Source organism: Coprococcus sp. RTP21281st1_F1_RTP21281_210402 (assembly GCF_040915325.1).
In the GTDB taxonomy this organism is placed as follows: domain Bacteria; phylum Bacillota; class Clostridia; order Lachnospirales; family Lachnospiraceae; genus Coprococcus; species Coprococcus aceti.
This window is the reverse complement of sequence record NZ_JBCPDQ010000003.1, coordinates 161,549-219,219: the sequence shown is the minus strand read 5'-3', so window position 1 is coordinate 219,219 and position 57,671 is coordinate 161,549. Positions and strand designations below refer to the sequence as shown.

The following is a 57,671-nucleotide window of genomic DNA, read 5'->3' as shown; positions in this document are numbered from 1 at the left end:
TGCCTTTTGGCTTAAGATAATTATTATTTAGGAGGAACAAGAACAATGGCAGTAAAGATTAGATTAAGAAGAATGGGTTATAAGAAGCATCCTTTCTACAGAGTGATCGTAGCAGATTCAAGATCACCAAGAGATGGTAGATTCATCGAGGAGATCGGAACATATGATCCTAACCAGGAGCCATCTGTAGTAAAGATCGACGAGGAGGCTGCTAAGAAGTGGTTAGCTACAGGAGCACAGCCAACTGAGTCAGTTGCAAAGTTATTAAAGCAGGCAGGTATCGAGAAGTAATTTTACGGATGTATCAGCTTTTCTATGAAAAGCTGATATGCAGCGCCAGCCATCGACGAAGTCGATTTTGCGTGGCTGGTGTTCCATTTGGGAGGTATAGAGATGAAAGATTTAGTAGAAATCATTGCAAAGTCCCTAGTAGATCATCCTGAGCAGATAGCTGTAACCGAGACTGAAGAAGACGGCATAATAAAGATAGACCTTACAGTCGCACCAGAGGACATGGGTAAGGTAATCGGCAAGCAGGGCAGAATAGCCAAATCCATCCGTACAGTTGTCAAGGCAGCTGCTTCAAAGGGTGATAAGAAGGTTGTCGTTGATATTAAGTAGAACTGCATAAGCAGGATAAGTGGTATTTCTTAATCTTCATATGACAGAGGATTTTATTACCGAGTTAAGAGGGGGAGCAAGTGCTCCCCCTTTATTACATGTCATAGGCGTAAGCCTGATGACAAAGCACGCATCAGCGTGCTACCATATTTATATAGGAGATAGAATGGAACACAACACAGAAGACAGACTCAGAGTAGGAGTGATAACCTCAAGCCATGGTATAAAGGGCGAGGTTAAGGTATATCCGACAACGGATGACAATGATCGTTTCAAGACCTTGAAGAAGTGCTATCTGTCAAATGGCAGAGAGACTTTGGAGGTTAATTGTACATCTTGCAAATTTTTGAAAAATATGGTTATTCTTAAGTTCAAAGAATACGATAACATAAATGATATAGAGCGTTTTAAGAACTATGACATACTTGTTGACAGGGAGGATGCAGTTCCTCTCATGGATGGAGAGTTCTTCATCTGTGATGTCCTTGACGCTGATGTATATGATCAGAATGACGAGCACATAGGAATCCTTGACGACGTGCTGGAGACTCCGGCAAATGATGTATTTGTCGTTAAGAAGGATGATGGCAGCGAGATCCTAATACCTGTAGTACCGGATTTCGTGTTCGATGTTGACACAGAGAATAAGAAGGTTAAGGTCAGAACATTTGAGATGGTAGAAGCAGATGATTCAGATGACGAGGATTGATCGCATACAGACGTTTGGTGAGATGATGAACATATACTAGGAGCGGACTATGAATTTTTATATTTTGACACTTTTCCCCGAGATGGTTATGAATGGACTTTCAACGAGTATCACGGGAAGGGCCATAGAGTCGGGAAAACTTCATATAGAAGCTATAAATATAAGAGATTACACCCAGGATAAACACAATCATGTGGATGATTACCCATATGGGGGAGGCGCAGGCATGGTCATGCAGGCGCAGCCTGTGTATGATGCATACACGGCACTGGTGGAGAAGCTTGGCAGAAAACCATGGGTCATATATATGACTCCGCAGGGAAGAACCTTCAATCAGGGTATTGCACAGGCGCTCTCGGAGAAGGAGGACATAGTTCTTCTGTGTGGCCATTACGAGGGAATAGATGAGAGGGTCCTTGAGATGATAGTCGATGACTATATGTCCATAGGCGATTTTGTGCTGACTGGCGGAGAACTTCCAGCCATGGCTATCGTGGATGCTGTGTCTCGTCTTGTTCCAGGGGTTCTGAATAACGAGGACAGTGCTGAGATAGAGACTTTTTATAATAATCTGCTTGAGTATCCGCAGTATACCAGACCTCCTGAATTCATGGGGAAGAAGGTCCCGGATGTACTGCTTTCGGGCAACCATAAGCTCATAAATGAGTGGCGACTTGAACAGTCTATCACCAGGACGAAGGAGCACAGGCCGGACATGTACGAGAAGTATATGATCGAGAATCCTCCTAAGGAGAAAAAGAAACGAAGAAAATAGCAGGTTGCCACCTGTGGTCTTAAGGTGGTATACTAAGAGATGGCAGAATTCGAGGTTATTCGAATTCTGCCATAACCTTGTGGAGACGCGACTGCAGGGCATACACAAATACAAGGAAGAACAAGGAGACAAAAGATTATGAAACGCAGATTACTTATGACTATGATGGCTATGGTTCTTGCATTCTCATTTACAGGATGTGGAAACAAGAAGGCAGACGAGACGACGGCAACCACAGAGGCTGCATCAGAGGTGAAGGATGAGTTCATCAAGTTTGTTGGAACAGATATCCCTAAGATGGATACAGAGGAAGCGGAGATCATGAAGAAGTTCAACTCATATTTTGCTGAGGGAACTGCTGTTGATACAGATGCTCTGCTCAAGGATTTGACAGACAATCTGCTTCCAAATTATAAGACATTTCTTGACGACGTACAGGCTATAGAAGTCAAGACCGACGAGGTGAAGGCGCTCAAGGATCAGTATTATGATGCCATGAATGCACAGTATGAGGCTATGCAGAAGGTTGAGGCTGCTGTCAAGGATAAGAACAAGGACATCCAGACAGAGGCACAGAAGCTTCTCTCAGACGCCCAGAGCAAGTATACAGCATACAATGACGCGGTATATGCACTTGCCCAGAAGGAGAATGTAACGTTGAACGGCGAGATAGCAACAACTGCAACCAGTGAGGCAGGAAGCACAACAGAGGCCAACACAGAGGCTATAGATCCAAGCGAGGCCATGACAGATGAGGTTGAGACAACAGAGGCAGCGCAGTAGTATTTAAGATATAGAAGAATATTTTGAAAAGCAGTGGATACATGAGTGTGTTCACTGCTTTTTTGCTGTGGTATACTGTAAAAAATATGCTCAGTTCACATTTTTTACAAATATCAATGTTATATTGAGATAAATTGGATATTATTCTATATGTGGAGGTACGATATGGATTCAATAAAGGTTCTTATGGTTGATGATGAGAGCAGAATGAGGAAGCTTGTCAAGGACTTCCTCACAAGAGAGGGGTATATGGTTCTTGAGGCCGGAGATGGTGAACAGGCCCTGGATATATTCATGAATGACAAGAATATATCTCTTGTAATACTTGATGTCATGATGCCTAAGATGGACGGATGGGAGACTCTTAAGGAGATAAGAAAGTTCTCACAGGTTCCGGTTATCATGCTTACCGCGAAGGCAGATGAGCGCGATGAGCTCCAGGGCTTTGATCTGGGAGTAGATGAGTACATAACGAAGCCGTTCAGTCCCAAGATACTTGTTGCCAGAGTTGCAGCGATACTCAGAAGAACAACTGATGCCGCTTCAGATGAGAAGCTTGTAGCCGGAGGTATTGAGATGAATCTGTCGGCTCATGTGGTGACGATAGATGGCAAGCCGGTTGAGCTCAGCTTCAAGGAGTTCGAGCTGCTTCAGTATTTTATCACGAACAAGGGCGTGGCATTGTCGAGAGAGAAGATACTCAACAATGTATGGAACTATGATTACTTTGGCGATGCCAGAACCATAGACACGCATGTCAAGAAGCTCAGAAGCAAGATGGGAGATAAGGGCGAATATATCAAGACTATATGGGGAATGGGCTATAAATTCGAGGTAGAGTGATGAAGAAATCAAAAAGGACATCGATCAGGACCAAGATAACGTTGTCTCTGGCTGCGACCATACTTATCATGGTGGTTATGTCGTGTGCTATAACCATGATCTTTATCAAGAAGTATTTCTATCACAGCATGGAACAGATGCTGCTGGATACATACAATTCCTGCAATGAACTGTTCGGACGGGATGAGGATATAGACAGTAAAGAGCTGGCGAATGATGTGATCAATCAGTCAGGTGCGATGATATTTATCTTTGACAGTGTGAATATGCATGTGTACACGACGGTTAACGAGGAGGCTGCGGTATATAACAATCTGTCATTTATAGCAGACTACTTCAATTACAGCGGTGGAAAGAATCCGGACAATCCGAAGATAAAGAGAAAGCAGATTGAGAAGACAGATAAATATGATATACAGATCACAAATGACAGGAATACAGGCAACAGCTATTATGACGTTGTCGGATTCCTTGACAATGGTTTTGTTGTCATCATCAGAAAACCTATTTCCAGTGTGGACTCAACGATAGTTACATCTTTGAAGTTCTTTTTATTGGTGTTCTCAGTGGTGGCACTGCTTGGATTTGTGATGGTTTATTTTATAAGCAATGCGGTTGCAAAGCCGATAAAGAATCTTGCGTCGGTTGCCAATCGTATGGCACAGCTTGATCTCGATGTGAAGGTGGATCACGCATCCAACGATGAGATTGGTGAGCTGGCGGACAGTATGAACGAGATGTCATATCAGCTGAGGAACACGCTGACAGAGCTTCAACAGGCAAATGCTAAGCTGCAGACGGATATTGATGAGAAGGTACAGATAGATGAGATGAGGAAGGAGTTCCTGTCCCATGTGTCCCATGAACTGAAGACTCCTATAGCTCTCATACAGGGATACGCCGAGGGCCTTAAGGACAATGTTATAGAGGATGATGAGAGCAAGGAGTTTTACTGTGATGTCATTCTGGACGAAGCTGGCAAGATGAATAAGCTTGTCAGACAGTTACTTGATCTGAATGAGCTTGAATTTGGAGTGGACAGGGTTCATCCTGTGGTATTTGACATAGATGCACTCATAAAGAATGTAGTGGATTCATCATCCATTCTGGTGGAGCAGAACCATGCGGAAGTTGAGCTGGCGGATGAGCTGAATGATGTGTGCAACGTATATGCAGATGAGTTCATGATAGAGCAGGTATTCACCAATTATTTTACAAATGCACTTCATTACTGCAACGATGGAGGCAAGGTCAGAGTGTGGACGGCGAATAAGGACTATGATCAGCCGAGAAGGACTGAGGATGGACTAGTCACAGGCAACTTGAGAGTATTTGTATATGATGAGGGACCGAACATTCCTGACGATGAGCTTGATAAGGTATTCATTAAGTTCTACAAGGTGGACAAGGCGAGGACGAGAGAGTATGGTGGAAGCGGTATTGGACTTTCTATAGTTGCGGCGTCCATGGCGGCTCACAACAAGAACTATGGTGTTTACAATGTGGAGAATGGAGTGGTATTCTACTTCGACCTTGATATCATACAGCAGGATGATGGCGAACCGGAAATGATACCGGAGAATAACGCAGATAACACGTCAGAACAATAAATACTTTGCAAGGAGGAAACTTTTAGGCTATAATTCTAAGGGTTTCCTTTTTCTGTTGGATTCTGGCATCTGCAAATATATTTATAAAATGGGAGAAGATTATGTCATATAGTGCAAAAAACATTGAGGTGTTAAAGGGACTTGAGCCGGTAAGACTGAGACCGGGAATGTACATCGGCAACACAGGGCGAAGCGGACTGAACCACCTCATACAGGAGCTTATAGACAACTCGGTGGATGAGCATCTGGCGGGGTATTGCAACAATATATGGGTGAGCATCAACGAGGATGGCTCGGCAACCGTGTCTGACGATGGACGAGGCGTTCCTGTCGATATACATGAGCAGGAGGGAATTCCTGCGGAGCGTGTTGTATACACAGTGTTGCATGCAGGTGGCAAGTTTAACAGCTCCACCTACAAGATAAGCGGCGGACTTCACGGAGTAGGTTCTGCAGTTGTAAATGCACTGTCTAACAAGCTTATAGTAGATGTTGCCAGGGATGGCTACCTTTATCACGATACGTACGAGAAGGGAATACCGACAACTGAACTTGTTGACGGTATGCTTCCAAAGACAAAACTCAAGGAAAAGAGAACAGGTACGACGGTAACACTCTATCCTGATGATACAATATTTGAGACAGTAAAGTTCAAGGCGGACGCCATCAAGCAGAGGATTAAAGAGACAGCATATCTGAATCCGAATCTTACGATCACATTCCAGAACAAGAGGGATGGCGAGGAGCCTATAGTGTTCCATCAGCCAGGGGGACTTGCAGCATTTGTTGAGGATATATCCCAGGGACTCACACATACATCACCGGTTGTCGCCATATCGGGGGAGAAGGACGGAATCGCCGCAGATATCGTATTTCTGATGACGGAGGACGGCGAGGAGAATATCATAGGATTTACCAACAATATCACGAATCCTGAAGGTGGAACCCATGTGACAGGATTCAAGTCAGCATTTGCCAAGCTTATCAATAATTATGCGAGAAATGAGCTTGGAACTCTGAAAGAGAAGGATTCCAATCTGACAGGTGCAGATATAAGATCTGGCATGCAGGCTATCATATCCGTGAAGCATCCGGATCCGCAGTTCGAGGGACAGACTAAGACAAAGCTTTCCAACACGGACGTGTCAAAGGCCGTCGACGATATCGTGAAGGAACAGCTCACAGTTTATTTTGACAGAAATTATGATGTGCTGAAGGATATAGTGGACAGGGCGGTGGCTCTCTCCAAGAGAAAGGCGCTTGAGAAGTCCAAGATCAATATAAACAAGTTTTCATTTGAGGGAAATGGCAAGCTTGCAAAGCAGGAGTCCTCAGATTCGTCTAAATGCGAGATATTCATAGTCGAGGGAGATTCGGCGGGAGGCTCAGCCAAGACCGCGAGAAACAGAAAGTATCAGGCAATACTTCCACTTAGAGGTAAGATACTCAACGTGGAGAAGAAGCCTGTTGCAAAGGTGCTTGAGAATGCCGAGATCAAAGCACTCATCAATGCATTTGGCTGTGGCTTCATGCAGGGATACGGCAATGATTTCGATATAAGCAAGCTGAATTACGACAAGATAATCATCATGACTGATGCCGATGTGGATGGTGCCCACATAGCGACACTTCTGCTTACATTCTTTTATAGATTTTATCCTGACCTTATCAGCGAGGGACATATATACATAGCTATTCCGCCTCTCTACAGAGTTGGCGAGGGCAAGAACATCAAATATCTGTACTCAGATGATGAGCTTGCAAAGTACAGAAAGACACACACGAACAAGTTCACGATCCAGAGATACAAGGGACTCGGTGAGATGGATGCAGACCAGCTCTATGAGACGACCATGAACCCTGAGACAAGACTTTTAAAGCAGGTATCAGTGAACAGCCGTGTTGAGGCAAATCAGCTCACACAGACGCTCATGGGAACTGAGGTTGCGCCTAGAAGAGAGTACATAGAGACACACAGTGCGGATGCGGTGCTAGATATATAAAAGTGATATTTTGGAATGCTTAGCAGCGCGTTTTCACAGTTTGTATTATGAAAGGGATAGATCATGTCGGAAAAGATATTAAATGTAGATTATGAGAGCGAGATGGGACAGTCCTATGTGGATTATTCCATGTCGGTTATAACAGAGAGAGCGCTCCCGGATGTAAGGGATGGATTAAAGCCTGTCCAGAGAAGAATACTTTACTCACTGGATGGTCTTGCAGGTTCCGACAAGCCACACAGAAAATGTGCGAGAATAGTCGGAGATACAATGGGTAAATACCACCCACACGGAGACAGCTCCATATATGAAGGACTTGTAAATATGGCACAGAACTGGAAGCTGCCGATACCACTTGTTGATCCACACGGCAACTTTGGTGCGGTGGACGGTTCCGGTGCGGCTGCCATGCGATACACTGAGGCGCGTATATCTAAGTACACAGAGGATGTGTGCATGAAGGATCTTCCGTTTTTCAAGGATCAGTTCATACCGAACTTTGACGGAACGGAGACAGAACCGACTTTCCTGCCTTTCCAGGTACCCAATATCCTGGTGAGCGGTTCAACCGGTATCGCCGTAGGTATGGCGACAAATATTCCTACACATAATCTCGGTGAGGTCATAGACGCAACTGTTGCATATCTGAATGATCCTGAGATAGAGCTTGAGGACCTGTTAAAACTCATGCCGGGACCTGATTTTGCCACAGGTGGAATCATCAATGCCACACCTGAGGAACTGTACAATGTGTATGCCACAGGACTTGGCAAGATCAAGGTGCGCGGTAAGGTAGAGGTCAGGGATATCGGATACGGAAGAAAGAGTATCTGTGTCACAGAGCTTCCATATACCATGATCGGAGGCACCGCCAAGTTCCTCGATACTGTTGCAGAGCTTGTCAGGAACAGAGAACTTCCAGCTGTCGTGGATATTGCGGACAGAGGAGACAAGAACGGTGAATGTCTGTGTATCGATGTGAAGAAGGGAACTTCTGATGAGGAGATACAGAACATTATCAATATATTATATAAGAAGGCAGCCCTTGAGGATACATTTGGCGTGAATATCAACTGCATCAACAACGGCAAGCCGGAGGTAATGGGACTCAAGAAGATACTGAAGGTGTACACAGATTTCAAGTACGGTCTGTATGACACGAAGTACAGAAAGCTTCTTGCACAGCAGGAGGAGATCAGAGAGATCAAGATGGGACTCCTCACAGCTGTCGATTGCATAGACCTGATCATAGAGATACTCCGCGGAAGTACAAAGGTTGCAGATGCCAAGGCGTGTCTCATGCACGGCGATACATCAAACGTTAAGTTCAGATTCAAGGGCTCAGAGGCGGATGCAAAGTTCCTGTGTTTCACAGAGAAACAGGCGGATGCGATACTTGCCATGAGACTTCAGAAGCTCATAGGTCTGGAGATCAATGCTCTCAAGAAAGAGCTGGCAGACGCAGAGAAGCTCATCAAGAAGTATACAAGGCTCATGGAGTCCAGGGATGCCATGAAGCAGCAGATGATAGATGACATGCTTGAGATCAAGGCCAAGTATGCTATACCTAGAAGAACACAGATCCATGACTATGGAACTGTTGTTGTGAAGAAGGCTGAGGTTGTGGCTACAGATGTGGCTGTACTTCTTGATAGATTCTATTACATCAAGGTCGTAGATGCAAATGTATACGAGAAGAACATAGAGCAGATCACGAAGGACTACAGATTCGCGGTTAAGTGTCAGAATCTTGACAGGATAGCGGTATTTGCCGACAATAATCAGGTGTATACCATCAAGGTCGCCGACATCATCAAGCTTCAGGCGAAGAAGAACACCAGCAAGAAGGGCGGCGGAAGCCTCATAGGACGTCTTGCCGACAAGGGAATCCAGGTGTTCGAGTTCTGCAACATGAACGGTGACGAGAATATCCTGTTCATGGACTGCATAGAGCATTTTGTGACTGACAAGCTGCTGTTCGTCAGTAAGCAGGGTCTTGCCAAGGTTGTTGACGGCTCCGCATTTGACACCACAAGGCGTGCTGCAAATGCTTCAAAAGTCGGTGATGATATCATATATATCGGCAAAATTTCCGAGGGCGACTTCATAATCGCACAGTCAGAGAAGGGCTATTACATAAGAGTTGACGCAGCGGAGATTCCTGAGAAGGGCAAGGGCGCAGCGGGAGTCAAGCTCATCAACTTAGAGGGTGACGATGTCCTTGAGTCGGTATTTGTGGGAAGCACAAAGGATACCTTCAAGGTTGGAGATAACGAGATAATCTTTACCAGAGTTAAGCCGGGCAAGCGCGGCGGCAAGGGAAGCAAGCTGAGGTTCTAAAGAATTACATGCGAGAGCAGAATATCTATTATAACATAGGCATAAGATAATACAGGTACTTGACGTACAATTTTCTGTACAGTACAATATAAGTACAGAAAACTGTACATGGATTTGAGGAGGTGTTCTTATGTTAGCTGTTAATTATACAAACTTACGCGACAATATGAAAAAGTATATGGATAAAGTTACAGATGATTATGAAACAATGATCGTAACTCGTAAGGATAATAAAAATGTTGTTATGCTGTCTGAAGAGGCATATAATAACCTGATGGAAAATGTGTATGTAATGGGAAATAAAGCAAACTATGACTGGATTATGGAGTCAAAGACCCAGCTTGAGAAAGGAAATTTTGCTGTTCATGATCTGACGGAGGTATCTGCCGATGAATAAAGTCTTTACTGATAATGGATGGAAAGACTATGTCTATTGGCAGACGGAGGATAGAAAGACACTAAAGAAAATAAATAGTCTGATAGAAGATATATGCAGAAATGGAAATGAAGGCATTGGGAAACCCGAACCATTAACTGGAAATCTGACTGGCTTCTGGAGTAGACGAATAAATGATAAAGACAGAATAATATACAAGATTGACGATACTAATGTATATATTCTTGCTTGCAAATATCATTATAGTGACAGATAGAAGTTTTGTGCCAGTGGGAAGAGATATAATATAGATCAAAATATGTTAGACTTGAAAGGACAGAGACAGATGATTTCAATTTTGGATTACGATGCAGGTAACATAAAGAGTGTTGAGAAGGCAGTGCAGTATCTGGGTGAGGAGGCTGTCATCACAAGAGACAGAGATGTGATCATGGCGAGCGACAAGGTGATACTTCCGGGAGTTGGTAGTTTCGGAGATGCCATGAATAAGATCAGGGAGTATGGTCTTGAGAACGTCATCTATGATGTTGTGGATGCAGACAAGCCATTCCTCGGAATATGCCTTGGTCTTCAGCTCCTCTTCAAGACCAGCGAGGAGTCACCGGAGGCAACAGGACTTGGAATCCTGGACGGTGAGATACTCCGTATACCGGATGCGCCGGGACTTAAGATACCGCAGATAGGATGGAATAATCTTGAGATAAATCCAAATGCAAGACTTTTCAAGGGACTTCCAGAGAACCCATATGTCTACTTCGTTCATTCATATTATCTGAAGGCTAAGAATCCGGAGGATGTAGCAGCGTCCACATTCTACTCAACTCAGATCCATGCCTCCGTGGAGCACGGCAATGTATTTGCATGTCAGTTCCATCCTGAGAAGAGCTCAGAGGTTGGACTTAAGATACTGAAGAATTTTATAGAGCTGGAGGTGTAGGACATGCATACAAAGAGAATAATACCTTGTCTTGATGTGAAGAACGGACGAGTTGTAAAGGGCGTAAATTTCGTAAATCTTATAGATGCCGGGGATCCGGTTGCCGTCGGTGCAGCGTATGACAAGGCGGGCGCTGATGAGCTTGTTTTCCTTGACATAACAGCTTCATCAGACCAGAGAAATATAGTTGTCGACATGGTAAGAAGAGTTGCTGAGACTATCTTCATTCCGTTTACAGTCGGCGGCGGAATAAGAACTGTCGATGACATTAAGGCAATACTCCGTGAGGGCGCAGACAAGATATCCGTGAACTCGGCAGCCATAGACAATCCGACGCTTATAGCTGATGCCGCTGACAAGTTTGGCAGCCAGTGCGTAGTCTTAGCAATAGATGCCAAGAGACGTGATGATGGTTCAGGCTGGAACATATACAAGCACGGCGGCAGAATCGACTGTGGAATAGATGCAGTTGAGTGGGCCATGAAGGCCGCAGAGCTTGGAGCTGGAGAGATATTACTTACCAGCATGGACTGCGATGGAACAAAGGCGGGATATGACATAGAACTCACCAGAACCATAGCAGACAATGTGAATATTCCAGTGATAGCTTCCGGCGGCGCAGGAACTAAGGATCATTTCTACGATGCCCTGACAGAGGGCGGAGCTGATGCAGCTCTTGCGGCTTCGCTGTTCCACTATAAAGAGCTTGAGATAGGAGATCTGAAGAGATACCTTCAGGATAAGGGAATTCCGATGAGACTGTAGCGATTTCTATATCAATCTCACGACACAGAATGATCGGAATGGATACCTATTCAGAGATTATTTTCCTAAAAATATATATGATAGAAGAAATAAAGATACAAAATTTTCCTAAGACAAGGTTAAATCATCAAAAAGGGAGAAATATGAGGTAAATATTTGATGATTTATCCCTTTTTGATCGAAAAAGGCTTGTTTAGGAAAATTTTGTATCTTTTGCTTTTTAATATGGCTTATTAGGAAAAATTACTGTTCGATATATGTTGCATTTCCGTCAGCGGCGCTGCCGGATGAATCTGAAAGGTCATCATCCAGGTAAGGATTGCCTGTGTCAACACCCTCAGCATGCAGGGCGTCATTAAGCCATGGGTCGCTGTAGTCTTCAACGTTCATGTTGTTAAATACATATTTCCCATTCTTGTCAAAGAAGAGCTCTGCCCATCCGCAGCTCTCAGGTGTACCGCCTATGAGGATGACGCTGTGTGAGCCGTCTGCATTCTTGATCTCATGACGGAAATATTTGTCAGGACCGCACTGGTCGGTGATATCTTTTTTTGTATTTCCGAGAACAAGGTAGAGACGACCATTTTCAACTTTCGTGTAACCGTTGACATCATCTGTAGATATTGTGAACTGTATGGAGTTTCCCTCGCTGTTTTCCTCGTATGTCACCTCGGTGCCATTTGCCAGGTGGAATGTCTGCTTTATGTAGTCGATGGCTGCTGAGACGGTTGTCCTTGTCGCCGGGATGCACAGTAGGACTGCGCACACAGTGGCGGCAATGGCTGAATACTTTCCTATGCGGATGAGCTTTCGTCCAGATCTGCCAGTCTGGGACTGCTCAGCAAGCTTTGCGCGTATAACATCCTTGTTTTCCTGAGACATAGTCACATTATCCATAGTTTTAGTGTACAAGTCTGTAAATTTGCTGTCATCAGAATCATCAGACGTGTTATATGTATTTGAGTTTTGGAAATCATCAATATTGCTGATCTTGTCTGTGTTTGTCATATGTTATTCCTCCTTCAATATTTCTTTTAATTCTTTTCGTCCCCGGGATACTCTCATTGAAACTGCAGATGGTGACAGGTGAAGTATCTTTGCAATTTCTCCAAATGTATATCCCTCATAGTAGTGCAGATAAAGAACAGTGCGGTATGAGTCAGGGAGTTTCCCCAGAGCCTCGTACATGGATTGCTCTTCAATATTGAATCCGCTGACGATAGAGTCGCTGCTCAGTTCCTCGTAGCTGCTGCTTAGACGGTTCGCTGCGGATTTTAGATGATTCCTGCACATATTTGCCGTCATCGTGAGCAGATATGATTTTTCTTTGCCCTTTGATATATGTGGGCTTTTTTCTATAAGTTTTGTATATACATTCTGAACAATGTCCTCAGAGTCCGCTGTGTTGCCTAAAAAGCTCATAGCGAGACGGAATACGTTGTTCGAGTATGTATCATATAACTCCAGCAGCTGCTGCTGTTTCAAGATTTATCACCTCCGTAGTTTGTTTATATGAGAATACGTGAGAAATGAATTTCCGCAATTCTCTCATTTGAGATCTCATATATAAAACAATCCAGAACATCAAAATAGCACACAGGTTTGGAAAAATCCACAAACATTTATAATCATCTGAAAACATGTCGTAAATATTACGAGACAAATATTTACATAGCTATAATAAGAAAAAGGATGTGTCGAGTTTTATATGAAAACTTGACATGTAGCGCCTGCCATTTGCATGGCTGGTGTTCAAAAACAAGGAGGCATGAAAATGAAATTTGAAAATTGTAAAGAGTATTGCAGCTTAAAAAATAATAAGGAAAATATCAGGAAGCTCATGAAGGAATTTGACTGTGAGGCAAGTGGAAAAAGTAATTTGATCAGACCGCTGGTGACTGATGAGAATGGCAGATTTGATGAGGAAAAAGCGGAGAAGCTGATAACAGAGCTCGTGGAAGACATGGACCGATATGGATATAGGTACAAGATGTGGTTGGGGCACATAACAGCGGAAAATGCACTCCCGGAACAGAAGAGCTTTTGCAGATATGTGAGAATGTATCTGTATCTTGCGATAAGAATGTCTTTATTGGATTTTTCCCAATACGGATTCCTGATGGATAACCTTCCAAATGGTTCATTTGATAATCTGCTCTCAGGCTGTATTGATTTTGAATCAAATAATGATAAGGATACGCTGCTTTTTGAGTATATTGTGGATGGCTGGATAGGTGATGCAGGTATTATATCATGGTGTGTTTTTGCATTTGACTACTCGCATCCTGACAATAAGCCTGACTGGATGTCCGATAAGGTTTATAAAAGGATGCAGGAGATTGAAGAAGAAATGCTTGAAGACTTGGATTCGAATGATATGGAAGAACTGAATGACATGGAGGACATGGAGGACGTGGAAGACTTGGGTGATATGGATGACTTCGATATTGATGATATTGATATTGTGGAGCCGATATATGATAATCTGGATGCTGACGAGTTTGTGGATGAGGGATTTTTACAGGATGGTCATGATGCGGATGAAAGTAAAACCATCGTCTCTGTGTGTGACCAGATGGAAGATTCGGATAAGGTTTGCAGTTGTTTTGCCAGTTTTTTGGATATGATATATTCTGATGAGGTGCCGTATAGTTATCTGTCACAGATGAGAAAAGCTGTGGAGGGAATGCTTGACACGTACATGTGGGATCATGGGCTGTCGATATACAGCAGTATGGATAGTCTAAAAAGATCGAAGCTTTATCTGGAAAAAGCAGCCGAGAAGACTGCGTATCTCAATGCACAGAGAAAAAACCGGCTATGATAACTATATGATGTTATTGAAACATTAAGTGAATATATATTATACTTTACATGATGTAGGAGAAAGGAGTCTGCCATGTCGGTTATAAATTTAAGAGAGTACATGAAAAGAGTATATACTGAATTAGAAAATTACATAGAAGGACTTTCCGAAGAGGAGAGAGTCAGATTTGTTACAGAGTTCCATGATATGTTCGATTCGGGAACTGCGGATTATGATGATGAGCATATAACCGCATTATATGTTATGAAGTATGCAAGAGCATATGGATTCCAGTTTTCAAGAGCCTACGCAGATATATTTGCAGATATGAATAACCCTGAAAGTATAAAGGCGGTAAGCATAGGCTGTGGCACAGGTATTGACTATTGGGGAATGTCCTATGCAGCGAGAGTGCTGGGCGAAGCCCCGGAAAGTAAGCTTGATTACACCGGAATTGACCCGGTATGCTGGCCGTACAGGATCACGGAAGCGGCTGACATGCCGGAGCAGGACATGGTGAGATACAATGAGATTACATCTGGTATACATGATGAAAAAGGATCAGGTCATCCAGATTTGTTTCATGAGCCGGCGGATGAAATAAAATCATGCACGGACTTTAATGAGTATCTGGGTTATATGGAAAACAGACCAGGAGAACCTCTAAGCGATATTTATTTCTTCCCTCATTCCACGAAGGAGGTATGTATTCACACTGTGCCCAATGAGGTGGAGGACAGGTCGCTATACAATACATATCAGGCTATGTCAAGATTTGCCCACATAATACACTCAAGGATAAAGGACAAGCCGGTATACGTTGCATTCACATACAGACAGGTCCCAACTGACGATGGAGTGTGCAGAGAGCAGAATGAATCATATGATATCCGCTATGGAACATACCTTAGAACCTGTCTCATTGAGAGAGGAATGAACGTGGAGTTGCTGCAGCCAATGCACTGTGAGCAGAGGTATGGACACGATCTGGAAATCTGTGAGAGCCCGGAGAGTAACAGAGGATGTTATTTTACATATGACGAGTTTCATAGTTATGTGGGGGCACCGGATACCCCGGACAAGATATGGCTTTTTGGACGTGACGATGATGACTCATTTGACAGTATATTTTATGGCAGTAAAAAGATATGTGACAGAGACAGATGGAACGAGCTTACAAATGTCAGTGATAAGATACACAATTATCCGATGGACAGCACAAATGGAATATGCTATCAGGTTTTTAAGATAACAAGAGGGAATGCTGACAACAGGGAACTTACCGATAAAAATCTAGTCCTGGATATACTTGAAGAAACCATGAGAGGGTTTACATTCTGGAGTGGATTCTCGCAGGATATTTATAAATTTGCAAAAAATATGTATATGTATCCGTGGACTGTTCATGAAAAAGCTATCAAGCTTATTGCCGATACGACCGGATATGTACCTGACAGTGTACGTGGGCTTCAGGAGGTATTCAGTATTGATAATATCTTTAAGGGACTGATAGCCGATGGCTGTATAGAGCAGTTTGAGGAAGCTGACGGAAGACTGCGGTATGGCATAACTCCAAATGGCGAAAATTGTGGACTCTATGACAAGGATGGCAGGATAATGGCCAAGTCATTTGCGAGAAGAATGATATTTGCAAATATGATCTGTGGAAGATATGTCAAATTTGAAGGAATCAAGAAGCAGATAACGATGGAAGATACAAGGGGAATTTTAAAATTATGATAGTTAGTGCCAGCAGAAGGACAGATATTCCGACATTTTATTCGGAATGGTTCTACAACAGAATAAAGGAGGGATTCCTGTATGTTAGGAATCCCATGAACGCTCATCAGATAAGCAGGATTGATCTGTCACCGGATGTGGTGGACTGCATTGTGTTCTGGACAAAGAATCCGATACCGATGCTTCCAAGACTTGATGAGCTTGAGGCATACAAATATTACTTTCAGTTTACTCTGACAGGATATGGCAAAGACATGGAGGCTAATCTTCCGGATAAGAAGCAAAAGCTCATTCCGGCTTTCCGGCAGCTTTCGGCAAAGATTGGAAAAAAGCGCGTCATATGGAGGTACGATCCTATCGTATTAACACACAAGTACACGCCGGAGTATCACATAAAAGCATTTACCCAGATCGCAGAGGCGCTTGACGGATGTACTGAGAAGTGTGTCATAAGCTTTGTCGACATATATGCCAAGAACAAGAAGAACATGGAAGCAGTGGACAGATATGAGATGAGTCATGATGAGCTTGAGGCATTTGCAAAGACCATCGCCGACATAGCAAGGAGCCACGGTATGGTGGTTGCGACATGTGCGGAGGTCATAGACCTTGAAAAATGCGGAATTGAGCATAACTGCTGCATAGATAAGAAGCTCATCGAGGAGATCATAGGCTGTGATATAAAGGTGTCAAAGGATAAGGTGCAGCGCCCGGAGTGTGGATGTATGGAGAGCGTGGAGATAGGCTCATACAACACGTGTTTAAACGGCTGCAGATACTGTTATGCCAACTATTCTGAGGCTGCGGTGAAATCAAACTGTGCATGCTACGATCCAAGATCGCCTCTCCTGTGCGGAACTGTTGGTGAGTTAGACAAGATCACAGAGCGCAAAGTGAAATCCCTTAAGGAGACGCAGATGAGCTTAAGGTTTGATGACGTAGATTAATCTCGCAATCATTTCAAAAGATTAGTTTAATAGTTAGGTTGATAGAGAATTTGCCTATTATTATATAGAAAGAAGAGGTCGTGATCGCTTTGAGAATATCGGACAAAGAGTGGAAAAATATAGAATTCCGCAAGAATAAGTTTCGGGAGCTGGAATCGGCTCTGGATCAGGCTGTAAGCGGAAGAGACAACAAAGTCTCATCATTTCTGTTGGGGTGTCTGGCAGATGGAGAAACGGGAAAAGCTGCGGCTGTGGAAAAACTTGTAAATGAGCTGGTAAAATCCATGGACAGCTATGGTATAAGAAACAGACTGTGGATAGAGAGTGACGAAACGATAAAAGATAATGGGCTTTCGGATGATGACTTTTGCAAAATGAAAGCGACAGAAGAAAAAGCTTCGGAAGAGAAAATTCCATGTATGCCGACAAGATTCAAAGAATTTATACATGATTATCTCTACTGCATGATACTGCTCATGACAAGCGAGATGGAGTGGGTTGAACAGATCTATGCTGAACCGTATGCCGATTCATTTCAGCAGCTTTACCTTCATGCAAAAAGAGTGAGAGAGTTTTCTGTAAGACCAATCGAGAAAAGATATGATGAGCTCTGGGGGGAGGCTTATTTTGGCGTCAGAGGAGCATCTGGTCTGTTTGAAATATTCAGCATGGCATATGAGTCGATTACCGGGAAAGATATCGGAGACAGCCTTACACAGAGCATGAAGGATGGACTTGATACGTACTGTCAGGAACAGATGCAGATGTATGATGAGTTTCTGGATGAGGCTGAAGATAATGCTATGACCGACGAAGAGATAGAAGAGGCTATTAGTGAATATGTGGATGTTGAAGAAGATCCGGATATGGCAGAGCTTAACAGATATTTCGATGAGCTGGCAGTCAGATGGGATGAAAGCGAGAAGCGGTTCAGGCAGGAATTTCCTGACACTGAAGGGTTCTGTGCCAGATATATGAAGCTCCGTGAGCTTTTTTATACGGATGAATCCAGGGATATCAGGTATCCGCTTACGATATTTGATATCCTGGTGGAGGGCATGCTGGATGTATTCCTTGGCAGACGTGGGATGACTCTTTATACTGATGCAGATAATTGCGCAAGGGCATACATCAGTATAAAGAAGCAGATAGATGCGATAAAGAAGCTTCGGGAGGAGGCATAGGAAGTGGCTGGTTTCAGAGAAGATTTTTATGCCAGGATAGGACGTGATTACCATGAGAATATGGAGAATTCTTTCTTATACGGATATGTAAAAACTAAAAGAGAGAACAATCTAAGACTTTGCTTGAAGGAGGAATATTACTGTCTGGCAGACACTGCGGCAAGCAGAAAAAAGTATGTCCGTTTCCTTGTGAAAGCGCTGCTTTCTGATAAAAGCCTTTCAGCTTCATTGGAGAAGATAAACAGCCTCCAGAAACTGCTGGACAGCATATCATTTGCGGCAGAGGGGTTGGATGAAGCATCCAGACTTGCGATGAGGTCAGAACTTGAAACAGAGCTGGAAGCGGTAAAGCATGCGGAGGACAGGTCGTGTGGAGACAGACTGAGGATGCTTGATAAGTATATGGACAAATGCCAGGCATCAGAGTCAGTTATAGGTATAGATGCAGATATAGAGAGTCTTAGACATATCTCATCCGAACTGCTCGACTCATTCGAGTTTGATGGTGAGAAGAAGAATCCGTATGTGGAGCTCATGTCGTCTTACCTGGATTTTTATTATGGTATTATATCGGCCTCAGGATACGTCAGAAGATTGCTGGAATTCTGGTCAGGAAGCAGCAAATATATTCCTGACAAGAAAGCGCTGTCGCATTTTATAGAATTTGGTAAGAGAACATTTGGGAAAGATGTATTTGATGGCTGCGGGCGGGCTGCGGTAAGGCTTGAAAAACTGCGGCAGATTGGAAAGACAGATCGTGCAGGATTTGACATGGCAGCGGATATGTTCTTTGATACAGAATTTCTTGATAAGCTCACGGAGAACCTGCAGAGAGACATATTAACCATTGATGTGAATACATTGCTTTATGACGCAGGCTTTTCAAATGGAGGCAAGCCCCGCAAGAAGGATAAAAGTATGGACATAATGGATGCGTATTTCAGATATGTGGGGGATAATCCATTTTCTGGCGGTACAGGCTATGTTGAAATCCCCGGCGGTTATACGACATGGGATGAATATTACAATGCGTGTGATAATGTCCGCGACAGACTGAATTTGGATAAGAGAGCATCTGCTTATCAGAATGTCTTTATGCCGATGTGGATTGATAATGATACAGGCGGCGGAATATTCCTAATAGGCAAAAGGCAGTTTGCGGAGAATGCCGATGTGAGACTTGCCAGCAACTGTGAGTTCGGCGTGGTATATTTCTACGGAACAGATGGCGGAAGTGCATTTGAATTTTCGGCGTTTCAGGAAGGCACCTTTGATGAAAATGTGTTCCCTGGTATGTCAGAAGCGGTGAGTTGGTTTAGAAATTATGATTATAAGGCTGACTCTATGGAGGAGTACAGGCGGTATAATGGGGATGCCCCGGCAGGCTGTCCGGAGGTTTTCCTTAAGTATTTCAAAGGCTATGACAATGTAAAAGCAGAGGTGGCAGATATATCTGGCGAAGTGACAGGAAACTCTGCATTATATGGAGATGTTGATGAGTCAGATATAAGAGATACGCTTGAAGCGTTCGACAGGGAACAGGAGGAGAAAGAAAGAAAAAAACGGCTGAGAATGACATTTCAAAGCCCAAAAATAAAATAGCTGCATTGGTTTATAGGCCATCAATCTGTATTGGCACAGATTGGTGGCTTTTCTTCGTAAATTTTACGAGCTTAAATATTGCTGTAGTTATACTGTGTTTATCAAATAAAGAATATCCCATGTGGCACAGACAGTGAGCTGTTTCGTGGAGCAAGACGAAAGGAGAAAATGCATATGAAGATCGACAATATGAGAGAACTTTACGAGGAATTACTTAGAGCAACATCAAATGGATACAGAAACAGAAGCATTGCAAATCCGGCAGTAGATTTCACAAAGAAAGCAAAGGCCGGGGACTTTGATGAGATGTCCGACGAAGAGTATTACCAGGCGCTTGATAAAGTAAATGAATTAAATGATGTATGGCAGCATCGGCCAAGCGGTCAGATTGGTGAACTGCTTTTTACTGCACTTGAGAATCTTACACTTAGCGACAGTGACGTGGAGGACATGGCAGCGACATTGCTTTGTGCTTATGAGCGTTCAAGTAAAGAGCATATCCCCTGTGATGCAAAAGCAGCGGATAGAAATGAAAGAACAGCCGGATATGCTGCTTCCAAGGAGATAGACAGCGATAATCCATCCAAAACAAAGACACAGTCTGATAAAAGAAGCACTGATGCAAAAGGAATATTGAGCTCGCCGGCGAAGATATATGAATATCTTGACCGCAGAGTGTACGGCCAGAAGGAGGCAAAGCGCGCCGCTGCCATGCTCCTCTGGAACCATGTGAATGGCAGGAGGCAGAATGTACTCTTTGCAGGCCCTACCGGCTGTGGCAAGACAGAGATATTCAGGCAGCTCGCAAAGCTATATCCGAACATAGTGATCCACAATGCCACCTCTCTGACGGGCACGGGCTGGAAGGGCAATACGAAGGTTCGAAACCTGTTCGACGGTGTGGATCAGTATAAGATGAGCCATTTGATCATCGTTCTCGATGAGGCCGACAAGATGTTTGAGGACGCGGACGACAGACATTACAGCTACATAGTCCAGAATGAACTGCTGAAGGTTCTGGAGGGGGACATGGTTCATTTTGATGGCAATCCGTCGAACAGTGAACCAGCTCTTGATATAGATACATCAAATGTAAGTTTTGTGTTCCTGGGTTCCTTCGATTCCATGGTCAGAGCGAAGGCGGTGGCTGTGAATAAGAGCAGGGCTATAGGTTTTGGTGCAGTATCGTCTGACGAGTCATTTGACGGATACATGAGTACATTCACTCAGGAAGATCTTGTACAGTATGCAAATGTGAGATGTGAAATAGCGGGGCGCATAGGGAATATAGTTCAGCTCAGGGAGATGACTGAGGATGACTTCTACGCCATATTAAATGACAAAAGAATAAGTCCTGTCAGAAAGCTTTCTGATTACTATGGCGTTAAGCTTAAGATGTCAGAGACAGCAAAACATAAGCTGGCAAAGGAAGCTGCGGAGAATGGGATGGGAGTTCGATTTATTCATTCACAGATACAGAGAAGACTTGATTATGAGCTTTTCGAGAATTGTGACAGAAAGGAATATGTCATAGCCTGACCATTGAGTCATAAATAAATAAAATATAAAAAAACCTGAAGCAGTAAGATATTGACTGCTTCAGGTTCTTTTTTAATGTGTTTAAATTGTTATATATAGATATTTTATTTCTTCATATTCTTATTTGCCGCTGCAAGCATGAGCTTGATTCTGTTTACCTGATTGACCTCAGATGCACCAGGATCATAGTCGACTGCCACGATGTTTGCCTCAGGATATGCCTCACGCAGATGCTTGATAACACCCTTGCCCACGATGTGGTTTGGAAGACATGCAAATGGCTGTGCGCACACGATGTTCGGAGCACCGCTCTTTATGAGCTCTATCATCTCACCTGTAAGGAACCATCCCTCGCCGTTCTGGTTTCCTATGGATACGATTGGTCTTGCATAGGCGGCAAGCTTTTCGATATGGGCAGGAGCCTCGAATCGCTTACTCTTTTCAAGAGCATCCCTTGCAGGTTTTCTGAAGGATTCCAGAACCTTTATAACAGTGTTGCTGACTATGGCTCCCTTCTTGGTCTTGCCAAGGAACTCATAGTTGTAATTGTTGTTGTAGAAGCAGTACATGAAGAAGTCCAGGAGATCTGGCATAACAGCCTCTGCTCCCTCTGCTTCCAGCAGGTCAACTAAGTGGTTGTTGGCTGATGGCAGGAACTTTACAAGTATCTCTCCAACAATTCCGACTCTAGGCTTCTTGATATCAAGGAGTGGAAGAGTATCGAAGTCGTGGACGATTCCCTGTATATTCTTCTTGAATACTGCGTTGCTTCCGGTCTTTGTAAGGCTCTCCAGACAAACCTTCTTCCATTTCTCATGGAGTGCATTTGCCGAACCCTTTTCCTTCTCGTAAGGTCTTGTCCTGTACAGACATCTCATGAATACATCACCGTATATCAGAGCCTGCATTGCACGTTTTACTACCTTGTAGTTTATCTTGAAGCCTGAGTTCTTCTCAAAGCCCTGGGCAGACAGTGCTATTACAGGTATCTGACCGTAGCCTGCCTTGGAAAGGGCTCGTCTGATAAATCCTACATAGTTTGTTGCACGGCATCCGCCTCCTGTCTGGCTCATGATGACAGCCAGCTTGTTCACATCGTACTTTCCTGAAGTGATGGCGCTCATCATCTGTCCGACAACGATCAGAGATGGATAACATGCGTCGTTGTTTACATATTTCAGACCAACATCTATCGTCTCCTTGGTTGCATCCGGCAGGATCTCAATGTTGATTCCCATGCACTTGAATGCAGGTGCAAGAAGATCGAAATGGATAGGAGACATCTGAGGTGCAAGAACTGTATAGTCCTTCTTCATCTCCTTGGTAAATTCTATTCTGTTGATGGCACTGCTTGACGGACATGTCTTGTAGTGCTGTTCATGTCTTGAGTTGACCGCGCTTATGAGGGATCTGATTCTGATCCTTGCTGCACCTAAGTTGCTGACCTCATCGATCTTGAGGACAGTGTATATCTTGCCTGACTTGGTAAGTATATCGTTGACACAGTCAGTTGTTACAGCGTCCAGACCACAGCCGAATGAGTTGAGCTGTATGAGCTCTAAGTTGTCACAGGTCTTGACGTAGTTGGCTGCCTTGTACAGTCTTGAGTGGTACATCCACTGGTCGGAGACAATAAGAGGTCTCTCGACCTTGCCAAGGTGTGCGACTGAATCCTCGGTAAATACAGCAATCTTGTATGAGTTGATGAGCTCTGGGAGACCATGGTTGATCTCAGGGTCCAGATGATATGGACGACCAGCCAGAACTATGCCGAGCATATCGTGTTCATCAATGTATCTGAGAGTTTCTTCGCCCTTAGCACGCACATCCTCCTTGACCTTCTCTGCCTCTGCGTACGCCGCATGTATGGCGCTTCCAATCTCGTCCATTGTCACATCATAGTACTTGGACATCTCACGGTACATACGTTTTACGAGAGCTTCCTCGTTGTCCAGGGCCACAAATGGTCTGATGAATGTTATGTCGTCAGCCTTGAGTTCCTCCATGTTGTTCTTGATGTTCTCTGCATAAGAAGCAACGATAGGACAGTTGTAGTGATTGTTTGCCTCAGGAGTCTCGTTCATTTCATATGGTACACATGGGTAGAAGATGGACTTGATTCCATTTTTCAGCAGCCACATAACGTGTCCGTGTGAGATCTTGGCAGGGTAACACTCTGACTCACTAGGTATGGATTCGATACCCAGGCTGTATATGTTTCTCGATGACTTTGGAGACAGTACAACTGAGAATCCAAGCTTTGTGAGGAATGTGTGCCAGAAAGGATAGTTCTCGTACATGTTGAGTACACGAGGAACACCTATCACGCCACGCTTTGCCTCCTCAGGCTTAAGTGACTCATAGCCAAATATTCTTCCAAGCTTATATTCAAAGAGGTTAGGAATGTTGTCTGCGTTCTTCTTCAGACCGACACCCTTCTCACATCTGTTTCCGGTGATGAACCTCTTGCCGTTTGAGAATTTGTTTATTGTGAGGAGACAGTTGTTTGTACATCCTTTACATCTTGTCATGGAGCTCTCATATGTGAGCTTTCTTATCTCCTCGATAGGGAGCATAGTCGTGACAAATCCCTCTTTGTACTTGTTCCTAGCGATGAGGGCAGCACCAAAAGCACCCATGATACCTGAGATGTCAGGTCTTATGGCTGTTCTTCCTGATATGACTTCAAAACTCTTTAAAACTGCATCGTTGTAGAAGGTACCACCCTGTACCACGATGTTTTTTCCGAGATCCTTTGGATCCGTGAGCTTTATAACCTTGAGCAGGGCATTTTTGATGACGGAGTAGGCAAGTCCGGCGGATATATCAGCCACGGATGCGCCCTCCTTCTGCGCCTGCTTAACCTTTGAATTCATGAAAACGGTACATCTTGAACCGAGGTCTATAGGTGTTCTCGCTGTGATGGCGATGTGCGCAAAATCTGCTATGTCATAGTTCAGTGACTTCGCAAATGTCTCTATGAATGATCCACATCCTGATGAACAGGCCTCGTTCAGCATAACGTTATCTACAACGCCGTTCTTGATCTTGATACACTTCATATCCTGACCGCCGATATCAAGAATGCAGTCGACCTCAGGGTCGAAGAATGCTGCGGCTGTGTAGTGGGCTATTGTCTCAACCTCACCGAAATCCAGAGAGAGAGCCTGCTTGATAAGAGCCTCACCGTAACCAGTAGAACATGAGCCTGCGATCACTGCGCCCTCAGGAAGCTTGCTGTATATATCCTTTATAGCTCTGATGGTGGTGTTAAGTGGACTTCCGTTGTTGCTGCTGTAGAAGTCGTAGAGCAGTTCACCGTCAGAACCGACAAGTGCAACCTTTGTGGTGGTTGAACCGGCATCGACACCGATGAAACAGTTTCCTTTATATGTTGCGAGATCACCGCGCTTTACGGCGTACTTGTTGTGATCTGCCTTGAATTTCTCGTAATCTTCATCGCTCTCAAAGAGTGGCGCAAGTCTCTCTACACCTGAGGAGAGGTTGAGCTCCTGTGAGAGTGCATGTATAAGCTCTGAAAGTGTCATGGATACCTCAGGCTTGGAGTTCATGGCGGCACCTACGGCTGCAAACAGATGTGAGTGTCCCGGATCTATGATGGCATCACCTGTCAGGTTAAGAGTTCTGATAAATGCATTCTTCAGCTCCGGGAGGAAGTGAAGAGGACCGCCCAGGAATGCAACATTGCCCTTGATAGGTTTACCACATGCAAGACCGGATATAGTCTGGTTGACAACGGCCTGGAATATGGAAGCGGCCAGGTTTGGCTTTGTAGCTCCCTCGTTGATGAGTGGCTGTATATCTGTCTTGGCAAATACACCACATCTTGCAGCGATAGGGTAGATGGTATCGTAATCCTTTGCATAGTCGTTAAGACCTGATGCATCGGTCTGCAGAAGTGTAGCCATCTGGTCGATGAATGAGCCTGTACCTCCGGCACAGACACCATTCATACGCTGCTCTATTCCGTTTGTAAAATATATGATCTTGGCATCCTCACCGCCGAGCTCTATGGCAACGTCGGTCTGTGGTGCATAGTCCTGCAGTGCCTCTGATACACAGACTACCTCCTGTGTAAATGGCACACCGATGAGCTGGGCGAGAGCCAGTCCACCTGAACCGGTTATACATGGATTGACCTCGTTCTCGCCGAGGGCATCCTTTGCTTCCTGTACAAGATCTTTAAGTGTTTCTTTGATATTTGCAAAATGTCTTTTGTAATCGGAGAAAAGTATCTTGTTGTCCTTGTCAAGGACAGCAACCTTAACTGTTGTTGATCCAATATCAATTCCTAATGTGTACATAAAACAACCCTTCCAATTTCTTTTGTGTGTTGAATGTGTTTGATTTCGACATTTCTGCCGATAAAGCTACTTTATTATAGTGTAGGGTTTAAAAAAATACAATGACTTTATAAAAACTTAACCATTACCAGAAAATGTAAAAATAAAAGTTTTTTGCAGGTAACTATATCATCGGAGGTGAATATATTATAAAAAAGCCTTTCAGGGGTAAGCTATGAATTTTGATACCTGTAACGGAGTTATCCATGTAGTGAAGAGAGGGGACACACTGTATAAGCTGTCCAGGATATACAAGGTAAAGCTCAGCGACATCATATCAGCAAACCCGTACATCAACGTATACAATATGCAGCCGGGGGATGAAGTGTGTATTCCCGTGATCATGGAGGAAGATTTTCTTATATATACAGTGCAGGATGGAGATACATTTGAGGATGTCCTTAAGAATACCGGAGTATCTCCGGATGATCTGTTCAAATTCAATCCGGATCTCTACAAGATGGCCCTTGCCACGGACATGGAGATAAAGTATGTGGACTTTCAGAAGTAGATGGATGCACATGGCTGTATGATATCTGTCCTGGCTGCCGGTTTATAGCTGGCAGCTATTTTGCTGTTATCCGCCAGGTTAGAAAAACTTAATTATTCTACTGTTGTAAACTCATTTTTTATATTATATAATTCAAAAGGTGTAGTTTAAAAAAGTATGACAGGAGTTTTTCTATGAATATAATAAGTAAGATCGAGAAGAAGTTTGGCAGATACTCCATTCGAAACCTCACATTATACCTCATCATAGGCTACGGTATAGGATATCTGTTGTTCATGTTCCAGCCAAAGATACTGTTCATGTTGACACTTGATCCGGCGGCGGTAATGCATGGACAGGTGTGGAGACTTTTCACATGGATAATCACACCACCGGTATTCGGTGTCGATATATTCACGATAATCATGCTGATATTTTACTACAGTCTGGGATCTCTGCTGGAACGTACTATCGGAACATTCCTTTATAATCTGTACATGTTCAGCTCCATGCTGTTTACCATGATCGGTATAATGCTTGCACACATATTCTGTACCTATATCATAAGGTATGATTACGCGAGCTCGACTGGTTATTTCGCATATGCATCGACATATTATATATTGATGTCCATATTCCTTGCCATAGCGGTATGCTATCCTGACATGAGCGTGTTATACGCCATGATCATACCAATCAAGATGAAGTATCTCTCGATACTGTATATCGTCATTATAGCGTATTACTTCATCAATGAGACATTTATGGGAAGAGTGAACATAGCCATGTCACTTGTGAGCTTTGTGATATTCTATCTGAGCACGAAGAACTTCAGAAAGTTTTCGCCAAAGCAGATGAAGAGGCGGCGGAATTATAACAGGCAGGTGCGGACAGCAAAACAGGAGAATATCGGACACAGATGCGTTGTGTGTGGAAGAACGGACAAAGATTATCCTGATCTGCAGTTCAGGTACTGCTCAAAGTGTACAGGTAACAAGGAGTATTGTCAGGATCATCTGTTTACCCATACACACAACTAGGATATACGATCAAAGATTTATAAAGAAGATAAAAGAGGAAGTTTATTATGTATAATGAAGAGAAGAAGCTTATAACCGATATACAGAGAAAGAAGGATCTGGACAGGAATCTTGCACTGTTTGCAGGGGTGGCATCGAAAGCAAATTATGAATATGCATGCCACAAATTCACCTTGAATTACCTGACACTCAAGGACATGCATATGGATGGGGATGTCCCTGATGATCCATATATCGCTCAGTGCCAGGCTGTGATCGACAAGCTGATAGGCGACTTTGTTGTGGGAGATAAGACGGTGTGCGAGGATGCTGACATGAAGCTTATCTCGGATGTCAGGAACACCATAACAGCCAAGATGAAGGTGCTCACATCATACACGGATGCATTTGAGATGTATGAGTATATTTTAAACAGGAAAGAATACAGTTATCCGGAGAATGTTGACGAGGAGATACAGAAGGAGCTTAAGGAGCTCGATGAGGCGGGCGTCAGTGACTTTGCAGAAGAGATATACAGATTTGTGTTCGCAGATCAGGACAAGGTTGCCATCAACTCCAAACTGCAGTCCATCATAGGACAGCTCCCGATACGTATGACAAAGAACAGATTCTATGACATTCTGGGAGAAACTCTTGATATATATAATGGAGTGGAGAAGGAGTCTCTTGACCAGTTTATTGAGATGATCGAGAATACTGCTCTCATAAGACTTCCAGAGGGATTTGAGACAGAGTACCCTGAACTACATGAGGCGCTTGAGGTCTTAAAGGCCGGTGATTACACTGCTCTTGATTACGATGGTTACAGAAAGCTCACTGATGTGCTGGACAGAAGTGCAGCATTCCTGAATTCGGTTGTGACTGAATATATGCTCATCATAGAGCTTGTAAATGATCTCTATGTTATGATGCTTGCGCTGGATTCAAAGGAAGGCGTATCTGAGAGCTGTAAGAAAGCGATGACCGTCATAGAGAAGGCTGTCGCTGACGACGGAGAGCATCTTGAGGATGTATATGCACTCCTTGACGATATCGTCGGAGAACAGGAGCTGGCAGGAGAGCATAAGGTAATGCTTGAGTCCGCTGTGTACGACATCTCAACCGGTTACACCGATGATATTGCCGCAAATGAGCTTCAGGATACATACAGAGATCTGGAGATCATGGATAAGCTTCTCTCGGGAAGTATGTTTGTGGATATAGACAATATAGCTGTGATGGGCGTACTCAATGTGGATATTGATTATATAGCTGCATGTAAGGAGAAGCTGACAAATGAGTTTGCAGATCTGTTTGCGGCTAACTCAATGACAGTCAACAGAGCCATCATGGCAAAGATACTCTCCAACATACCTGTTTTCTTCAACACCACTGATGAGATCAGGGAATATGTAAACGGATCTCTTTCGAGATGCAGGGAAAAGAGTGAACTTCTTGCGGACTATATTGTTATAAAGCAGATGATGGAAGAATAAACTGTTTATTACAGGTGATTGAATATGGTCATTGATGATAAGTTTTATGTTGGTGGAGCCCGGGACCGGCAGATCATAAGGATGGTCAGAGGAATAAGGCGCTTCCATAGAGTAAAATATGTGCCTGGAGTGTTCGTTATCACACTTCCGTTGTTTGGAGATGGGATTCTGGAGATATATGAGTTGAATGAACTCAGGCAGAAGATCTACACTGACATGGGCGATGCTATACATATTGTCGGTGCAGCTCCAAGCAGATTCCAGGCTGTACTGCTTGTCAGGGATATAATAGATGATATATATAAGAAGACCGGGGATGTTGATGTGGAGAGATTTTTTGCATCGTGACCAGATAGTCTCTGGGTCTAAGGGGATGGAGCATGCATATTGTTTGGTTGATATTGAAGATACTGCTCATAGTTATCCTGTCGCTGGTGGGACTGGTAGTGCTTCTTGCACTTCTCGTATTGTTTGCGCCGGTGAGATACAGGGCGTATGTGAAGAAGGATGATGACATATTTGCGAAGTTCTCTGCCAGATGGCTTGGTTTTGTCCTGTGTTTTAAGGTTTTGTATGATTCGGACGGCCTTCGGTACAGGCTGAGGCTGTTTGGCGGAACCATCATGGGCAGCGAAAAAAGTGCCATACCGGAGCCGGAAGAAGAGGTATATTCTGACCCCGGGGAATACAGTCGGGCTGAGACAGAGGAAGAAGCTTCTGATAGTCCGGGATATGAAGACTATCCATCGGTGGAGCCGGAGGACAGGCAGTTTCTTCTTGAGGACAGCGAATTTGAGGAGCCCGTACCGGGGCCGCTCATCAGGCTGGGCAGAAGGATAGACAGTATGGCAAAGACGGTTGTATCGAAGTTCAAAGATCTGTCAGAGAAGTTTGCCAGTCTGAAAAAGAAAAAAGATGGCTATACTAAGCTTGTACACAATGTCAGAACAAAGGAAGCCATGAGAGTTTTCAAGGTTGAACTGATAAAGGTGTTAAAGCATCTTAAGCCCACAAAGCTTAAGGGGCAGATCATATATGGTGCGGATGACCCGGCAACAACAGGTGAGCGCCTGGGGTATATGAGCCTGCTTTTCCCGCTATACTATGATAATATAGATATAACACCGGATTTCTCTGAAGCCCGGCTGGAAGGAGACCTGTTCATGAAGGGCAGGATAAGACTTGGAACAATCGGCTGGAGCGTGCTGAAGGTGATCTGGAACAAGAATGTCAAGATAACTATTGCTCGATTAAAAAAGATATCAGGAGGAAATTGATATGGCAAATATGAATATTGAGGGAACACTTGGTTCTATGTTTAAGGGAATGGATGGCTTTATATCATCGAAATCGGTGGTGGGAGAGCCTGTGTATGTCGGTGACACGATCATTATTCCTCTTGTAGATGTCAATTTTGGTATGGCTGCCGGAGCGTTCAATAAGCAGGACGGCAACAAAGCTGCCGGAGGAATCGGAGCAAAGATGAGCCCGTCTGCTGTTCTTGTCGTCTCAGGAGGAAATACGAGACTTGTAAATCTCAAGAACCAGGATGCCGTAACAAAGATCATAGACATGGCCCCAGAGGTCGTAGATAAGATCGTGGGTCTGTTCAAGAAGGACAAGACAGAGGAAGAGAAGAATGTTGACAAGGCGATAAATGATGTCGCACAGTCAGAGGAATCTGTCACAGAATAATAAATATCAGAATATATAATATAAGTAAGATTCAGTGCGTTGGGAAATGCATTATTAAAAAGTCACCACATATAATGATAATAAATCATTATGGTGGTGATTTTTTATCTGGAAAAAATTCACAGGATTTGCGTTTTTTTTCACAGCGGTGGGAGTGGTTATAGGATATTTCATAAGTGGATTTGTGGAATTTCTCATAATCGTTATATTATTGCTGTTATCTTATATATTCTCCTGCAGATAAAAAAATAAGAGTGATGATCCTTGAGGATCATCACTCTTATTTATACCAGAACTGAATCGGTGATATTATGCAAATATTATGCACGCTCGACCTTACCAGATCTTAAGCAAGATGTACAAACATAGATCTTCTTTGGTGTACCATCAACTACAGCCTTAACAGACTTAACATTTGACTTCCACATCTTGTTTGCTCTTCTATGAGAGTGGCTCACTTTGATACCGAAATGAGCACCTTTATCACAAATTGAACATTTTGCCATAATAGCACCTCCTTCAATGAATAAACTAACTTTCTTCCTAAGTTCACAACAAGACATATAATAGCAGATTATTTTTCCATATGCAAGCAAAATATTTATTTTTTATTGGAAATGAAGAAATACTATAGAATAAAATTAGATTTATGCTATAATTGATGAGTAATTGTGTTTATAAGTCGGTAGATATGATGAACACTGGTGACTTTGTTAGAAAGGAGTCGTGTATGAAGGAATATATTAATAGCGATAACGGTAAAGTAAGTATAGATGAGAGTGTTGTTGCACAGGTTGCAGGACTTACAGCCCTTGACTGTTTTGGAATAGTAGGAATGGGAATAGTCAGTGTCAAGGACGGAATTGTAAAGCAGCTCCGCAGAGACAATGTTTCTAAGGGTGTAAATGTACGTTTTGATGAGAATGGTGATATAGTCATTGAGCTGCACATAGTTGTTGCTTATGGCGTTAGTATAAAGGCTGTCACAGACAATCTTATGCAGTCGGTAAAGTACAAGGTAGAGGATTTTACGTCGTTTAAGGTCAGCCATATCAATGTCTATGTTGAAGATGTTAAAGTACTTGATTAGTTTGGAGGATAGAGTAAAGTGAGTAATACGATTGATGCGCTTGCACTGAAGAAAGCATTTATTGCCGGTGCCAATAATCTTGATAAGAACAAGGAATATATCAATGAACTTAATGTGTTCCCTGTGCCTGACGGAGATACAGGAACTAATATGACGCTGACAATCCTGTCTGCAGTGAAGGAGGTTGAGGCGGCACCTGATGATATGAAGTCCATAGCAAAGGCCATGTCCACAGGTTCGCTCAGAGGCGCCAGAGGTAACTCAGGTGTAATTTTGTCACAGCTTTTGAGAGGCTTCAGCAAGAAAGTGCAGGACGCAAGGACCATAGATGTTCACGTTATAGCAGATGCTTTTCAAAAGGCTGTGGAGACTGCATATAAGGCTGTCATGAAGCCTAAGGAGGGAACGATTCTCACAGTTGCCAAGGGCGTGGCGTCCAAGGCAAGGGAGTGTGCTGATGCAGATATGTCCCTTGCACAGTTCTGTGACGAGGTTATTGAATATGGAGATGCCGTTCTTGATTCCACTCCTGAGATGCTTCCGGTTCTGAAGGAAGCCGGCGTGGTCGATTCAGGTGGACAGGGACTCATGGTGGTGCTCAAGGGTGCTGTCGACTGTCTCATGGGCAGGGTTACAGTTGAACTCAGCAAGAACACAGGAACAGTGAATGTGGCAAGAACATCCACAGGCGCAGGCAACGATTCCATATCCACAGCGGATATAAAGTTTGGATATTGTACAGAGTTTATTATCAATCTTGAGAAGCCATATGGCGAGGCTGAGGAGGATGATCTGAAGAGCTTCCTCGAGTCTATAGGTGACTCGATAGTATGTGTATCTCTTGATGATATAGTTAAGATACATGTGCATACCAACCATCCTGGTCAGGCATTTGAAAAGGGTCTTACACTTGGATACCTTACTAATATGAAGATAGACAACATGAGGATAGAGCATCATGAGCGTGTTATCGGTCAGGCAGAGCGCGATGAGGCCGAGAAGCAGGAGGAAGAGAGACAGCACAGAAAGCAGGAGCATAAGGAGCCTCGTAAGAAGTATGGATTTATTACGGTATCCATGGGTGATGGTCTCAAGACTCTTTTTGAAGAGCTTGGAGCAGACCGTGTTATAGAAGGCGGACAGACCATGAATCCAAGCACTGAGGATATGCTCAATGCGATCGATGATGTGAATGCCGAGAATATATTTATACTTCCGAACAATAAGAATGTTGTTCTTGCGGCTAATCAGGCGGCAACTCTGTGTGAAGATAAGAATATAATTGTGATTCCAACCGCGAATGCTCCTCAGGGCATAAGCGCCATGATCGCATTCGACAGTACAGTCGATGTGGACGAGAACAGATCTGCCATGAAGTCGGCTGTCAAGAATGTCAAAAGCGGACAGGTAACTTATTCCGTAAGAGATACCTCAATCGATGGAAAGGCCATCAAGGAGGGCGATATCATGGGTATCGGCGATAAGGGGCTTGTCAGTGTTGGAAATGATATAGAGAATGTAACATTTGAACTGATCGCAGATGCGGTCGATGAGGATTCAGAGGTTATAAGCATATATAATGGTGCTGATGTGTCTGAGGAGGATGCGCAGAAGCTTACTGGCAGAGTGGAGGAGGCATATCCGGATGTTGATGTGCAGTGCTACTATGGCGGACAGCCGATATACTATTATATAGTATCTGTGGAATAACTTTCTGTGTATCTGTGAGATCCGTTGTGAAGAGGTGTATGTATGGAATTGAATGACTCCATAAAGACAATAAAAGGCATAGGTGACAAGACTGCGTCGGCATTTGCCCGGCTTGGGATAGAGACGGTGAACGATCTGCTTCTCAATTACCCCAGGACATATGTCACCTATGAGGATCCGGTGGATATATCAGATCTGCAGGCGGGAAGCAGGCAGTCCGTGAGGGCTGTTGTGAACAGCCGTGCGGAGGTCAGAAAAGTACATGGACTGACCATAGTAATATTGTACGCAAAGGATTTCTCTGGGACAATTAAACTTACCTGGTTTAATTGTCCTTTTTTGCGTAATTTCTTTCATATAGGTCAGGAGTTTGTGTTTGTAGGAAATGTGGCTTATAAGGGCGGTATGATGACCATGACGCAGCCGGAATACTACACTGATGATAAATACGGCGAACTTACGCATGTTTGGCAGCCGGTGTACACGGTAACGCCCGGTATAACCTCAAAGACCATACAGAAGGCTGTGAGAGGCGCAGAGGAAGCCATAGACAGGCTTGAGGATTACCTGCATGACAATGTGCTTGATGAGTACCATATTATGGGTATAAAAAAGGCTATCCACTCGATTCATTTTCCTCAGGATGAGCAGAAGCTCAAGGGGGCTGTGAAGAGGATGGCATTTGATGAATTTTACAGCTTTATATCAAACCTTCACAGGATAAAAGACGACAATGTGTATGCAGAAAATACATGTATAATAAACTGTGATGAGGAGGTCAGGACGTTTATTGAGAACTTGAGGTTCAAGCTTACCGGGGCACAGATGAATGCGGTGCGTGATATGCTTGACGATATGCGCTCTGAACATGTCATGAACAGGCTGGTTCAGGGGGATGTCGGATCAGGAAAAACCATAGTTGCAGCAGCCGGATTATACGCAGTGGCTGCAAGTGGCTATCAGGGAGTGATCATGGCACCGACTGAGGTTCTGGCGGTTCAGCATTACAAGGAGCTCAGTTCACTGTTTGAGCCATACGGAATATCTGTGGGACTTCTGACGGGTTCCATGACAGCGAAAGAGAAAAGAGAGATGTACAGCCGTATCAAGAATATGGATGTGCAGGTTGTGGTCGGAACACATGCCCTCATACAGGACAAGGTGGAGTATGGAAGACTGGCGCTCGTTGTAACTGATGAGCAGCACAGATTTGGTGTAAAGCAGCGCGAGAGACTTGCGTCAAAGGGAGAAGCTCCGCACACGCTTGTTATGAGTGCCACACCTATTCCGAGAACCCTTGCGATCATCATGTATGGCGATCTTGACATTTCAGTTATAGATGAGCTCCCGGCAGGAAGAATCCCGATCAAGAACTGCGTTGTGGATGAGAGCTACAGGAAGACGGCTCTCGGCTTTATCATGAAGGAGGTCTCACAGGGGCATCAGATATATATAGTCTGCCCGATGGTGGAGGCCAGCGAAGTTCTGGACGATGTTGCAAATGTGACCGAGTATACGGAGGAGCTGAAGAAGTCCATCAGGGATGGATATGGCGCTGACACTTCGGTGGTATGTTTGCACGGTAAGATGAAGGCGGAGGAAAAGAACAGGATACTCCAGGATTTTGCAGATGGTAAGATAAGCATTCTTGTCTCAACTACGGTCATAGAGGTTGGAATAAACAATCCAAATGCCACAGTTATGATGGTGGAGAATGCAGAGCGTTTTGGCCTTGCGCAGCTCCATCAGCTCAGGGGACGTGTAGGAAGAGGAAATCTCCAGTCGTACTGCATTTTCATGAGCGGAAAAAAGGACAAGGATACTATGGAGAGACTGAATGTTCTGGAGAAGTCAAATGACGGCTTCTATATAGCCGGTGAGGATCTCAAGATGAGGGGCCCGGGCGATTTCTTTGGAATAAGACAGAGCGGGGAGCTGATGTTCAAGGTTGGGGATATATACAATCATGCTGACATGCTTAGGGCGGCGCAGGACGTATACGACCGCTATGGACAGGAGATAGATGCGAAACTGATAAATAAAGGGGATGACAGGCTGTACACTATGCCTGTATTATAAATAAAAAAAGGGGGTATACCATGAAAAATAAGAAAACGATAGTTATGGGAATAATTATTGGCATTTTGCTGATAATTATAGCGGTTATGGGATATGTGATCGCTTCGGGAAAGAAAGGTGATTCCGTTAAGAAAGAAACGCTGCAGGAGACTTCTGCAGGCACAGAAGAAGTGAAAAGTGTTGACAATACGGGCGATACAACTGAGTCGTCAGAAAAACAGGATGACCAATCCTTGGATATTGCAGGCGATTTCTATGCTGAGATAGGACATGATACAACGTGGGAGGCAGATGGCAAAAAGTGTGCTACAGAGAGCATCAACATATATAACAACACATCTGCGTCTGCAAAGGATTGGAAGCTTGAGATTACATATAAGGGAACTCCGGCTGTAGATCAGATATGGGGCGGAGAGTACAAGATATCAGGCAAAACAGTGTCAATAAAGGCCGTGGATTACACCCAGGAGATACCGGCTAAGGGCAGTATCAACCTCGGATATAATTTCTCTTCAGATGACCTCGCCGTTGAGAAATACGTGCTGTATGTAAATGACACACAGTACAGCGGAGATGGTCTTAAGATGGTAGCTTCAGCGCCTGAGAAGACCGACAGCAATGAAACAAGCGGAGGCGGAAAAAATACAGAATCCGCTGCCACTGAGAAGAAAAACAATACAAATGTTCCGGGAGAGATCCCATTTGAAACACATGGAAAACTTTCGGTAAAAGGAACGGATATAGTGGACATGAATGGAGACAAATATCAGCTTAAGGGTGTCAGCACCCATGGAATCACATGGTTCCCTGATTATGTGAATAAGGAAGCCTTTGAGACTCTGCGGGATGATTGGGGTGCAAATCTTATAAGACTTGCGATGTATACGGATACAGGAGACAGCTACGGATACTGCAGTGGTGGAGATAAGGACGAGATACTTGCTCTTGTCGACAAAGGAGTTAGTGCAGCGACTGAGCTTGGCATGTATGTCATAGTTGACTGGCACATACTAAGCGATAGTGATCCGAATAATCATATAGATGATGCAAAAGAATTCTTTGACAAGGTATCTAAGAAATATGCGGCACAGGAAAATGTCATATATGAGATCTGCAACGAGCCGAATGGTGGAACCCAGTGGAGCAGTGTCAAGTCATATGCCGAGACCATAATACCGGTCATCAAGGCAAACGACAAAGATGCTCTGATAATCGTGGGAACTCCAAACTGGAGCCAGGATGTCGATATTGCGTCACAGGATCCGATAACCGGTTATGACAACATCATGTACGCAGTGCATTTTTATGCGGCTACCCACAAGGATGACCTGAGAAATAAGGTTAAGACGGCTCTGGACAACGGACTTCCTGTATTTGTGAGTGAGTTCAGCCTGTGCGATGCATCGGGCAATGGAGGTATTGATTACGATTCATCTGACGAGTGGTTCAAGCTTATAAACGAGAATAATCTCAGCTATTCATCATGGAGTCTGTGTAACAAGAATGAGACATCGGCACTTATAAAGTCCGATTCAACAGCCACGGGCAGCTTATCCGATGGAGATCTGTCTGACACCGGAAAATACGTGAGAGACAGAATAATGGGAAAATAGTGTGAAGATTGGAAGCTTTTCTTGTAATTTGGCAAAAGGCATGGTATAAGAATGTCTGGCAGGAAAAGTTTATGATATACAGTACATATAGATAGGAGAAGAATATGAGGGTTATTGCCGGCAGTGCAAGAAGTCTGAAGCTGGTGACGATTGATTCGATGGACACCAGACCGACAACGGACAGGATAAAAGAAACCTTATTTAATATGCTCTCAAATGATATTCCGGGATGCCGGTTCCTTGATGTGTTCAGCGGAAGCGGAGCTATTGGAATAGAGGCGCTCAGCCGTGGGGCAGCCATGGCGGTATTTGTCGAGAACAGCAGAAAAGCAGTGGAGTGTATCAATAAAAACCTTGCGTTTACGAAGCTTGCCGACAGGGCACAGGTCTTGTCAGCGGATGCAGTTCAGGCAGTGGGGATGCTGGAGAGACAGGGACAAGCATTTGACGTAATATTTATGGATCCGCCATATGGAAAGCTTCTGGAAAAGGCTGTGCTTGAAAGACTTGCAGGTTCACCTCTGATGGATGATGACACAATGGTCATTGTGGAGTCTGATCTTGACACGAATTTTGATTATCTTGATGATCTGGGACTGGAGCTTTATAAGACGAAGAAATATAAGACCAATAAACATACATTTATATATAGGAGACTGGAAGATGAGTAGAGCTATTTATCCGGGAAGTTTTGATCCGGTGACACTTGGCCATTTGGATATAATTAAGAGATCTGCGGAAATGTTTGATGAGCTGATAGTCGGGGTGCTCAATAATACCGCAAAATCTCCATTGTTTTCTTTGGAAGAACGTGTTAATATGTTAAAGAATGTAGTCTCAGATATCCCAAACGTGAAAGTTATGGGTTTTGGAGGACTGCTGGTGGATTTTGCAAGACAGAACGACGTGAAGGTCATAGTGAGAGGTCTTCGGGCTGTGTCGGATTTTGAGTATGAATTACAGATTGCCCAGAGCAACAGGAAGGTTGCCCCGGATATTGACACGGTTTTTCTTGCGACCAGTATTGAGTATTCGTACCTGAGCTCAAGCGTAGTCAAGGAATATGCGAGCTTTGGTGTGGATGTACATGATTTTATCCCGGAGGAGATCAGGGATACATTGAGAGATCGATATTCGATAGACAGAGATTGACAGACGAAGGAAGAATTTTTGGATAGATTATTAGGAGGAGAAAAACATGGCAAGAAAAGGTATTGAAGAGATGATCAGTGAGATAGAGATATTTATTGACAATTGTAAGTATCAGCCATTGTCATCCAGTAAGATTATTGTGCCAAAGGAAGATCTGGAGCAGATGGTGGGCGAACTCAAGCTCAAGCTGCCTAATGAGATAGAGAGATGTAAGAAGATCATGAGAAACAAGGAGGCTATACTTGCGGATGCAAGAGCCAGAGCTGATTCTATCATCACAGAGTCTGTTGCAGAGGCAAACAGACTGGTTGATCAGAGCCAGATAGTTGAGCTTGCCAACATCAGAGCGAATGAGATAACAGACATGGCGAGAAGCCAGGCTGAGCAGATCATCGCTGAGGCGAATGCGGATGCCAAGGAAGTCAGAGCAGGTTCCATGTACTATTCAAAGGACAAGCTCACAGAGATAAGCCAGTATATAAATGCAACACTTCAGGCAGAGAGAGCGAACTATGAGAACCTCATTAAGTCTCTTGAGGACAATGCGGCAAGAGTTACAGACAATATGGCAGAGCTTGATTCAAGTATAGCTCAGATCAACGGTGTTCCTGAGCAGGTACAGCCAAGTGCTGACGATTCAGCATTTGCTGATGATGACAACACAGATTACAATGTATACGGCAAGACAGAGTATTCATCAGACGACTCTGACGATGAGGATTATGATGACGAGGATTACGATGATGAATATGACGACGAGGATGAGGATGATGAGGAGTTCCTCGACGAGTAATCACGCCAGATGATACAGGATGTATTTACAGACACATCATATAGAAAATGAAACACAGGAAGGCACATACTATTTTCCCTGTTGTGTATTTGATGAAAGACAGCCCGGATATTCTTATCATATCACGGCTTTGGAACAAGGCGGATAGCCCTCCAAAGGCAGTGAGTGAGAGAATGAGGGCTGTCTTTATTTTTGTGGAAATATCCATGCTGTATAATACTGGTACACCGCTGCCTATCTCCAGATATGTGGATATTATGGTGCATGCATCGCCTGAAAAGTAGCTGCACATAAGATTTCCTGCAATGGCAAATATGACCATGTACACACCGATCACAGTTATATTGTGTACCGAGCTGCTTATTATGTCAGAATACGTATTTTCTGGATTCCCTGAATTGGGGCTCTGGTTGTCTGATGATACCTGGACTGTTGCGGCAGTAAGCAGCTCCGTGGAAGTGCTGGAGCGGTGGGATGACATACATGACAGAGTAAGCGCTATTACAGTATAAATGATCTGTGGAAGATATACAGCCTCGATCAGCCGTGCAAACGATATATATTCCATCAAATGATCCCTGTATATGTAATTGTAAAGAAACATCGGACTTATATTGTTGCACATCGGGAGTAGGCTCTGACATACGTTTTCAGAGATGATCCTCTTTCGGTAAAAGAAAGCTATGATGATCGTGCCTGTGGGAAAACCGCATAGCAGGCCTATTATAAAGATGATCGCATATGCGCAGCATTTTGATACCTGTATCGATCTGAGAAAGCTGGTTATAACACCGGTCAGCAGCATAAAGGGGAGCAGGATAGGTACAATGGATGAGTACCATAGCTGTAACCCCTGGGTGCATCCGGATCTGATGATGTCTGAATTTAAACATGCAAATATTATAATTGAAGCTGTTAGAATTATATAACATACGTTCTTCATATGCCAATTGTATTCATTTTATAGAGCAAATATGATAAATAAGAATATGTCATATAACTATGACAGGTTGTTCAAAATCGGTCTTTATACTGATTTTGTATTTGTTGTATACCATGTTTCTGTATATGTCTGCGGCTTTTATGTCGTATGAGAACATGGACAGACCTGTGGAATCTGTACTTTTGTATATCTCGGCTGAACGGGTTATGATCGGTACCTGCGAAGCCTTTTTCATGCTTTTTATCACGGCACCTGCATCTTTTTTTAGTCCAAGAAGCTTGATGTAGGCTATCCAGCCGTTTTCTTTAAAATGGGAATAGTCATCACATCTCAGGTCTGTGATGGTGTGCAGCAGACCTCTCTGAATGTGCGTGAGAGTATAATTCCTACATTTAAGTGCTGTTGCGGTCTCAGTAAAGGATAGATTTGTGTCAAGCCTGGAGAGACGGTTGCAGAGATCTCTATCCATGTCAACGATGTCATCCGTGCACGGAGCAAGTATCCTTCGTGCTGACAGGAGATGAGACAGGTCGTCGTCGAACATCGGAAATGACTTTCTGTACGCGTTTTGCAGGATGTTGTAGCAACTGTCAGGAATGTGGCGCCTTAAGCTTTCAACATCACCTGACCGGAGCAGCTCACGTATGGCTGAGGCCGAACAGATGTCGTTGTCGGTGGCAGTGCTGTTGTATTCTGATAAGATCCTTCTGATCGGGACAGGTTTGATCCTGGAGTCTGTCTGTATAAGAGCAGCAATATACTCTATGGCCAGAATGTTGTTCGGGCTTGCCAGGATACGGTCAAGATCAGCGCTGGTATAACCGGTAAGGTTCTGGTTCTGCAGATACTCGGAGATGGCGGCTGCTCTGGCTGATCCATATGAGATGCCCGAAGATACGGATTTTTTTATGAATTCCGATACCTGTGGCGGTTCATTGACGGTGAGTTCGGCAATTTTTTGCAGAAGATCCATGTCATCACATTCTGCGCCGAATGAGATATAGTCTATGCCATCAAGAGCGTTCATCATGCAGACTGCGGCATGTGCATAGTCTCTGGCACTTGATGATGCGTATACAAATGGAATCTCGAACACAGCGTCTACACCGCATCTCAAAGCAATCTCGGTTCTTGTGTGCTTATCTGCTATGGCAGGAACGCCTCTCTGAAGAAAATTGCCGCTCATAAAGCATATGACATGTTCGGCACCAGTTAGAAGCTTCGCCTGCTGTATCTGATATTCGTGTCCCTTGTGAAATGGATTGTATTCGCAAACTATGCCTACTGTGCTCATGGCTCCTCCTTGAAATGCGTGTTTTATAACCTGTCACGATTTATAATGCCTTTGTCGGTAAAGTTTATTCTATCTTAATAATTAATGGCTGTAAAGTGTGTTATAATGACGGACATAAAGATGTTAAGTGAAAAATTCAAGATGCGGCATTGTTCTGATGCCGATGATCCCCACATACCAGACAGATATTGATTAATTAAGTGAAGGCAGCCAATTTATGGTTGACAAAGTGGCAATAATCTAATAGTATATTAAAAGATAATCGAACATATGTTTAGGAGGAAAATATAATGGCGAATAATTCCGGTAATGTAAATATTGATGATAAGAGAAAGGCATTGGATGCCGCTATAGCACAGATAGAGAAGCAGTATGGTAAGGGTTCGGTGATGAAGCTTGGCGATTCCAATGCGAATATGAATATAGATGTGATCCCTACAGGATCCCTCAGCCTTGATATAGCACTTGGACTTGGCGGTGTGCCTAGAGGAAGAATCATAGAGGTGTTCGGACCTGAGTCGAGTGGTAAGACGACGGTAGCACTTCACATTGTTGCTGAGATACAGAAGAGAGGCGGAATCGCAGGCTTTATAGATGCCGAGCATGCGCTTGATCCGACATACGCCAAGAACATAGGTGTAGATATAGACAATCTTTACATATCACAGCCTGACTGCGGAGAGCAGGCTCTTGAGATCACAGAGACCATGGTCAGATCGGGAGCGGTTGATGTCGTTATCGTGGACTCTGTTGCTGCACTTGTACCAAAGGCAGAGATAGACGGAGAGATGGGCGATTCGCATATGGGACTTCATGCCAGACTTATGTCACAGGCGCTCAGAAAGCTCACTGCTGTTGTCAGCAAGACCAACTGTGTTGTCATATTTATCAATCAGCTCAGAGAGAAGGTTGGAGTTGTGTTCGGTAACCCTGAGGTTACAACAGGTGGTCGTGCACTTAAGTTCTATGCTTCCGTAAGACTTGACGTAAGAAGAATTGATACGCTCAGACAGGGCGGTGAGATCGTAGGTAACAGAACAAGAGTTAAGATAGTTAAGAACAAGGTGGCTCCTCCATTCAAGGAGGCTGAGTTCGATATCGTGTTCGGCAAGGGTATATCTAAGGTCGGAGATATTCTTGATCTTGCTGTTGCGAACGACATAGTGGATAAGTCCGGTGCATGGTACGCATACAACGGCAATAAGATAGGTCAGGGAAGAGAGAATGCGAAGGCATATCTTGAGAACAATACAGCTATCTGTGATGAGATAGAGCAGAAGGTAAGAGAGGCGGTTGGTGTTGCCGGAGAGTCTGCCGAGAACACTGTAGATGATGGAGCAGATGAGTAGGATCGCAACTGTCACTGATATCAGGAAGGTCGATGATAAAAGGTTTTGTCTGTTTGTGGACTATGAGCCTTTTTCATCGGTCTATGCATCGGATATACGAAGATTACATCTTGCCTGTGACGGTGAGATAGAATGGAGTAAACTTGAGGAATTCAGACGGGACTATCTGTTCAAACGTGCCATGAACAAGGCTGTGAACTCCATAAAGTTTTCGGACAAGTGTGAATACGATATCAGGCAGAAGCTTAAGGATCTGTATTACGACGAAGAGATCGTGGATCAGACCATCGACAAACTGAAGTCGTATGGATATATAGATGATTACAGGTATGCATGTGGATATGTACGCAGAAACTCCGCTAAAAAAGGCATTCGTGTCATACGATTTGAATTGCAGGCAAAGCATATAGGCCAGGATATTATCGATCTGGCTGTGGAAGACTCAGACATATCAGATGAAAGCGACAGGATAACATATATTTTACAAAAAAAATACACTGTGGAAGAACTGACTGAAAAGCGTGATAAAGTCTATGCATACATGTACAGCAAGGGTTTTGACAGGCGTAAGGTTTCTGAGTGTATACGAAATATTGTCTCTGATATTACTTGACATAACATCTTAAAAATATTAAACTTAAATAGTTGTATTCTTGTACAATGAAAACTTAATAAGGAGGTGCTCCTGTGAATTCACCAATAGTATGGGGAATAATCGCTGTTGTTGTAGTTGCACTGCTTGTTGCTACATGGTTTATCGCTATTGCATATCGCAAGAACATAGTAGAGACCAAGATAGGAAGAGCAGAGTCACAGGCAAGAGAGATTATTGACGAAGCTCAGAAGACCGCCGAGGCTAAGAAGCGCGAGATACTGCTTGAGGCAAAGGAAGATTCCCTTAAGACACGTAATGACCTTGAAAAGGAAGTAAAGGACAGACGTGGAGAACTTTCACGTATGGAGAAGAGAATTCTTGCACGTGAAGAGAATCTTGATAAGAAGACTGAGGCAGTTGAGAAGAAGGAAGCTAGTTTAGCTAACAAGGAAAGCGCGCTGGACAAGCAGAAGGCTAAGGTTGAAGAGTTACAGGCGAAACGTTTACAGGAACTTGAAAGAATTTCAGGTTTGACCTCTGAACAAGCAAAAGAATACTTATTAAAGACTGTTGAAGATGAAGTAAAGCATGAAACAGCAGTTATGGTCAAGGAATTAGAAACCAGAGCTAAAGAAGAAGCGAACAAGAAGGCGAAGGAGTATGTTGTCAATGCAATACAGAGATGTGCGGTTGATCATATCTCAGAGACAACGATCTCATTAGTTCAGTTACCTAACGACGAGATGAAGGGTAGGATAATTGGTAGAGAGGGTAGAAATATTCGTACCCTTGAAACTCTCACAGGCGTAGATCTTATCATAGACGATACTCCTGAGGCAGTTATCTTATCAAGCTTTGATCCGGTAAGACGTGAGGTAGCAAGAATTGCACTTGAGAAACTCATCGTGGATGGTAGAATTCATCCAGCCAGAATCGAAGAGATGGTTGAGAAAGCGCAGAAGGAAGTTGAAAACATGATGCGCGAGGAAGGTGAAGCTGCTACTCTTGAGGTAGGAATTCACGGAATCCATCCAGAGCTGGTAAGACTTCTTGGAAAGTTGAAATTTAGAACAAGCTACGGACAGAACGCATTGAAGCACTCTGTTGAGGTAGCTCAGTTGTGTGGTTTGTTGGCCGGAGAGATAGGTGTCGATATCAAGGTTGCAAAGCGTGCTGGATTACTCCATGATATAGGTAAATCACTTGATCATGAGATGGAGGGTTCACATGTTCAGATCGGTGCAGATCTTTGTAGAAAGTACAAAGAGTCAGCGCTTGTTGTCAATGCGGTAGAGTCACATCACGGTGATGTTGAGCCTGAGTCATTGATAGCACTTCTGGTACAGGCTGCAGATACAATTTCTGCTGCAAGACCGGGAGCAAGAAGAGAGACCTTGGAGACTTATACTACAAGACTTAAGAAGTTAGAGGATATTGCTAATTCTCATAAGGGTGTAGATAAGACATTTGCTATTCAGGCAGGTAGAGAAATTCGTGTAATGGTAGTTCCTGAGCATGTAAGCGATTCTGATATGGTATTGCTGGCTAGAGATATTGCAAAGCAGATCGAAGACGAGCTTGAGTATCCTGGACAGATTAAGGTAAATATTATAAGAGAGTCACGCGTGACAGATTACGCAAAATAAAAATTAGGGTTTGTAGAGATGATCTACAAACCCTTTTTATGATTTGTCATATACAGTTTACCATTCTTATGCATGATAAACTATAAAACTGGAGGTGAGATTAAAAGATGGAAAAATTCAAGAGGATAAAGACGGAAGTGGCATACAGAGCGCATGTGTTTGATGTATATAACGACTATCTTGAACTGCCTGATGGCAGAGATGTTGTATATGATCTGATAAAGCATCACCCGGGAGCATGCATTCTTCCAGTGAAAGACGATGGATCGCTCATACTGATAAAGCAATACAGGAATTCTATTGATGATATAACCTACGAGGTCCCGGCTGGTTTTATCGATGAGGGAGAGTCTCCTGAAGATGCAGCCAGAAGAGAACTCAGGGAAGAGACAGGGTTTACCGCGAAGGTTGTGGAGTATGTGACTAGAACAGTTCTGGCTATCGGTACAAGTGATGAACAGACTTACGTGTATATAGGCAGGAAACTTACCAGAGGAATATGTGCATTGGACGAGAATGAATTTATAGAGACCGAGGAGATAGGTCTTGATGATGCACTCAATATGATAAGAGATGGCAGGATAGTGGATTCCAAAACAATAATTGCAATCTACGCATATTGGGGTAAGAAATGCTCCCAAACAAGCAATCACATAATTTGAAACATAGAAAATTCAACTGAAACATTGTCAGAATTAAAAAATGTGAAATATTTTTGAAAAGAATTATGTCAATATCTAGTATACATAATTTGATCGCGCACCGCATTTTGTACTTTTATTAAAAATGCCGTGAAGCCTTGATTTTACTTGTTAAAATAGTGTTTGATTTTATTTACATTTGTATTTATAATATAATTCAGTCTACATAACTAAGGGGATAAATTAGTGGAACAATACATAGACAGATATGTTGATTATTTAAGAAATGTAAAAAAATCCAGTGAGAATACTGTTGCATCATATCGGAGAGATCTGATAAAATTCTACAGGTATTTTGACGAGAAGGGCATAACGAGGATTGATGATATTAATGAAACTTATATCACTTCGTATGTGTTGGAAATGGAGAAACAGGGGATGTCCATGGCTACGGTGTCACGTAACATTGCATCCATAAAGTCATTCTATGCCTATCTCATGAGGGAGAGGATAGTGAATGATGATCCAACGGAGAATATCAAGCCTCCGAAGATCGTGAAGAAGGTTCCTGAGACGCTTACCATAAGTGAGGTGAACAAACTTCTCGACCAGCCTACCAACAAGACTCCAAAGGAGATCAGGGATAAGGCGATGCTGGAGCTGTTGTATGCTACAGGAATACGTGTTACAGAGCTTGTGACATTGAAACTCACGGATGTCAACATAAAGCTTGGGTTCATTGAGTGCCACGACGGCGACAGGGTGAGGACTGTTCCGGTTGCGGAGGTTGCTCAGAGAGCCCTCAGCAGATATATTACAGAGGTGCGCGATGATATGAGTGGAGGCAGTGATTATCTGTTCTTCAACTGCAAGGGTGCACCTATGACGAGACAGGGATTCTGGAAGATAATAAAGTATTATGCGGCTAAGGCCGGCATAGATAAGGATATAACACCTCATATGATAAGGCATTCATTTGCCTCACATATGTTGGGGAATGGAGCGGATATAAAGTCTGTTCAAGAGATGCTTGGACATGTGGATATTGCGACAACCCAGATATATCTTACAAATAAGCAGAGTAAGCTCAAGGAAGAATATGCAAAGGCATATCCGAGGGCCTAACAAATAACTTATAAACTAAGGAGACAATTAAATCATGGAAAACAATTACTACGTTCCGGCACAGATCATTGAGAATAATCTCAAGGGTGCTGTTGGAAAGGCAAATCTCAAGCTGTACAAGATGATCATGATGGGATTCTTTGCAGGAATGTTCATTGCGATAGGAGCTGAGGGATCAAACCTTGCGGTGCATACGGTGGACAATTTCGGACTTGCGAAGACTCTTGCAGGATGCATATTCCCTGTAGGACTCATGATGTTATCGATTATCGGTGCAGAGCTGTTTACCGGAAACTGTATGATGATAACAGCGGTTATTGATGGTAGGATAAAGCTTGTGCAGATGCTCAAGAATTGGGTTATTGTATATCTCAGCAATATGCTTGGATCAGTTGTGACTGCAGCTCTTATATATGGAAGCGGTCAGTTTGATAATTCAGCAGGCGGCCTTGGCGCTTATACCATCAAGGTGGCTATGGGTAAGACAGGCCTTGATTTTTGCAATGCGTTCATGTCGGGAATAATGTGTAATGTTCTCGTGTGTATCGCGGTTCTCATGTCATCTTCGGCTAAGGATATAATTGGAAAGCTGTTTGCATGCTTCTTCCCGATAATGGTATTCGTCGTGTCAGGTTTTGAGCACTGCGTTGCAAATATGTACTATATACCTGCAGGTCTGATGGCTGCATCAAACAGCAAGTACGTGGACAAGGCATGCGAGCTCTATGGATATACCGCACAGCAGATAAGTGACCAGCTCACAGTGGGACATTTTTTCAGTAAAAATCTCCTCCCTGTAACGCTTGGTAATATCATCGGCGGTGGTCTGATAGTGGGAATTGGACTTTACATCATCAACAAGCCTAAAAAGGTGGAAGAGTAGAATCTGGCGCCAGACTTATAGGCAACAAGGTCAGAATGATGGACTGAATAAATGATGGATTGAAAAATAAGATAGATAAATAAAAAACAGATGTGGCATGATTTGAGGAATCACCCTGGATCATATCACATCTGTTTTTTATTACTTACATTTTATCGCATTATTGTTTGTTGCAATTTTCAGTTTGTTTGACAATTACTTATAAAAGTCAATTATCTTGTTCATTCTGGATGACATATTCTCAAATATAAGATCAAGGATCGTCAGGGCGGTCATGGCCTCGACGACCACAACAGCTCTCGGCCCGATGATAGGATCGTGGCGGCCTCTGATCGAGACCTCTATGTTATCCCTGGACTTGTTAACGGTTTTCTGTGTGGATGCGATGGATGGGGTCGGCTTGAAATGCGCCTTGATGATTATGTCTGAACCATCGCTCATTCCGCCGAGAATACCTCCGGCGTGATTGGTCTCCTTGTCTACGTTATAACCGTTCATGACAAATGCATCATTGTTATATGAGCCTCTTGCAGTGGATACCTCGGTGCCGTCGCCAATCTCGACAGCTTTCACAGCTCCGATGGACATAACTGCCTTTGCGAGGCATGCATCCAGTTTGTCAAATACCGGTTCACCGATACCTGCCGGCATTCCATGCACGATACATTCAACACCAGAGCCTATGGAATCGTTCTCCGCCATGCAGTCTTGAAGAAGGATAGATGCCTTCTCGTAGGCATCCGGGTCCGGCATATTGAGGTCGTTCTTAAGTATATAGTCAGCGTCAAAATTGTTCCTGTCTATATGTACATCACCGATGGAAGATACGTAGGTAGTTATGGTGATACCGAGTTCCTTCAGTATCTTTGAGGCGATCGCACCGGCTGCAACTCTGCCGATGGTCTCTCGTCCCGATGAACGGCCGCCGCCTCTGTAATCCCTGAAGCCATATTTTTCATCAAATGTATAATCTGCGTGGCCTGGTCTGTAATATGTGGCGATATCTCCGTAATCCCCGGAGCGCTGGGATGTATTTCTCACCATCATGGATATAGGAGTTCCGGTTGTCTTTCCCTCGAAAATTCCTGACAGTATCTCTATGGTATCGGATTCCTTTCTAGGCGTTGAGAACTGTGAAAATCCGGGTTTTCTGCGATCCAGAAATACCTGTATATCTTCCTCACACAGTGGAAGACCGGCAGGGCAGCCGTCAACGACAACTCCCAGAGCCTTTCCGTGGGATTCTCCCCATGTGGTGATGGTAAATTTATTTCCTATGGTGGAACCTGCCATAATATATCTCCTTTCAAATGCGGCGAAACCTGCCGCTCTCTATTCGGCAAATGAACTGCAGAAACCTGCCGCGCAAATGTCCGCGCGAACTATTATAGCATAGATAAGTTTGTGATAACAAGAAATAAGTTGGAATGCTGTAAAGTGTGAAAGCGTATAAGGCGAATGTCAAACCGGGAATATTACCGGCCGGGGTTGTAATGAAATATGTTATATATTAAAATATCTATGAAATGAATGAAAGAACACGGCTGAAAGCACAGCCGGACATAAGGTGGTCAAGAAAATGGAGAAATATTATATAGTAAAATCGATAGACGGAGATTACGCAAATCTTGCTGATGAGAATGATCTTGGCGGTGAGACAAAGCTCGTTGCAAGGGCGCTGCTTCCGGAAAGTATAGCGGAAGGAACAAGGCTGCACTATGCATTTTTGCAGTATGAAATTGCGGATTAATTTCCTCTTTACAAAACCAGACACATATGTTATCCTACACAAGGTCAACTGACACTTAGTTTGAGGACACCTCTAGGCCTTTTGCCCGGTGTCAGTCATGTATATTATTTTATAGGAGGATTGTTATTATGATAACAAAAGAGCAGAAGCAGGAAATCGTAGCTAAGTACGGCAAGGATGCAAACGACACAGGTTCAACAGAGGTTCAGATCGCACTTCTTACAGCAAGAATCAACGATCTCAACGGACATTTCAAGGCTAATCCAAAGGATCATCACTCAAACCGTGGTCTTCTTAAGATGGTTGGTCAGAGAAGAAACCTTCTTGCATACCTCAAGAGCAAGGATATCGAGGCATACAGAAAGCTCATCGAGAGCCTTGGACTTAGAAAGTAATTTCTATTCGAGCCTTAATACAATAACAATTATGGGAATCATGTGTACACGCATGATTCCTTTTTATTTGCCCGGACACATTTTTATGGTATCAAATAGTGTAAACAGAGGTGTTTGGATATTGTATTTTTTATATTCGTATGATAAAATTTAAAAGATTGTGGAATGACATATCGAGACTTCTATAAAGAATATCATGGATCATCGCTGAAAGATGGCAAAAAGGTTATAAGACATGGTGTTTTTTATAGTTGTTTCGACGTCTTCCACAATACAAATAAATATTAAATCAAGGAGATTTTGAGATGAGTAAGGAATTCAAGAGATACCAGAAAGAGATCGCTGGCAGAATGCTCACTGTTGATATCAACAGAGTAGCTGCACAGGCAAATGGTGCTGCATTTATCAAGTACGGAGACACAACAGTGCTTTCAACATGTACAGCTTCAGAGAAGCCAAGAGACGGAATCGATTTCTTCCCACTTTCAGTAGAGTATGAGGAGAAGTTATATTCAGTAGGAAAGATACCTGGAGGATTCAATAAGAGAGAGGGTAAGGCATCAGAGAACGCTGTCCTCACATCACGAGTAATCGACAGACCTATGAGACCTCTTTTCCCTAAGGATTATAGAAATGATGTAACACTCAACAACCTTGTTATGTCAGTAGATCCAGAGTGCAGACCGGAGCTGGTTGCAATGCTTGGATCATCTATCGCAACATGTATATCAGACGTTCCATTTGACGGACCATGTGCCATGACACAGGTAGGTCTCATCGACGGAGAGTTCATCATCAACCCAACACAGAAGCAGTGGGATGAGGGTGATCTGAAACTCACAGTTGCATCTACATCACAGAAGGTTATCATGATCGAGGCCGGTGCAAATATTGTACCTGAGGCTAAGATGATCGAAGCTATCTACATGGCTCATGATATCAACCAGGACATCATCGCATTTATCAATGAGATAGTAGCTGAGGTTGGAAAGCCAAAGCATTCATATGTAAGCTGTGCAGTTCCAGAGGAGCTCTTTGCAGCGATTAAGGAGATCGTTCCTCCAGAGGCTATGGAGGAGGCTGTATTCTCAGACGAGAAGCAGGTTCGTGAGGAGAACATCAGACAGATCACAGAGAAGCTTGAGGAGGCATTTGCAGACAACGAAGAGTGGCTTGCAGTCCTTCCAGACGCTATATACCAGTATCAGAAGAAGACAGTAAGAAAGATGATCCTCAAGGATCACAAGAGACCTGATGGACGAGCTATCAACCAGATCAGACCACTTGCTGCTGAGGTTGACATCATTCCTAGAGTCCACGGCTCAGCTATGTTTACAAGAGGACAGACACAGATCTGTAACGTATGTACACTTGCTCCACTTTCTGAGATCCAGAGAGTTGACGGACTTGACGAGAACGTTACATCCAAGAGATATATGCACCACTACAACTTCCCTTCATACTCAGTAGGAGAGACAAAGGTTTCAAGAGGACCTGGACGTAGAGAGATTGGACACGGTGCACTTGCTGAGAGAGCACTTCTTCCTGTACTTCCAAGTGAGGAAGAGTTCCCATATGCGATCAGAACCGTATCAGAGACATTTGAGTCAAATGGTTCAACATCAATGGCATCAACATGTTCATCGTGTATGTCACTCATGGCTGCCGGTGTTCCTATCAAGGCTATGGTTGCCGGAATCTCATGCGGACTTGTAACAGGTGATACAGACGACGATTACATCGTACTCACAGATATCCAGGGACTTGAGGACTTCTTCGGAGATATGGACTTCAAGGTAACAGGTACAACAGAGGGTATCACAGCTATCCAGATGGATATCAAGATTCACGGACTTACAAGACCTATCGTTGAGGAGGCTATCGCAAGAACACGTGAGGCAAGACTCTTCATCATGGAGACATGTATGAAGCCGGCCATCGCTGCTCCAAGACCAACGGTCAATGAGTTCGCGCCAAAGATCAAGCAGATCAAGATAGATCCAGAGAAGATCGGTGAGGTTATCGGACAGAGAGGTAAGACTATCAACACTATCATCGAGGAGACAGGTGTTAAGATCGATATCGATGATGAGGGAAGAATCTCTATCTGTGGCGTAGAGCAGGCAGGTATGGACAAGGCTATCGAGATGATCAACATGATCGTAGAGCCTCTTGAGGTTGGCAAGAACTACCATGGTAAGGTTGTAAAAGTTATCGACTGTGGAGCTATCGTATCGCTTGCACCTAACAAGGATGGACTCATCCACATCTCAAAGCTTTCAGACAAGAGAGTTGCAAAGGTTGAGGATGTTGTAAATGTAGGTGATGAGGTTGACGTTAAGGTCATCAAGATCGACGAGAGAGCAGGAAGAATAAGCCTGAGTCTCAAGGATGTACAGTAAATAACAGTTCTGAGCTAAACTATAATAAGGATATTTTTTATAAGGGTAAATTTGATGTCTCGAAGCCGGTCTGTCATATGGCCGGTTCCGGGGCATTGTAGTAAATAAAGGCATACATAAACAAACTAAAAAATAAATTCAGATTTAAGGGGGAACATATGAGATACGGTTATTTTGACGAACAGAACAAAGAGTATGTAATTGACAGACCAGACACCCCGGCACCTTGGGCAAACTACCTTGGTTCACCGGAATACGGAGCTATAATCTCCAACAACGCAGGAGGCTACAGCTTTGAGAAGTCAGGAGCAAACGGAAGAATACTGAGATACATATTTAACAGCTTTGATCAGCCTGGAAGATATGTATATCTTCGCGATGATGACACAAAGGATTACTGGTCAGCATCATGGCAGCCGGTAGGCAAGAGTCTTGATGTGTATAAGAGTGAATGTCACCATGGAACGGCATATACAAAGATGTATGCAGAGTATTCTGATATCAAGTCAGAGGTGATGTATTATGTTCCACTTAACAAGACACATGAAGTGTGGAAGGTGAGAGTTACCAACAACTCTGATAAGCCTCGTAACCTTTCAGCTATCGGATACTGTGAGTTTACAAATGACTGCAATTATGAGCAGGATCAGGTAAATCTCCAGTATACACTGTTCATAACCAGAACATATTTCATGGACAACAACAAGATCCTTCAGGTCATCAATGAGAATGTTGAGAAGGCTGAGATCAATGGAAGTAAGGCAAACAAAAGATTCTTTGCACTTGCCGGAAGTGATGTTGCATCATACTGTGGTGACAAGGAGGAGTTCCTTGGAAGATATCACGGCTACGGCAATCCGATCGGAGTTATAAATGGAGATCTTGGCAACAAGCTCAACTACAACAGCAATGCCTGCGGTGGACTCCAGACAAAATTCACACTTGCTCCGGGCGAGTCAAAGGATTTTGCATTCATAGTCGGAATGAAGGACAATGACGCTGCAAATGCTGTCATAGCCGGATACGCAGATCCTGCCGCAGCATGTCAGAAGGAGCTTGACGAGCTGATCGAGTATTGGCATTCAAAGCTCAACAACTTCCAGGTGCACACACCTAGTGATTCATTCAACAACATGGTAAATACATGGAATGCATACCAGTGTTTCATGACATTCATATGGTCAAGAGCTGCATCGTTCTCATACTGTGGTCTGAGAAACGGATATGGATACAGAGATACAGTTCAGGATATCCAGGGCGTTATCCACCTTGCACCTGAGATGGCTCTTGAGAAGATCAGATTCATGCTGTCAGCACAGGTTGACAACGGCGGTGGACTTCCACTTGTAAAGTTCACACATAACGCAGGTCATGAGGATACACCGGATGATCCATCATATGTACAGGAGACAGGACATCCTGCATACCGTGCAGACGACGCACTTTGGCTGTTCCCAACTGTATATAAGTACATTGCTGAGTCAGGCAACCTTGACTTCATAGACGAGGTTATTCCATTTGCCAACAAGGATGAGGGTACAGTTTATGAGCATCTTAAGAGAGCGATAGATTTCTCCATGAACAGACTTGGAGATAATGGTATGCCGGCAGGACTCTGGGCAGACTGGAATGACTGTCTGAGACTTGGAAAGAGAGGCGAGTCAACATTTGTTGCAATGCAGCTCTACTATGCGATGACAGTTATCAAGTATTTTGCTGAGATGAAGGATGATGCAGAGTACATAGATTACATCAACAGCATTCAGTACAAGATGGGTGAGACCATTCAGGAGAAGTGCTGGGAGGATGACAGATTCATCCGTGGATACAAGGAAGGCGGACAGGTCATCGGTTCAAAGAATGATCCTGAGGCAAGCATGTGGCTGAATCCTCAGTCATGGGCAGTTATAAGCGGACTTGCCACAAGAAAGCAGTCTGAGATCGCCCTTGAGTCTGTTCACAGGGAGCTTAACACAGAGTACGGTGTGAGACTTATGTTCCCACCATACAGAGAGCATGCATTTGACGGAGCACTCATGCTTCTGTTCAATGCAGGAACAAAGGAGAATGCGGGTATATTCTCACAGCCACAGGGCTGGATAATACTTGCCGAGGCGCTCATGGGACATGGAAACAGAGCGTTTGAGTATTTCAACGAGAGCTCTCCTGCATCCATGAATGATAAGGCAGAGATCAGAAAGCTTGAGCCATACTGCCATGGACAGTTCACAGAGTCTGTTGGAAGTCCATTTGAGGGTCGCGCTCATGTACACTGGCTTACAGGTACAGCATCCACATGTATGGTTGGCTGCGTTGAGGGTATCATGGGTATGAGACCAGACTTTGGCGGAATCAAGATCGCGCCTTCAGTCCCATCAGACTGGAAGGAGTTTGAGATCGAGAAGATGTTCAGGGGTAAGAAGCTCTCAATCAAGGTTCAGAATCCTGATGGACATGAGAGCGGTTTCCAGAGCCTCACATTAAATGGTGAGAAACTTGAGGCCAATTATATCCCTGCTGACAAGCTTGCTGATACAAACGATATCGTGCTTGTAATGTAATGAATATAAATACATTATTTATACCATATTAAGTTAAGAAGGGCTCAGCCCTTCTTAATTTTTGCCCTGATGCGGAATGAGTGGATTGGGGTTGGAAGGTGGTGCAGGCGAAGTGGAATCGGTATCGATCGCTGAGAGGTTAAAACTCACTGACAACATACATGTTATGGATGTTCCAGGTGGAGGTTATATCCTGTTATGTGGAATATATGGAGAGATTGAGGGGCATGACAAGCTTCCTGCCGGTATGAAGAGTACAAGCTACGAGAAGCTGCTTCCGGTGATAGCCCAGGCAGAAAACTGCGGAGATGTAAAGGGAGTCTTGACTCTGATAAATACGGTCGGAGGCGATGTTGAGTCCGGACTTGCCATATCTGAGATGTTGTCCAGCCTGTCAAAGCCGGTCGTCAATATCGTGCTTGGCGGCGGACATTCCATAGGAGTTCCTCTGGCGGTGTCGGGAAATGTGTCTTTTATAGTGCCGACCGCAACGATGATAGTTCATCCAATAAGGACAAATACGGCGGTGCTTGGAGTTAAGCAGAACTTTGAATATATAGAGAAGATGCAGGAGAGGATCATACAGTTCACAGTGGATCACTCATCTATAGACAGGAAAGAACTGGAGAAACTTATGTTTAACACGACAGAGCTGACCAAGGATGTGGGCTCGGTTCTGATAGGAAAACAGGCTGTCGAAAAAAGGGTTATAGACAGGATCGGTGGTATGTCGGCGGCTTTAAAAACGCTGTATGACTTGATTAATTAAGAAAATGATAGTAAAATTCCATAGGATATTGTATAAACATCGATCAAGGGAGGTTGGTCATGAGCTTATTACAGGCAATTTTGATGGGAATAATACAGGGAGCTACAGAATTTCTTCCAGTCAGCAGTTCGGGACATCTGGCTATTTTCAAGAATATTTTTGGAGTGGAGACCGATACGGGTATATTATTTGACATACTGCTCCATTTTGGCACGCTGGTTGCCATATTTATAGTCTACTGGGCAGATATAAAGAAGCTTGTTATAGAGGGACTCAAGATAGTTGGAGATTGCTGTGTCAATCTGGTAAATTTCATAAAGAACAAGACCTCGAAGGAGGAACAGATATATCCGTATAGGAAGATTGTGTGTACGGCATACAGAAAGTTTGTTATGCTCATACTCGTGTCAACTCTTACGACGACGGTGATCGCAGTCCCATTTGACAAAGCTATAGGACATGCGGGAGATACACTTTTGATACCGGGTATCTGTCTGTGTATAACATCTGTTATCCTGTATTTTGCGGACAGACTGCCGGCTGGTAAGAAGAGTGTGGCAAAGGCTACATACAGAAACGCCATATTTGTAGGTCTGGCACAGGCTGTTGCTACGCTTCCGGGAATATCAAGATCCGGAAGTACGATAACTGCAGGTCTGGCATGCGGCTACACAAGAAAATTCACGGTAAAGTATTCATTTATAATGTCGATACCGGCTGTTCTGGGAGCAGTCATACTGGAGATACCTGATCTGTTTAAGTCATCTATTTCAGGAACTGATGTTGTAAATTACATAGTTGGAATGGTAGTTGCAGGTGTTGTTGGATATTTATGTATAAAATTTATGCTTTATACGGTCAAGAAAAAGAATTTTAAGGGCTTTTCCATATATTGTATGATCGCGGGAATCGTGTCTGTAATATGGTATTTTGTTGCTTAAGATTTAGAATAGAGGTAGAAAATGGCTGCTGGTAATAAAAAGTCATACAAGAACAATACATCAAAGAATGGCACGTCCAAAAACGCTGCGTCTAAAAAGACTGTGGCAAAGAACTCTTCAAAAGGTGGATCAAATAACAGGACATCTGCGAAGAAGAATACTGCATCGAAAAAAACATCTGCCAGATCAAAGGCTGCCATAGAACGCAAAGCCCGGGAAGAGGAACTGGCAAGGCAGAAGCAGATGAGAAGTGAGATCATACTCATAGTTCTCTTTGCATTTTCGGTATTTCTGCTACTTGCAAACTTCAGGATCTGCGGAATAGTGGGAGATACAGTATCGGGATTTTTCTTTGGAATAATCGGTTTCAGCGAGTACATATTCCCGGTATATCTGTTTGTGTCGGCTGCCTATCTTATATCAAATGATTTCAGGGGGAAGATCGTCAAAAAGGTTGTATATTTTGGCGTTGTGCTCATCCTGTTGTCCATGGTATTTCAGGCTATATATTCATCGACCTTTGAGTCGGTCAAGGTTCTGTACATGGATGGGTATAAGGACAGATCGGGCGGAGGAGTTATATGCGGAGGAATATTCTTTGCGATAAGGACACTGCTTGGAGTTCCGGGTGCGTGCATAGTAATATTTATAGCTGCGGTTATCATGTTCATTCTCATAACGGAGATATCAGTTATAGACGAGATCAAACTTTTCATAGCATCTATCCGTGAGCGCAGAGAAAGTGATGATGACGAACAGTATGAAGATGAGGAGTATCAAAGTGACAGATATGACGATGGTTATTACTCACATGATGTAAATGATACTCCGGTTCGCAGAGTGAGACCATCGATGGCAAATCTCAATGTGTACAGCAGCGATAAGTCCAAGGATGACAGAGCTTCCGACAGGACTGCTGCAACGCAGGTCAAGCCAAGGAAGACTAAGATACAGAAGGATGTAGAGAGGGAGCCTGCCAGGGATTTCTTTGCCATGGAGGATGTCCACGAGCTCACTCCTGGAGATGGCGCTGTGGATATGTCCTATGATGAATTTAACAATGACATAGAGAAGATCGTCATGACCGACAGAGAGGAGATCGTCAATCCAGTTCAGATAGACAGAGAGGATCCTGTGCATAAACCGGTGCGGAAGCCTGCACCTGTGAAGAGAAGAAAGCCAGTGGTCGTAACTCCTGAAGAACCAAAGCTGGCTGCTGTGGACACTGATATGGAGGATGCAGAGATACTTTCATTTACTGATGATGCGGAGGAT

Annotated in this window: 54 protein-coding genes (2 of these 54 running past the window's edge); 47 read left to right on the top strand and 7 right to left on the bottom strand. The window is 43.7% G+C overall.

Going from position 1 to position 57,671, the window contains the following annotated elements:
- The 14 genes from ffh to hisF form a co-directional block, all read left to right on the top strand.
- A protein-coding gene (ffh, locus tag AB5150_RS05300; RefSeq protein WP_118757790.1) for a signal recognition particle protein crosses the window boundary here: on the top strand, positions 1–20 show its 3' end. The gene continues 1,327 nt to the left of window position 1, outside the view; the window shows 20 of its 1,347 coding nt (coding positions 1,328–1,347); its start codon lies off the left edge, out of view; its stop codon occupies positions 18–20.
- A 25-nt stretch (positions 21–45) separates the two neighbouring features.
- A complete protein-coding gene (gene rpsP, locus AB5150_RS05295; protein WP_004851225.1) occupies positions 46–291 on the top strand; it encodes a 30S ribosomal protein S16 in 246 nt (81 codons plus the stop codon).
- A 102-nt stretch (positions 292–393) separates the two neighbouring features.
- Positions 394–621 carry a KH domain-containing protein gene (locus tag AB5150_RS05290; RefSeq protein ID WP_004851223.1) on the top strand — a complete coding sequence of 76 codons (228 nt, stop codon included), beginning with the start codon at positions 394–396 and terminating at the stop codon, positions 619–621.
- 166 nt (positions 622–787) lie between these two features.
- A complete protein-coding gene (gene rimM, locus AB5150_RS05285; protein ID WP_015534851.1) occupies positions 788–1,330 on the top strand; it encodes a ribosome maturation factor RimM in 543 nt (180 codons plus the stop codon).
- A 49-nt stretch (positions 1,331–1,379) separates the two neighbouring features.
- Positions 1,380–2,105, top strand: a complete 726-nt coding sequence (gene trmD / locus AB5150_RS05280; protein WP_368291445.1) for a tRNA (guanosine(37)-N1)-methyltransferase TrmD — start codon at positions 1,380–1,382, stop codon at positions 2,103–2,105.
- A gap of 138 nt (positions 2,106–2,243) precedes the next feature.
- On the top strand, positions 2,244–2,888 hold the full coding sequence (locus AB5150_RS05275) for a hypothetical protein (RefSeq protein WP_022216568.1): 645 nt from the start codon (positions 2,244–2,246) through the stop codon (positions 2,886–2,888).
- Between the two features lie 165 nt (positions 2,889–3,053).
- A complete protein-coding gene (locus AB5150_RS05270) occupies positions 3,054–3,731 on the top strand; it encodes a response regulator transcription factor (RefSeq protein WP_022216567.1) in 678 nt (225 codons plus the stop codon).
- A complete protein-coding gene (locus tag AB5150_RS05265; RefSeq protein WP_055144620.1) occupies positions 3,731–5,341 on the top strand; it encodes a HAMP domain-containing sensor histidine kinase in 1,611 nt (536 codons plus the stop codon). The genes AB5150_RS05270 and AB5150_RS05265 overlap by 1 nt, the downstream gene beginning before the upstream one ends.
- A gap of 101 nt (positions 5,342–5,442) precedes the next feature.
- Positions 5,443–7,344 (top strand): type IIA DNA topoisomerase subunit B, encoded by a 1,902-nt coding sequence (locus AB5150_RS05260; protein WP_055273466.1) that lies wholly within the window; start codon positions 5,443–5,445, stop codon positions 7,342–7,344.
- Positions 7,345–7,407: 63 nt separating this feature from the next.
- The gene (locus tag AB5150_RS05255) at positions 7,408–9,684 is read left to right on the top strand and encodes a DNA gyrase subunit A (RefSeq protein ID WP_368291444.1); all 2,277 of its coding nucleotides are present in this window, start codon (positions 7,408–7,410) and stop codon (positions 9,682–9,684) included.
- 130 nt (positions 9,685–9,814) lie between these two features.
- Positions 9,815–10,081 carry a type II toxin-antitoxin system Phd/YefM family antitoxin gene (locus tag AB5150_RS05250; RefSeq protein WP_173795444.1) on the top strand — a complete coding sequence of 89 codons (267 nt, stop codon included), beginning with the start codon at positions 9,815–9,817 and terminating at the stop codon, positions 10,079–10,081.
- The gene (locus AB5150_RS05245) at positions 10,074–10,337 is read left to right on the top strand and encodes a Txe/YoeB family addiction module toxin (RefSeq protein WP_022216562.1); all 264 of its coding nucleotides are present in this window, start codon (positions 10,074–10,076) and stop codon (positions 10,335–10,337) included. The genes AB5150_RS05250 and AB5150_RS05245 overlap by 8 nt, the downstream gene beginning before the upstream one ends.
- A 69-nt stretch (positions 10,338–10,406) precedes the next feature.
- Positions 10,407–11,018 (top strand): imidazole glycerol phosphate synthase subunit HisH, encoded by a 612-nt coding sequence (gene hisH / locus AB5150_RS05240; RefSeq protein WP_055222847.1) that lies wholly within the window; start codon positions 10,407–10,409, stop codon positions 11,016–11,018.
- 3 nt (positions 11,019–11,021) lie between these two features.
- A complete protein-coding gene (gene hisF / locus AB5150_RS05235; protein ID WP_055222526.1) occupies positions 11,022–11,783 on the top strand; it encodes an imidazole glycerol phosphate synthase subunit HisF in 762 nt (253 codons plus the stop codon).
- A gap of 243 nt (positions 11,784–12,026) precedes the next feature.
- Here hisF and AB5150_RS05230 read toward each other — a convergent pair whose 3' ends face one another.
- Together AB5150_RS05230 and AB5150_RS05225 are read right to left on the bottom strand one after the other, a co-directional pair.
- On the bottom strand, positions 12,027–12,791 hold the full coding sequence (locus tag AB5150_RS05230) for a hypothetical protein (RefSeq protein WP_368291443.1): 765 nt from the start codon (positions 12,789–12,791) through the stop codon (positions 12,027–12,029).
- Between the two features lie 3 nt (positions 12,792–12,794).
- On the bottom strand, positions 12,795–13,268 hold the full coding sequence (locus AB5150_RS05225) for an RNA polymerase sigma factor (RefSeq protein WP_004851201.1): 474 nt from the start codon (positions 13,266–13,268) through the stop codon (positions 12,795–12,797).
- Between the two features lie 289 nt (positions 13,269–13,557).
- Here AB5150_RS05225 and AB5150_RS05220 point away from each other — a divergent pair, with 289 nt between their 5' ends.
- The 6 genes from AB5150_RS05220 to AB5150_RS05195 all read left to right on the top strand — a co-directional run bounded on the left by AB5150_RS05220 (position 13,558) and on the right by AB5150_RS05195 (position 21,601).
- Positions 13,558–14,607 (top strand): hypothetical protein, encoded by a 1,050-nt coding sequence (locus AB5150_RS05220; RefSeq protein WP_368291442.1) that lies wholly within the window; start codon positions 13,558–13,560, stop codon positions 14,605–14,607.
- 102 nt (positions 14,608–14,709) lie between these two features.
- Entirely contained in the window at positions 14,710–16,329 is a 1,620-nt protein-coding gene (locus AB5150_RS05215; RefSeq protein WP_156337947.1) for a hypothetical protein, read from the top strand.
- Positions 16,326–17,276 (top strand): DUF1848 domain-containing protein, encoded by a 951-nt coding sequence (locus AB5150_RS05210; protein ID WP_022216556.1) that lies wholly within the window; start codon positions 16,326–16,328, stop codon positions 17,274–17,276. Before AB5150_RS05215 ends, AB5150_RS05210 begins: the two co-directional genes overlap by 4 nt.
- A gap of 89 nt (positions 17,277–17,365) precedes the next feature.
- Entirely contained in the window at positions 17,366–18,460 is a 1,095-nt protein-coding gene (locus AB5150_RS05205) for a hypothetical protein (protein WP_022216555.1), read from the top strand.
- A 3-nt stretch (positions 18,461–18,463) separates the two neighbouring features.
- Entirely contained in the window at positions 18,464–20,062 is a 1,599-nt protein-coding gene (locus AB5150_RS05200) for a hypothetical protein (protein WP_118649108.1), read from the top strand.
- 174 nt (positions 20,063–20,236) lie between these two features.
- Positions 20,237–21,601, top strand: a complete 1,365-nt coding sequence (locus AB5150_RS05195) for an AAA family ATPase (RefSeq protein WP_349818326.1) — start codon at positions 20,237–20,239, stop codon at positions 21,599–21,601.
- A gap of 104 nt (positions 21,602–21,705) precedes the next feature.
- On the opposite strand, the gene AB5150_RS05190 is transcribed toward AB5150_RS05195, so the two are convergent.
- On the bottom strand, positions 21,706–25,926 hold the full coding sequence (locus AB5150_RS05190; RefSeq protein ID WP_161171813.1) for a 2-hydroxyacyl-CoA dehydratase: 4,221 nt from the start codon (positions 25,924–25,926) through the stop codon (positions 21,706–21,708).
- A gap of 214 nt (positions 25,927–26,140) precedes the next feature.
- On the opposite strand from AB5150_RS05190, the gene AB5150_RS05185 reads away from it, so the two are divergent.
- The 6 genes from AB5150_RS05185 (at position 26,141) to AB5150_RS05160 (ending at position 30,665) form a co-directional block, all read left to right on the top strand.
- On the top strand, positions 26,141–26,476 hold the full coding sequence (locus tag AB5150_RS05185) for a LysM domain-containing protein (protein ID WP_238050250.1): 336 nt from the start codon (positions 26,141–26,143) through the stop codon (positions 26,474–26,476).
- Positions 26,477–26,649: 173 nt separating this feature from the next.
- Entirely contained in the window at positions 26,650–27,495 is an 846-nt protein-coding gene (locus tag AB5150_RS05180; RefSeq protein WP_022216549.1) for a hypothetical protein, read from the top strand.
- 47 nt (positions 27,496–27,542) lie between these two features.
- A complete protein-coding gene (locus tag AB5150_RS05175) occupies positions 27,543–28,970 on the top strand; it encodes a hypothetical protein (protein WP_368291440.1) in 1,428 nt (475 codons plus the stop codon).
- 24 nt (positions 28,971–28,994) lie between these two features.
- On the top strand, positions 28,995–29,318 hold the full coding sequence (locus tag AB5150_RS05170) for a hypothetical protein (protein WP_015534869.1): 324 nt from the start codon (positions 28,995–28,997) through the stop codon (positions 29,316–29,318).
- Positions 29,319–29,350: 32 nt separating this feature from the next.
- Positions 29,351–30,247: a DUF2953 domain-containing protein gene (locus tag AB5150_RS05165; RefSeq protein WP_368291439.1), complete on the top strand. Its 897-nt coding sequence runs from the start codon at positions 29,351–29,353 to the stop codon at positions 30,245–30,247.
- 1 nt (position 30,248) lies between these two features.
- Positions 30,249–30,665, top strand: coding sequence for a GerW family sporulation protein (locus AB5150_RS05160; RefSeq protein ID WP_015534871.1), 417 nt, complete (start codon positions 30,249–30,251; stop codon positions 30,663–30,665).
- A 320-nt stretch (positions 30,666–30,985) separates the two neighbouring features.
- Here the strand turns inward: AB5150_RS05160 and rpmB are convergent, their stop codons facing one another.
- A complete protein-coding gene (gene rpmB / locus AB5150_RS05155) occupies positions 30,986–31,171 on the bottom strand; it encodes a 50S ribosomal protein L28 (protein WP_015534872.1) in 186 nt (61 codons plus the stop codon).
- A gap of 224 nt (positions 31,172–31,395) precedes the next feature.
- Between rpmB and AB5150_RS05150 the strand changes: the two genes are divergently transcribed.
- The 7 genes from AB5150_RS05150 (at position 31,396) to AB5150_RS05120 (ending at position 39,102) form a co-directional block, all read left to right on the top strand.
- Positions 31,396–31,755, top strand: coding sequence for an Asp23/Gls24 family envelope stress response protein (locus AB5150_RS05150; RefSeq protein ID WP_015534873.1), 360 nt, complete (start codon positions 31,396–31,398; stop codon positions 31,753–31,755).
- Between the two features lie 18 nt (positions 31,756–31,773).
- Positions 31,774–33,465 carry a DAK2 domain-containing protein gene (locus AB5150_RS05145; protein WP_368291437.1) on the top strand — a complete coding sequence of 564 codons (1,692 nt, stop codon included), beginning with the start codon at positions 31,774–31,776 and terminating at the stop codon, positions 33,463–33,465.
- Positions 33,466–33,507: 42 nt separating this feature from the next.
- Complete coding sequence (gene recG, locus AB5150_RS05140; protein WP_368291436.1) at positions 33,508–35,544, top strand: ATP-dependent DNA helicase RecG; 2,037 nt, start codon at positions 33,508–33,510, stop codon at positions 35,542–35,544.
- Between the two features lie 20 nt (positions 35,545–35,564).
- Positions 35,565–37,157 (top strand): cellulase family glycosylhydrolase, encoded by a 1,593-nt coding sequence (locus AB5150_RS05135; RefSeq protein ID WP_368291435.1) that lies wholly within the window; start codon positions 35,565–35,567, stop codon positions 37,155–37,157.
- Between the two features lie 104 nt (positions 37,158–37,261).
- Positions 37,262–37,828 (top strand): 16S rRNA (guanine(966)-N(2))-methyltransferase RsmD, encoded by a 567-nt coding sequence (gene rsmD, locus AB5150_RS05130; RefSeq protein ID WP_055144569.1) that lies wholly within the window; start codon positions 37,262–37,264, stop codon positions 37,826–37,828.
- Entirely contained in the window at positions 37,821–38,309 is a 489-nt protein-coding gene (gene coaD / locus AB5150_RS05125; protein ID WP_022216541.1) for a pantetheine-phosphate adenylyltransferase, read from the top strand. Before rsmD ends, coaD begins: the two co-directional genes overlap by 8 nt.
- Positions 38,310–38,355: 46 nt before the next feature.
- Positions 38,356–39,102 carry a hypothetical protein gene (locus AB5150_RS05120; RefSeq protein WP_022216540.1) on the top strand — a complete coding sequence of 249 codons (747 nt, stop codon included), beginning with the start codon at positions 38,356–38,358 and terminating at the stop codon, positions 39,100–39,102.
- A 25-nt stretch (positions 39,103–39,127) separates the two neighbouring features.
- Here the strand turns inward: AB5150_RS05120 and AB5150_RS05115 are convergent, their stop codons facing one another.
- A complete protein-coding gene (locus tag AB5150_RS05115; protein WP_349818332.1) occupies positions 39,128–39,670 on the bottom strand; it encodes a hypothetical protein in 543 nt (180 codons plus the stop codon).
- A gap of 163 nt (positions 39,671–39,833) precedes the next feature.
- Here AB5150_RS05115 and AB5150_RS05110 point away from each other — a divergent pair, with 163 nt between their 5' ends.
- On the top strand, positions 39,834–40,031 hold the full coding sequence (locus tag AB5150_RS05110) for a hypothetical protein (protein ID WP_147344390.1): 198 nt from the start codon (positions 39,834–39,836) through the stop codon (positions 40,029–40,031).
- A gap of 63 nt (positions 40,032–40,094) precedes the next feature.
- Here AB5150_RS05110 and AB5150_RS05105 read toward each other — a convergent pair whose 3' ends face one another.
- A complete protein-coding gene (locus tag AB5150_RS05105; RefSeq protein ID WP_368291433.1) occupies positions 40,095–41,339 on the bottom strand; it encodes a nucleotidyltransferase family protein in 1,245 nt (414 codons plus the stop codon).
- 290 nt (positions 41,340–41,629) lie between these two features.
- Here AB5150_RS05105 and recA point away from each other — a divergent pair, with 290 nt between their 5' ends.
- The 6 genes from recA (at position 41,630) to AB5150_RS05075 (ending at position 47,578) form a co-directional block, all read left to right on the top strand.
- Positions 41,630–42,688, top strand: coding sequence for a recombinase RecA (gene recA, locus AB5150_RS05100; RefSeq protein ID WP_022216537.1), 1,059 nt, complete (start codon positions 41,630–41,632; stop codon positions 42,686–42,688).
- A complete protein-coding gene (locus tag AB5150_RS05095) occupies positions 42,669–43,301 on the top strand; it encodes a regulatory protein RecX (RefSeq protein WP_368291432.1) in 633 nt (210 codons plus the stop codon). The genes recA and AB5150_RS05095 overlap by 20 nt, the downstream gene beginning before the upstream one ends.
- Positions 43,302–43,375: 74 nt before the next feature.
- Complete coding sequence (rny, locus tag AB5150_RS05090) at positions 43,376–44,929, top strand: ribonuclease Y (RefSeq protein ID WP_022216535.1); 1,554 nt, start codon at positions 43,376–43,378, stop codon at positions 44,927–44,929.
- Positions 44,930–45,036: 107 nt separating this feature from the next.
- Entirely contained in the window at positions 45,037–45,591 is a 555-nt protein-coding gene (locus tag AB5150_RS05085) for an NUDIX hydrolase (protein ID WP_368291431.1), read from the top strand.
- 225 nt (positions 45,592–45,816) lie between these two features.
- A complete protein-coding gene (xerD, locus tag AB5150_RS05080) occupies positions 45,817–46,695 on the top strand; it encodes a site-specific tyrosine recombinase XerD (RefSeq protein ID WP_055144557.1) in 879 nt (292 codons plus the stop codon).
- 34 nt (positions 46,696–46,729) lie between these two features.
- Positions 46,730–47,578, top strand: coding sequence for a formate/nitrite transporter family protein (locus AB5150_RS05075; protein WP_055222574.1), 849 nt, complete (start codon positions 46,730–46,732; stop codon positions 47,576–47,578).
- 195 nt (positions 47,579–47,773) lie between these two features.
- Here AB5150_RS05075 and aroC read toward each other — a convergent pair whose 3' ends face one another.
- Complete coding sequence (gene aroC / locus AB5150_RS05070) at positions 47,774–48,871, bottom strand: chorismate synthase (RefSeq protein ID WP_368291430.1); 1,098 nt, start codon at positions 48,869–48,871, stop codon at positions 47,774–47,776.
- 286 nt (positions 48,872–49,157) lie between these two features.
- Here aroC and AB5150_RS05065 point away from each other — a divergent pair, with 286 nt between their 5' ends.
- The 7 genes from AB5150_RS05065 to AB5150_RS05035 form a co-directional block, all read left to right on the top strand.
- The gene (locus AB5150_RS05065) at positions 49,158–49,328 is read left to right on the top strand and encodes a chorismate--pyruvate lyase (RefSeq protein ID WP_117549008.1); all 171 of its coding nucleotides are present in this window, start codon (positions 49,158–49,160) and stop codon (positions 49,326–49,328) included.
- A gap of 128 nt (positions 49,329–49,456) precedes the next feature.
- The gene (rpsO, locus tag AB5150_RS05060; protein WP_004851136.1) at positions 49,457–49,723 is read left to right on the top strand and encodes a 30S ribosomal protein S15; all 267 of its coding nucleotides are present in this window, start codon (positions 49,457–49,459) and stop codon (positions 49,721–49,723) included.
- Positions 49,724–50,028: 305 nt separating this feature from the next.
- Positions 50,029–52,125 carry a polyribonucleotide nucleotidyltransferase gene (locus tag AB5150_RS05055; RefSeq protein ID WP_022216529.1) on the top strand — a complete coding sequence of 699 codons (2,097 nt, stop codon included), beginning with the start codon at positions 50,029–50,031 and terminating at the stop codon, positions 52,123–52,125.
- A 158-nt stretch (positions 52,126–52,283) separates the two neighbouring features.
- Positions 52,284–54,686 (top strand): N,N'-diacetylchitobiose phosphorylase, encoded by a 2,403-nt coding sequence (locus tag AB5150_RS05050; RefSeq protein WP_055222577.1) that lies wholly within the window; start codon positions 52,284–52,286, stop codon positions 54,684–54,686.
- 112 nt (positions 54,687–54,798) lie between these two features.
- The gene (locus AB5150_RS05045) at positions 54,799–55,455 is read left to right on the top strand and encodes a ClpP family protease (protein ID WP_022216527.1); all 657 of its coding nucleotides are present in this window, start codon (positions 54,799–54,801) and stop codon (positions 55,453–55,455) included.
- Between the two features lie 59 nt (positions 55,456–55,514).
- Entirely contained in the window at positions 55,515–56,396 is an 882-nt protein-coding gene (locus tag AB5150_RS05040; protein ID WP_055144539.1) for an undecaprenyl-diphosphate phosphatase, read from the top strand.
- A 21-nt stretch (positions 56,397–56,417) separates the two neighbouring features.
- Positions 56,418–57,671: the 5' end (the start) of a DNA translocase FtsK 4TM domain-containing protein gene (locus tag AB5150_RS05035; RefSeq protein WP_368291429.1), read on the top strand. 1,644 nt of this gene lie beyond the right edge of the window; only the first 1,254 of its 2,898 coding nucleotides appear in the window; it begins with the start codon at positions 56,418–56,420; its stop codon lies beyond the right edge, outside the window.

Excerpts from the sequence above, each read along its gene's own strand:
- AB5150_RS05050 (WP_055222577.1), top strand. The coding sequence starts at position 52,284 with ATGAGATACGGTTATTTTGACGAACAGAACAAAGAGTATGTAATTGAC.
- recG (WP_368291436.1), top strand. The coding sequence starts at position 33,508 with ATGGAATTGAATGACTCCATAAAGACAATAAAAGGCATAGGTGACAAG.
- AB5150_RS05210 (WP_022216556.1), top strand. The coding sequence starts at position 16,326 with ATGATAGTTAGTGCCAGCAGAAGGACAGATATTCCGACATTTTATTCG.
- AB5150_RS05055 (WP_022216529.1), top strand. The coding sequence starts at position 50,029 with ATGAGTAAGGAATTCAAGAGATACCAGAAAGAGATCGCTGGCAGAATG.
- AB5150_RS05135 (WP_368291435.1), top strand. The coding sequence starts at position 35,565 with ATGAAAAATAAGAAAACGATAGTTATGGGAATAATTATTGGCATTTTG.
- recA (WP_022216537.1), top strand. The coding sequence starts at position 41,630 with ATGGCGAATAATTCCGGTAATGTAAATATTGATGATAAGAGAAAGGCA.
- AB5150_RS05195 (WP_349818326.1), top strand. The coding sequence starts at position 20,237 with ATGAAGATCGACAATATGAGAGAACTTTACGAGGAATTACTTAGAGCA.
- AB5150_RS05230 (WP_368291443.1), bottom strand. The coding sequence starts at position 12,791 with ATGACAAACACAGACAAGATCAGCAATATTGATGATTTCCAAAACTCA.
- AB5150_RS05075 (WP_055222574.1), top strand. The coding sequence starts at position 46,730 with ATGGAAAACAATTACTACGTTCCGGCACAGATCATTGAGAATAATCTC.
- aroC (WP_368291430.1), bottom strand. The coding sequence starts at position 48,871 with ATGGCAGGTTCCACCATAGGAAATAAATTTACCATCACCACATGGGGA.
- AB5150_RS05215 (WP_156337947.1), top strand. The coding sequence starts at position 14,710 with ATGAAAAGAGTATATACTGAATTAGAAAATTACATAGAAGGACTTTCC.
- AB5150_RS05160 (WP_015534871.1), top strand. The coding sequence starts at position 30,249 with ATGGCAAATATGAATATTGAGGGAACACTTGGTTCTATGTTTAAGGGA.
- AB5150_RS05220 (WP_368291442.1), top strand. The coding sequence starts at position 13,558 with ATGAAATTTGAAAATTGTAAAGAGTATTGCAGCTTAAAAAATAATAAG.
- AB5150_RS05165 (WP_368291439.1), top strand. The coding sequence starts at position 29,351 with ATGCATATTGTTTGGTTGATATTGAAGATACTGCTCATAGTTATCCTG.
- AB5150_RS05190 (WP_161171813.1), bottom strand. The coding sequence starts at position 25,926 with ATGTACACATTAGGAATTGATATTGGATCAACAACAGTTAAGGTTGCT.
- AB5150_RS05065 (WP_117549008.1), top strand. The coding sequence starts at position 49,158 with ATGGAGAAATATTATATAGTAAAATCGATAGACGGAGATTACGCAAAT.
- coaD (WP_022216541.1), top strand. The coding sequence starts at position 37,821 with ATGAGTAGAGCTATTTATCCGGGAAGTTTTGATCCGGTGACACTTGGC.
- rpmB (WP_015534872.1), bottom strand. The coding sequence starts at position 31,171 with ATGGCAAAATGTTCAATTTGTGATAAAGGTGCTCATTTCGGTATCAAA.
- AB5150_RS05085 (WP_368291431.1), top strand. The coding sequence starts at position 45,037 with ATGGAAAAATTCAAGAGGATAAAGACGGAAGTGGCATACAGAGCGCAT.
- AB5150_RS05265 (WP_055144620.1), top strand. The coding sequence starts at position 3,731 with ATGAAGAAATCAAAAAGGACATCGATCAGGACCAAGATAACGTTGTCT.
- AB5150_RS05275 (WP_022216568.1), top strand. The coding sequence starts at position 2,244 with ATGAAACGCAGATTACTTATGACTATGATGGCTATGGTTCTTGCATTC.
- AB5150_RS05290 (WP_004851223.1), top strand. The coding sequence starts at position 394 with ATGAAAGATTTAGTAGAAATCATTGCAAAGTCCCTAGTAGATCATCCT.
- AB5150_RS05175 (WP_368291440.1), top strand. The coding sequence starts at position 27,543 with ATGTATAATGAAGAGAAGAAGCTTATAACCGATATACAGAGAAAGAAG.
- AB5150_RS05095 (WP_368291432.1), top strand. The coding sequence starts at position 42,669 with ATGATGGAGCAGATGAGTAGGATCGCAACTGTCACTGATATCAGGAAG.
- rimM (WP_015534851.1), top strand. The coding sequence starts at position 788 with ATGGAACACAACACAGAAGACAGACTCAGAGTAGGAGTGATAACCTCA.
- AB5150_RS05150 (WP_015534873.1), top strand. The coding sequence starts at position 31,396 with ATGAAGGAATATATTAATAGCGATAACGGTAAAGTAAGTATAGATGAG.
- AB5150_RS05250 (WP_173795444.1), top strand. The coding sequence starts at position 9,815 with ATGTTAGCTGTTAATTATACAAACTTACGCGACAATATGAAAAAGTAT.
- rsmD (WP_055144569.1), top strand. The coding sequence starts at position 37,262 with ATGAGGGTTATTGCCGGCAGTGCAAGAAGTCTGAAGCTGGTGACGATT.
- trmD (WP_368291445.1), top strand. The coding sequence starts at position 1,380 with ATGAATTTTTATATTTTGACACTTTTCCCCGAGATGGTTATGAATGGA.
- AB5150_RS05245 (WP_022216562.1), top strand. The coding sequence starts at position 10,074 with ATGAATAAAGTCTTTACTGATAATGGATGGAAAGACTATGTCTATTGG.
- rpsO (WP_004851136.1), top strand. The coding sequence starts at position 49,457 with ATGATAACAAAAGAGCAGAAGCAGGAAATCGTAGCTAAGTACGGCAAG.
- AB5150_RS05170 (WP_015534869.1), top strand. The coding sequence starts at position 28,995 with ATGGTCATTGATGATAAGTTTTATGTTGGTGGAGCCCGGGACCGGCAG.
- AB5150_RS05110 (WP_147344390.1), top strand. The coding sequence starts at position 39,834 with ATGATCGCATATGCGCAGCATTTTGATACCTGTATCGATCTGAGAAAG.
- AB5150_RS05040 (WP_055144539.1), top strand. The coding sequence starts at position 55,515 with ATGAGCTTATTACAGGCAATTTTGATGGGAATAATACAGGGAGCTACA.
- rpsP (WP_004851225.1), top strand. The coding sequence starts at position 46 with ATGGCAGTAAAGATTAGATTAAGAAGAATGGGTTATAAGAAGCATCCT.
- AB5150_RS05270 (WP_022216567.1), top strand. The coding sequence starts at position 3,054 with ATGGATTCAATAAAGGTTCTTATGGTTGATGATGAGAGCAGAATGAGG.
- AB5150_RS05260 (WP_055273466.1), top strand. The coding sequence starts at position 5,443 with ATGTCATATAGTGCAAAAAACATTGAGGTGTTAAAGGGACTTGAGCCG.
- AB5150_RS05105 (WP_368291433.1), bottom strand. The coding sequence starts at position 41,339 with ATGAGCACAGTAGGCATAGTTTGCGAATACAATCCATTTCACAAGGGA.
- hisH (WP_055222847.1), top strand. The coding sequence starts at position 10,407 with ATGATTTCAATTTTGGATTACGATGCAGGTAACATAAAGAGTGTTGAG.
- AB5150_RS05255 (WP_368291444.1), top strand. The coding sequence starts at position 7,408 with ATGTCGGAAAAGATATTAAATGTAGATTATGAGAGCGAGATGGGACAG.
- AB5150_RS05180 (WP_022216549.1), top strand. The coding sequence starts at position 26,650 with ATGAATATAATAAGTAAGATCGAGAAGAAGTTTGGCAGATACTCCATT.
- AB5150_RS05120 (WP_022216540.1), top strand. The coding sequence starts at position 38,356 with ATGGCAAGAAAAGGTATTGAAGAGATGATCAGTGAGATAGAGATATTT.
- hisF (WP_055222526.1), top strand. The coding sequence starts at position 11,022 with ATGCATACAAAGAGAATAATACCTTGTCTTGATGTGAAGAACGGACGA.
- AB5150_RS05115 (WP_349818332.1), bottom strand. The coding sequence starts at position 39,670 with ATGGAATATATATCGTTTGCACGGCTGATCGAGGCTGTATATCTTCCA.
- AB5150_RS05185 (WP_238050250.1), top strand. The coding sequence starts at position 26,141 with ATGAATTTTGATACCTGTAACGGAGTTATCCATGTAGTGAAGAGAGGG.